Raw genomic sequence first — 55,083 nt, 5'->3', positions numbered from 1 at the left:
GCTGAACTGCGACTGGAACAGCGAGTTCAGCACCGGGAGGGTCTGCAGCGCGGGGTCGGCGATGATCAGCGACGGCATCATGAAGTCGTTCCAGGCGTAGAGGAAGGCGAAGATGCCGATCGTCGCACTCATCGGCGCGAGCAGCGGGAAGATCATGTGCCAGAAGGTCTGCCACGTCGTCGCACCGTCGATGCGCGCACTCTCCTCCAGCTCATACGGGATCGAGCGCAGGAATGCGGTGAACAGCAGCACGCTGAAGCTCAGCTGGAACATGGTCGCCAGGATGATCACGCCGAACGGGTTGGCGAGGCCCAGCAGTCCGGTCATCTGCACCTGGGGCAGGGCGACGACCGGGAACGGGATGAACATGGCCGCGAGCAGGTAGAAGAAGGAGAAGCGGAAGAGCTTCCTGTCCCAGTTTCGGACGATCGCGTAGGACGCGAACGCCGCGAGGAAGATCGTCCCGGCCACGGTTCCCGCGGTGACCAGCACCGACATGGCGGCGCCCAAGGGGAAGTTCGTCAGGTTCCAGGCCGCGACGAAGCCCTCGACGCTGAACGGCGCCGGAAGCGAGAACGCATTGCCGTCGACGGCCTGGGCGGTCGTCTTGAACGCCATCGTGACGGTGACGTACAAGGGCAGCAGGACGGTGATGGCGCAGAGGCAGAGGATGATCGTCGCGGTCCAGTTGACGCGCTCCATCCCGAAGCGGCTCCTGGCCGGTCTGGGGGCAACGCCTTCGAGGACTTCGGTGGCCTCGACTGTTTCGACGACGAGAGCTGGCTGAACAGACATCAGAGTGCGTTCCTTCCGCGCGTGATCGAGAGTTGGAGCACGGCGATGAGGACCGTGATGATGAAGAAGACGGTCGCGTTGGCCATCTGATAGGCGTAGTCGCCCGTGGTGAGTCCCGAGACGACCGTCATCGCGATGCTGTACGTCGAGGTTCCCGGACCGCCGCCGGTGAGGCCCTTGATGACGTCGTAGGCGTTCAGGAAGCCCTTGAACCCCAGGATCACGTTGATCACGATGTAGCCGAACATGAGCGGCACCGTGATGCGAGTGAGCTGCTGGAACTTGGATGCTCCGTCGAGGTCGGCCGCTTCGTACACGTCGCCGGGGATCGAGAGGATGCCGGCGATGTAGATGAGCAGAGCCCCGGGGATCGCCTGCCATGCCGTGACGATGACGATCGCCAGCCACGCCCAGTCCGGCTTGGCGAGGATGCTCTCCTGGAGCCACGTGATGCCGGAGATGGTGCCGAACGCCGGCAGCGAGTTCGAGAACAGGAACTTGAAGACGAACGAGATGATGATCGCCGAGATCACCATGGGGATCACGAAGATCGTCCGCAGGGGCGTCTTCAGTCGGATCTGCGCCGTCAGTCCGACCGCCAGGAGCAGGGCGATGATGTTCACCAGGATGACGGTGACGAGTGAGAACCCGAACGTGAAGAGGTAGCTCTGGAGGATCAGCGGGTCGCTCCACAGGGCGATGTAGTTCGTGAGCCCGATGAACTTCCACTCCCCGAGCCCGATCGAGTTCGTGAAGCTGAAGAAGATGCCGATCACCGCAGGGACCGTGATCGCCAGGGTGAACAGGGCGAGGGTGGGAAGCAGGAACCAGTAGTACACGGCGTCGACGCGGCCGCGGGGGCGCGCCTGTCCTGCTCGTCGTCTGCCCTGCGTGACGATGGTCGTCGTGGTGGGCGCGGTCGTGGTGGTTGCCATGGGGGACTCCTTCGTTCCCGTCACTGCTGTCGGTAAGCGAGCCGCGCGTAGTCGGCGTCGATGTTGCTCAGGATCCGCTGCGGGTCGCTGCCCAGCATGATGGCCTGCACGTAGTTCATGATCGGGATGGCTCGGGGCACGAGCTGCGTCGATCCCTGGTACATCTCGCCTGCGTCGATGTACTTCTGAAGCCCGGCGATGCGGGCGTCGGATACCTCTGGCGCGTCCTTCGTCGGCAGGAAGCCCAATTGCGACTTGTTGTACGCGGCGATGACGTCCGGCTGGTACAGGTACTCGAGGAACTCGCGCGCCGCTTCCTGATGCTTCGAGGCCTCCGGGATCCAGGCGGCGAGGTCCATGTTGATCCGGGCCTTGAGATCCTTCGGGTCGTCGGTGACCGGCAGCGGGAACATCCCGAGCTGCAGATCCGGGGCCGCCTTGGCGATCTCACCGAACGCCCATGGGCCCTGCATGTACATCGCGGCCTCGCCCTTGGCCATCGCCGTGTTGCCGTCGCCGTACCCGCGGCTCGGAGCGTCCTGGTTGACGTACTTCGACAGCTCGAGCATCTTGTCGACGGGCTCGGCCTGGTCCTTCTGGAACGACACCGGCGAGTTCGGCCCGACGTTCGTGCCCTCCTTGGCGAGGTCGTCGAAGAAGGCGACCGTGTCGAGCGTGCCGCCGACCGTGTAGTCGTACCAGCCCTGCCCGATCGTCCAGCTGTCGGCGAACGTTCCGTAGAACGGTGTGACGCCAGCCGCCTTGAGAGCGTCGCAGACCTGGATGAGCTCGTCCCACGTCGTGGGCACCTCGAGCCCGTTCTCCTCGAAGATCTGCTTGTTGTAGATCACCGCGGCGCCCATGATCGAGTACGGGATCGCGCTCGTGCGGCCGGGGCACACGCCGAACTGGTCCATGAACGGCTTGAGGTCCTCGCGGACGCTCTTGGCCGCGGCCGTGTCGGACAGGTCCGACATGGCGCACCGCTGGATGAACCGCGCCGTCTCCTGGTTGTAGTTGTTGAGCGCGATGTCGGGCGGATCGCCCCGGACGAATCCCGCCGAGACCGCGTCGATGCCGGACGTGTCGAGCACCACCGTCACCTTGTCCTGCGACGCGTTGTACTTCGCGACGAGGTCCCTCATGTACGGAATCGCCTCCGGCTTCGCGAAGGCGAACCGGACAGTCTCCCGGCCGTCGGCGCCTGAGCAGCCCGCGAGCGCCCCGCCCGCGAGCGCGAGGAGCGCGACGCTCGCCGCGATGATGCGCGTCTTTCGTCCTGAGGTTCGAGACATCGTCGTCCTTCCGTTCCCGCCACCGTGCGCGGATGCCGCAGGGCTTCGGTGTCCGTGGGATTTGTTGATTCGGTGACTATATTTCCGCACACAATCAATTCGTGAGGCCCATAATGCAACCAGACGTCCCGGAGGTCAAGAACTTTGCCGAATCTGCGCCCCGCCCGCCAAGTGATAGCGGACACAACGCCAAATCCCCGCGCAAGCGTCGATGCTGTGTTGCAGTTCGCCTGGGATGCGGAGGTGTTCACGAGCAATGACGCCATGCCCGTGGTCGGCATGACCCGGTCGACGACGATCGATGCGATCGATGAGCTGATCGGTCTCGGACTGGTGCGCGAGCTCCCGAACGCGCGTGCCGTCGGCGAGTACCGCAATGGACGGCCGTCGCGTCGGTTCGAGTTCCGCAGCGACGGCGCCGTCGTGGTCGGCATCGACGCCGGGCGTGCTCACCTCACGACGATCGTCGCGGACCTCCGCGGGCGCCCACTGGCACGGGAGACGAAGGAGACCGGAAGCCCCGAGGACTCGGCCGAAGACCGACGGCGGGCGATCGTGGACGCCGTGGATTCCGCCCTCGCCCTGGCGGGCCACACCCGCCACGACGTGATCGCCGCGTGCGCGGGAGTCCCGGCGCCGGTGGACGCCGAGGGGCGCTCGCCTGCCCACCGCGACGACTTCTGGCGGCGGATGAATCCGGACCTGCTGGGCCTGCTCGGTGAATGGGCGCCGATCGTGAAGGTCGAGAACGACGCGTCGCTCGCCGCTGTCGCCGAAGGCTCAGTGGGGGTCGCGACCGGACACGAGAGCTTCGTCTCGCTGCTCGCCGGCGCGCGGCTCGGGGCGGGCGTGGTGGTCGACGGGCACCTTCTCCGCGGCGCTCACGGCGGCGCGGGCGAGATGGTCGGGTTCGATCATGTCCTGGGAGTGGGCGAGGTGGGCGGCATCGGCTACCGGCTCGTGGAGTGGGCGCGCGAAGCGATCGCCGCCGGCGAGATCGGCCCGACGCATCCGCTGGCCATGCTGCCCGCCGATGAGCTCACCGGTCGCGCGGTCCTCGAGCTGGCGCACGCGGGCGATGCTCCGGCGCGATCGATCGTGGAGCGGGCCGCCGCCGTGCTCGCGCGCGTGGCGGGAATCTTCGGCAGCATGTACGACCCCGAGCTGATCGTCGTGTCCGGAGCGATCGCCGACGGAATCGGCGACGTCCTGGCAGGCGCCCGGGGGATGCTGCCGACCGAACTCGACCTTCCCGCACCGGAGCTGGTCGCCTCCACGCTCGGTGCCGAGGTGGTCGCCATCGGCGCGGTCTCGGCGGCCGTGGAGACAGCCCGAGCGGACCTCCTGCGAATGATCCCGCTCGTTCAGCACCGCTTCACGGGCGAGGGTTAGCGCCCTCGGCCATCGTCGTCCGCGATGAAGCCGTCGACGGATGCCGTGGGCGCGCTCGACGCCTGGTCAGTGACCCGCGTCGTAGGCCGCGAGCACCGACGCCGGAAGGCGACCGCGTTCGCTCACGTCATGACCGTTCACGTGAGCCCATGCGCGCACGGCGACGAGATCCTGGCGCCGTGCGGTCCGCGGCGTCCTGGCCGGGCGGGATTCCTTCGGGCTCGCGTCGGCGACGCGGGCGACACTCACGAACGGCGCGAGCGCGGCCTCGAGCTTCTCGATGTTCTCGCTGCTCAGGTCGATCTCGTAGGTCTTGCGTTGGAAGGCGAAAGTGACGGTGCTGCCTTCCCCGTCCGGAATGGGGGTGCCGTCGAGATCGTCGACGAGCTCGACGGTGACCTTCTGTGCCATGAACGCCTCACTGTGATGCTTTCGCTGCGGTCGGGACCCACAACGGTCGGGAATCACAACGCTAGATGCGAGGCCGGTCGTTCGCCCGCAGTGCTGGATTAGTGTCCGATGAGAACCCGCGGCGCGAGCCTCAGCTCTCGCCGGTCGCGGCGATGTACTCCGCGAGGTACTGCGTCCACAGCTCGAGCCAGCCGGGCCACCGATCCTCGGCGACGGCGAGCTCGTCGGTCCCGAGGAAGGCGACGTCGGCCGGGTGGTTCGCTTCGAGCCACGCGTAGACGGAATCGAGATGCTCCGCGAGCCCGTTGGTGTCGGAGGGCATCTTCCGGTGCGCCGAGAGGACCTTCCCGTCGGCGACGCGAACCGTCAGCGCGTTGCCGAGAAACGGCCCCGCCCCGACCTCTCGTGAGCCCATCAGATGCATCGCGAAGGGGCAGGTGAACTCCGTCGCCCACGAGGTGGGAGTCATCTCGACGCACGGCTCCATCGCGACCTCGACGCTCCAGGCCGAGTCGCGCTCCCAGTGCCTGATCCAGCCGTCCCAGAGTTCGGCATCCGGGGCAAGGTACTGCGCGGCGGCTCCGACGTCGTGGTCGGCGAATGCCGCCGCCATCGCCTGCGCGGCATCCAGATCCGCTGTCCTGGCGGGGTCGGGAGCGGGTGCGGGAGTGGGGTCGGCGACCCTCGCTTCGCTGCTCGAGGCCGGGGCGGAGCATCCCGCAGTCGTGGCCACCATCACCGTGACCGTCATCAGTGCGATGAGCCCAGGGATGCCGCGACTTCGTCCGCCGGTCAGGCGGGGTTCGGGCTCGACAGCGCGCATTGTCGGTCGCTTCATGGCATCCTCCGGATTGTCGGCTTCGCCTCGTTGCGTCTACGGGTGGGAAGACATCCACTGTGATAGATCACTGATACAGTTGTCCGAATTGTCCCCCGGGGAGGATCCTCTGTCAACGTTCCAGCTCGACCCGCGCTCGGGCGTCAGCCTCGCGACGCAGATCTGCACCCGCATCGCGCTGCAGATCGCCGACGGCGACCTCGCGCCGGGCGATCTGCTCCCGTCGGTCCGGTCGCTCGCCGGCCGATTGGGCGTCAACGTCAACACCGTTCGCGCTGCGTACGCGAGGCTCGAGGCCGACGGGCTCGTGCAGACCAGGCACGGTGTCGGGACCGTCGTGCTGGCGACGCCCACCGGGGGTCTGCCGAACAGCGCCGTCCCGTTCGGCGTCAACACGATCGCCGTGCTCGTCGCCGATCTCGGTGCCTTCTATCTTCCGCTCGTCAGGGGCATCCAAGACGTCGCGAGCGACCGGGGGACACTCGTGCTGATCGCGGATGCGCGCGACTCACCGCGGCTCGCCGATGCCATGACCCGTCGCCTGATCGCGCGCGGAGTGGACGGCATCATCGCAGTGTCGGTCGGCCGGATGCCCGATCAGCTCGACTCACGCGTGACCCGGCTGCCGATCGTGCACGTCGATCAGCCCGACAGGCGGGGATACAGCCTGCTCTTCGACGGCGAGGGTGCCGGTTTCAGCGCGACATCGCATCTGATCGACCACGGTCACGACCGGATCGGCCTCATCACCGCTCCGCTGATCTGGGCGAACGTCGCGGAGGTCTCCGACGGATATCGACGCGCCATCGAGGTCGGCGGCGCGGATGCCTCGGCCGAACTCGTGTCCGAAGTGCCGGAGTTCACGATCGAGGCGGGTCGGGCCGCTATGGCGCGCCTGCTCGACCTGCCCCATCCGCCATCGGCGGTCTTCGCGGCCGGTTCGACCCTCGCGCTCGGGGCGCTGACCGAGGCGAAGTCCCGGGGAGTGCGCGTTCCCCGCGATCTCGCGATCGTCGGCTACACGGACACCCCGATGGCCGAGCTCGTCGACCCGCCGCTCACCATGGTCGAGGTTCCCGTGCGCGAGATCGGCGTCCGCGCCATGCGCATGCTGTCCGACCTGATCGACGGCAAGAAGCCGCGCCGCCGGCGCACCGTGCTCGACCCGGAGCTCATCGTTCGTCAGAGCTGTGGCCCGCACGACCGGGAGTGAGGGCGCGCGCGACCGGGGTCATGCCAGCTCGTGCTCCTCTTCCAGATGGTGGACGGGTACGGGGGGCTCGGGGACCAGATAGAGCCCGGTGCTGGAGTTCGCCGTCTGCATCAGGGCGTCGATCCAGGCGCGATTGAGCTGCGGCATCCTGCTCCCGTAGAACTTGTACACGAGCGCACACTGAGGGTGGATCCAGACCGTCGTGCGGCCGTCGCCGATGCTCACGTCGTCTTTCCAGCTGAAATGGAACGGCTCACCGCGGCGAAGCTTCATGCCGATGACCAGCATCAGATGCGCGAGCGCGCGATCCTCGAAGTCGACCTTCACCGTGCCTTCGTAGGTGAATTTCCCCATCGCACGAACCCGTCCGGTGAACGACGACAGGAACGGGAGCCGCTCGGGGGGAATCGCCTCCACCTGACTCTCATCATCCCCCCCGGCCTGCGCGAACGCCATCGCCGCGCGCGCTGCCCGGAACGCGGACGATGGCCAGCGGGTACCGCCGCTGGAATCCTCCTCGACATCGACACGCTCGGGGTCGGGCCGGGCTGACGCGACGGCGTAGTGGCTCAGTCCGTTCCGGCGAAAAGCGTGCGCTGGCGAGCGCGCCACCCGGTGAGGTAGGGCTCGATCCAGCTCTTGTCCTCCTTGAGGCCGCGATCCCCGCTGGAAGCGAGGCCGGGGGTGTGGGGTTGCGCGAAGGCGCGGAAGACGTGATGCATGAAGAGCCGGTGATACTCCGTGAGGTAGATGTCGCTGATGCGCTTCATCGCCTCCGCAGAGGTGATGCCGGTCGGGGTGGTCTGCAGGACGAGGGTGTTCTCCTCGTTGGCCTCGGTCGAGGCGTCGGAGTAGTTCGCGGATCCGGTCAGCACCGCGGGGGCATCGGAGAGCGGGTCGATGAGGATGACCTTGAGGTGGATGTAGGGCACGTGCCCGTTGAAGCCCGTCAGCTGCTCGGCGGCCCACTGCTCCAGCTGTGACGAGAGGTGTCCGCCCCACACCACTCGCACGTTCTTGTCGTCGCGGGGGATGCGGGTCTTGAACGGCGGCTGCTTGTCGAGCAGCACGGTGCGGGGATAGTCGCGGGGAATGCCGAGTCGCGCCCGGAAGACCGCGTTGAGCCCGAACGCGCCGGTCAGGTGCACGCTCGAATCGGCGGCGTCGAAGAGGTCCGCGTAGACAGTGAGCAGGTCGCTGTTCGTACGGCGGGGCGAGAAGACGGGAATCGGGAGCGGGGTCGGCAGAGGATTGTTCGCCTCGCTCCACAGGCGCAGCTGCGCCGTGGTGTTCGGGGCGTGCAGCTGCTGCCAGTACGTGAGGAACGCCGCGGCGACGTCTGCGTCGTGAACGAGGTGCCCGACGTTGGAGTGCCCGTACACGGCTCCCTGGGTGAGGTTCGTCGAGCCGGTCCACACGGCGACCGGGACGCCGTTGTGGGAGAGCACGAGGAACTTGTTGTGCTGCAGCGCCCCCTTGTTCGGTGCCACCCGCCACGTGATGAGGGGATCCAGGCCCGCCTGAGTGGCCGCGACGTGGTTTCGCGCGGCGGTCTCGTCGTTGTCGGCGTCGGCGCCGTCGGGGTCCTTGTCGCGGCCGTGGACCACGAGCTGCACGTCGACGCCGCGCGCGGCGGCGGCCGCGAAGGCGTCGAGCGCCTCCGTCCAGGTGAACTCGTAGAACGCGCCGTGGATCGCCCAGGATGCGTCGGCGGCCGACCCCACGGTGGCCAGGAACGCCTCGCCCAGCCCGCGCGACAGCCATGCCCACGCGCTCGAGGTCGGCTTCTTCAGCTCCTCGGAAGGCGGCCCGAACTTCGCGTTCCACGCCTGCGATCCGGCGACGCCACGGTTGAACCACACGCCGTGGACCCCGTCGTCCTCGAGTTCTGTCGTCACGGTCACGTCCACGAACGCGCCGATCGTCGGCGCGGCGACCGGGGCGTGCAGAAGCGCGACCCGGTAGGTGTAGGTGCGCCCCGGCTTGGCCGTGTAGTCGCCCCACTGGAAGCCCTGCACGGGCTGGCGGCGCAGCGAGTAGTTCTGACCGGGAGCGGGGTCGGGCACGACCGACGGGAAGACCTTCATGCCCCGCAGGTAATACTGCTCGTCGTCGGCATGGTCCTTCCGCCGGATCGCGAACCCGAGTGCGTCGAGCTGATCGAGCCCCGCCACGTCGAAGCCCAGCAGCACGGCATGCGTACCCGCGATCGCCTGGACGGTGATGCCGTCGTGTGTCTCCTGTCGCCGCATGGCGGCATCCTCTCTCGCCACCCGAAGATGAGGAACCTGACGGCCGTCAAGCTAGCAGCGCCGACTCCGGCCGTCCAGACCCCGCTCCTCACATGCGGAGGATGAGCCGCACCTCGTCTCGGAAGAGGTCGTCGGCCGTCCGGCCCGTCTCGAAGTAGTCGATGATCGCGCGAGTGAGATTCGGCAGGCGTCGCATCAACTCTTCAGGGGCCGGTCGATCCGCGTCATCAGGCTGTGGAGACTGCTCGTCGAGGACGTAGCCGATCGTGAAGCGCTCGACGGCGAGCACCACGAGCCGTGCTTCGCCGACGCTCACGCCCGCTTCGACGAGCACGGTGACGGCGCGCTCGGCGAAGTCCGCGCGGCGCAGTGAAGCGCGGGCTCCGGCAACGATCCGCGCGCCGTCCGCGTGACGGAGCAGCGTCGCGCGCATCCCGACGGCGGCCCCGAGCAGCCAGTCGCGCCAGTCGGATCCCGGCTGGGGGACGGCGAGATCGTCGAGGACGTCGTCCATGATCCGATCGGCGAGCGCGTCGAGAAGCTCGGCCTTGTTGCGGACGTGCCAGTACAGGGTCGGCGCCTGCACGCCGAGCCGTGTGGCCAGCGAGCGCAGGGACAACGCGTCGAGTCCGTCGGCATCGGCGAGCGCGAGCGCGCCGACGATGACGTCGTGCCGGGTGAGTGCCACGCGTTCTCCTTGACATGGATCACTAACGGTGTAAGAGTACCTCTCGAACAGTGTTAGAGAGACAAGGAATCCGGTCATGATCCTCGACCGCCTGCACACCCTGACCCACCGGGTTCCCGGCGTGCCCGCGCACGGCACGCCGACCGCCCGCACCCACCGGAACCGGCGCACGGTCGCCGGGCATCACCAGCACGCACACGCCGCCCACCGCCACGAGGCGCGGGAGCCCCGAGTGCTCGTCGGCTGGCAGCGCTGGATCGCCTCCCTCGCCGAGCGCGGCGCGAAGTAGGGGAAGGCGGGCGCCTTCTCGGCGACCGTCAGGCGTCGATGCCCGTGTGATGCCGCATCTCGTCCGGGATGGACGAGTGCGCGGGCTCGGGCAGGAGATAGAGGCCTGAGGGGGAGTTCGCGGCGAGGGTCAGCCCTGATGTTCTCGCGGCTCGACCTGTGCCACCATCAGCGCATGGCACGCACCGTGCTCATCGTCGACGACCATGCGGAGTTCCGCTCGGCCGCGCGTGCCATGCTCGAGCTCGGCGGATTCACGGTCGTCGGCGAGGCGGCCGACGGCGACGACGCGGTGACGGAATGCGCCCGCGTGCATCCCGATGTCGTACTCCTCGACGTCATGCTGCCCGGGGAGGACGGGTTCGCCGTCGCGCGTCGGCTCGTCGGCGCCGACGACAGCCCGATGGTCGTGCTGACCTCGACCCGCGACGCCGCCGGCTTCGGCAGGCGCCTCGCCGCGACACCCGCCAGAGGGTTCGTCGCGAAGCACGAGCTGTCCGCGGCGGCCGTGACGCGCATCCTGGACGGCGGTGCGGCGGCGCCATGACCCGCGCAGCCCTCGCCCATGTCCTCGCCGCGATCACGGCAATCGTCGCGACCGGGTGGCTCGCGACGTCCGGAGCGGCGGGAAGCGCGATCGCGGATGCCGCACCCGGTGTCTCGCTTGCGATCCTCGCCGTCGCAGCGGTCGCCATCCCGCGGTACCGAGGCGTGAGCGTGCCGGCGGGCGTCGCCGCGGTGCTCTGGTTCGCGGGTGCGATCGGCGTCCTGCAATGGGCTCATCAGGGTGCGCTTGCGTGGCTCGTCTTGGCCTATCCGGCGGCCCGACTGCGATCGGGCCGGGCGATCGCGGCCGTGGCTCTGGCGTCCGCGGCAGGGCTGATCGGGGCGTTCGGCCCGCAGCCGGCGCTGATCGTGATGGCCTCCGCGGCGGTGCTCGGCGTGGCAGCTCTCCGGGTGGGCGGCAGTCCCAGCACGGCGCGCCCGTCGGCGGTCGCCGCCCTGATCGCGGCGGCGGTGCTGTGCCTCGCGTGGACGTCACCGTTCGCGCTGAGGCTGCTCGGTGCATCGGGCGACCTCGCGCTCGCCGTCTACCTCGTGGGCACGGCCTACGTCGGGCTCCTCCTCCTCATCGACATGACGCTGGGTCGATCGCGGGACTCCGCCCTCGTCGATGTCGCCATCGACCTCCGGGGCGTGACCGACGCCGGCTCATTGCGCGACCGGCTCGCCCGCCTGATCGGCGACCCTGATCTCTGGCTCGGCTACCGGCTCGCCGACGGTCGGTACGCGGACGAGGCGGGCATCGCGGTCCCCTGGCAGGAGCCGGCGCGGAACCGTGTCATCACCCCCGTCGACGACGACGGCCGAAGGGTCGCGGTGCTCATGCACGATCGCGCGATCCAGGTGGATGCCGCGTTGCTGCCTCAGATCGCGGCCGCCGCCTCGCTCGCCCTGCGGAACGTGCAGCTGCATGCCGACGTGCGCGCGCGGGTCGTCCAGATCGAGGACTCTCGCGACCGGCTGCGGGATGCCGAGGATGCGGCGAGGCGCGGGTTCGCCCAGGCGCTGCGGGCAGGACCCCTTCGTCGGCTCGACCGCGTCGCCGATCTGCTCGGGCGGGTCGATGGGCTCGACGACGGTCCGGTGATCGCCGCAGCCCGCGCGGAGGAGGAACTGCGGCGGTTCGCACGCGGCCTGCACTCCGCGGCGCTCGCCGACGACGACCTCTCCTCGTCGCTCGACAGTCTTGCGAGCGGCCTTCCGCTCGGTGTGGAAGTGCGCGTCGACATCGCCCACCTGGAGCCTGAGGTCCGTCGGGCGATCTGGTACATCTGCGCGGAGGCGCTCACGAACGCCGCGAAGCACGCCGGATCTGCACAGGTGACCGTGTCGGTCGAACGCGACTCCGATGAGACCGTTCTCGTCACGATCCGGGACGATGGCCGGGGTGGAGCGTCGATGGATGCCGGTACCGGCCTGCGCGGGATCCGTGAGCGCGCCGAGTCCGTCGGCGGACAGCTCGACGTGGAGAGCCCCCTGGGGGCGGGCACCGTCGTGCATGCTCGGCTGCCGTCATCACGGTCCCGGTCGCTGGTCGGGGACTCGCCATGAGCACTGGGGCGCGGACGGCCCGTGCGCCGAGCCCGCGCTTCCTCGGGCGGTTCGCCGCGGGGGGAGCCGTCGTCGCTGCCGTCGTCGTGTGCGTCGTCGCGCTGGGTATCGTCCGCGCGGGGAGCGAGTTCGCCCTCGCCCACGATGCCGTCGGCGTGGTATTCGAGCTGATCGCCGAAGTCGCCCTGCTCGCGGCAGGGCTCGCCGCACTCATCCGCCGACGGCCGTTCGCCCCTCTCGTCATCGCGATCGGAGCTTCGTGGGCGTTGGCCGAGTGGGCGAACCCGGCTGCGCCTGGACCGGTGATCTTCACCGTCGGCCTGCTCATGCACACGGTGTGGATCCCGTTCGTCGGCTGGCTCGCGCTCGCCTTTCCCTCCGCGCACCCCGAGAGACGGACGTACCGGCAGGTGATCGTCGTCGGCCTCGCCGCCGCGATGCTACCTGCGCTCGCCGCCGCCGCCGTCTACGACTCCGCTCGCACCGGCTGCGGTTCGTGCCCCGAGAACCTGCTCCTGATCGTGGGTGACGTCGGTGCCGCCGATGCGGCCGCCTGGACCGCGAGCCTCGTCTCGATGGTGACGTGCGTCGTGTTCACCGCCGTCATCGTGGTACGGATTCTCGTCGTGAGTCCCGCCGAGCGGCTGCTGATCGGTCCGGTGTGTGCCGCTTCGGCAGCGGCCCTCGCCCTGTGGGCGGTTGCCGCCGCCTCGACGACATTCGCCGGGCCCACCGCGCGCGGCACCTCCGATGCGGCGCTCGAGTTCGTCTCGGTGGCACTCATCGCACTCGCCGTCGCGGTGTCGTGGGAGATGGTGCGCATCGCGGCCGCGCGCAGACGCTCGGCACGCCTCGTGGCCGAGCTGTCGACCGCCGCGAAGCCCGGCGCCCTGCGCGGGGAGCTGGCATCCATCACCCGAGACGACTCCCTCGATCTCCTCTTCCCCGTGGCAGACCGGACCGTGGATGCCGGCGGCCGGACGGTGGCCGACCCGCGCGAGTCGAGGGATGACCGCGCTCGACGGGTCACGCCCGCGATCGGCCGAGACGGCGCAGAGCTCGCGCTACTCACCCACCGGCCGGGGCTGCTCGACGACGGGGAGTTCCGCGATGCGGTGACCCGCGCCGCCGGCCTCGCGCTCGAGCACGAGCGGCTCCAGGCCGAGCTCGCCCTCCGCGTGAGCGACCTCAGGCAGTCACGCTCACGACTCGTCGCGTCGTTCGACGATGAGCGTCGCCGTCTCGAACGAGATCTGCACGACGGCGCTCAACAGCAGGTCGTCGCGCTGCTGATCGTTCTGCGGCTCGCGGAGGCGGAGCATCCCGATGTCCGCAAGAGCGAAGCCATCGCGGAGGTCGTCGCTGCCCTGGAGGAGCTGCGGACGCTGGCGCACGGCATCTACCCCGCCGCACTCGCGGAGGAGGGGATCGCCGCCGCCCTCGAACAGCTGCGGGAGTCGGCCTCGATCCCCGTCAGCCTCGGCGGGCTGCCGAGCGGGAGATGGCCCGACGCCGTCGAGACCACGGCCTACCTCGTGGTCGCCGAGACCCTCGCGGGGCTGCGCGCGGCAGACGTCGACATCGTCTGCGAGCACGAGACTCTCCTCGTCACCGTGACCGGCACGCGCGCTCGTCCCGACGTATCGGATGGCTTCGCGGGTGGCGTCGCCGGCCTCGTCGATCGCGTCGGCGCTGTGGGCGGGGAGCTTCGGGTGGACGAGAGCCTCGGGATGCTGACTGTGCGGGCGGAGCTGCCATGCGGATCGTGATCGCCGAAGACGAGGTGCTGCTGCGGGAGGGGATGGCGCGCCTGCTCGCCGATGCCGGGTTCGACGTCGTGGGGACAGCCGGCGACGGCCGATCGCTCGAGCGCCTCGCCGAGGCGCATGCGCCGGACGTCGCGATCGTGGATATCCGCATGCCGCCGACCTTCACCGACGAGGGGCTGGTCGCCGCCCGGCGGCTGCGCGCCAGGCATCCCGAGCTGGGGGTGCTCGTGCTCTCGCACTACGTCGACTCGCGCTACGCCGTCGAACTGCTCGGCACCTTTCCGGGCGGCTCCGGATACCTGTTGAAGGACCGCGTCTCGGATGTCGCGGTGCTCGCGGATGCCATGAATCGCCTCGCGGCAGGCGAGTGCGTCGTCGATCCGACCATCGTGGCCCGCCTCATGAACCGTCCATCGCGTGACGAGCTGCCGCTGAGCGCTCGCGAGCGGGAGGTGCTCGCCCTCATCGCCGAAGGACGCTCGAACGCGGCGATCAGCGCGAAGCTCTACCTCAGCCCGAAGACCGTCGAGGCGCATGTGGGGCACGTGTTCGCCAAGCTCGGCCTCGAGGACTCGCCCCAAGACCACCGGCGGGTGCTCGCCGCGCTCATCCACCTGAGGTCGGACCGATGAGGGTTCACCCTCGGCGGCGGTCCGAACAGTCGAGGGTGCGACCCGATGCCCGCATCACCGCCCGATCCATAGCCTGGCCACCGATTCGGATTCGCATTCCGCGACCGGCATCCGTTCGGAGGTTCCCGATGTCCACGTTCACGCATGGCACGCGGTTCGCTGCAGCAGCAGTGTCGGCGGGCCTCATCATCCTGGCCTGCGCGGCCTGCACGGCCGACGCGACGGCCCTGGACCGCTCCGGCGGGCAGAAGACGCCGGCGCCCACCACGCTGACCATCGGGATGGCCGGGTGGGAGATCCACGAATACGCCAACACCGTGGCCGCGATGTCGCACGGTCGCGTGGAGCTTGACGCCTTGAGCTGGGAGGAGACGAGCAACAAGGTCGGGTGGCGCACGCCGGCGCTGCTCGACGCCGTGCGCAAGGGCACGATTCCGCTCGCCGCCGTGCCCGCCGCGAGCCTCGGAGAATTCGGGGTCTCCTCGCTCGACCCGCTGATCGCGCCCTTCGTCGTCGACTCGCTGGCGATGGAGGAGAAGCTGCTGCAGGACGACGAACTGACTGCCGCGATGCTTCAGGACGTGTCCCAGCTGGGCGTCGAGCCGGTCGGGATCATTCCGGGGTCGCTCGCCCACCCGTTCGGCACGAGCGGCACGCTGCTGACGGCTGCGGACTTCGAGGGCGCCACGATCTCGACCAGCCGGGGACAGGTGACCGAGCGTGCGTTCGCACTGCTCGGCACGAAGTTCATCGAATGGGAGTCCAACGGTGCCCGGTTCGACAACATCAAGGGCTCACTGCTCCCCGTGATGGCGATCCCCGACAACAACTTCCACAAGGCGGGCCGGTCCGTCACGGGCGACGTGACGTTCTGGCCGCGCCCGGTCGTCGTCATCGGCAATCCGGCCGCGCTCGCGGCGCTCGACGAGCAGGAGCGGGCGGCACTTCACGACGCAGTGAAGGCCGTCATTCCGACCATCGTGGAAGGGCACGCCCTCGACGACAGCGTGGGCACCACTTGGTCGTGCGGAGTCGGGATGACCTTCCCGCGCGCAGGGGCCGCGGCCATCGCCGGGCTGCGTGCGAAGGTTCGTCCGCTCATCGACGAGATCGCCGCGACGGAGGTCGGCGCGCAGGTCTTCCAGCGCGTCGCGGAGCTCCGCGCGACGACGCCGCCGGAGAAGCCCCTCGAGTGCATGGATCCACCCGCGGACTGGCCGACCGAGGTGTCGGATCGGCTCGACGGCACCTACACCGCGGACGTGACCCGGGATGACCGCCTTGCTCAGGGCTACCCCGACTGGAACATCGCCGACGAGGACTGGGGTCACTACATGCTCGTCGTGAAGGACGGTCGCTTCGCGATGACGCAGCAGAACGCATCGTCGTGCACCTGGAAATACGGCGAGTGGCGCATGAACGACGACCTCGTCCGCGAGACGATCGGCGACGGCGGCGGCAATTCCCCCAATTGGGTCGCGGACCGGCCGGGAATGGAGTGGATCTTCAACTGGACCGACTTCCAGGGCAAGCTGCTTCTCGCCGGCGCGACCGAAGTGGCCCCGTTCGCCACGACCTTCACGCGGGTCAGCCGCGTGCCCGACCTCGACGCCTTCCCGGGCGAGTGCGTCCCGCCCGTCGAGGCGTTCGGCCGCTGACAGTCAGTCGCTGACACGGCGGGAGCCGGCCTGCGGGCCGGCTCCCGCTGCGCGGGACGACGTTTCACGCCGTAATCCCTCCGTCACGCTTGTCAGGCGGTGAGCACCCCGTTGCGGCGGTGCGGCAGCCGCCCGAGCTCGGCGTCGCGGAGCACGTCGGGAAGGAGCGCCTCGGGGGCGTCCTGGAACACGACGGGCCGGAGGAATCGGCGGATCGCGGTCGCGCCGACCGACGTGTGCAGCGAGGTGGTGGCCGGCCAGGGCCCGCCGTGGTGTTGCGACCACGTCACGGCGACGCCCGTCGGCCAGCCCGCGAACAGCACGCGGCCGGCCTTGCGCTGCAGCAGCGCGAGCACGTCGGCGACATCGTCGCCCGGCTCGGAGTGGAGCGTGGCGGTCAGGCTTCCCGGCACGGCCTCGAGGGCGCGGCGCAGGTCGTGGGCGTCGCCGTAGCACACGAGGAGCGTGACGGGTCCGAAGCACTCCTCGAGCAGCACGTCGGGGCGCGCGGCGACGGCGGCGGCATCCGTCGTCAGCACGACGGGGTGCGCCGCGCCGGACTCGTCGCGCAGCCCGCCCGCGACGACCGAGACCGAGGGATCGGCGACGAGCCGGTCGATGCCCTCGGGGAAGGCCGCCGTGATGCGGTCGGTGAGCAGCGGTCCGCCCGTGGCCGCGGCGGCGTGGCCGGTGACGGCCTCCTCGAAGCCCGCGCCGCGCGGCACGAACACGACCCCAGGCTTCGTGCAGAACTGGCCGACACCGAGCGTGAAGGAGCCGACGAGGCCCTTCGCGAGCTCGTCGCGGCGGGCGGCGACGGCGGCGTCGGTGATCACGACGGGGTTGACGCTGCCCAGCTCGCCGTAGAACGGGATGGGGTCGGGGCGGCCGCTCGCGAGGTCGAACAGCGCGCGTCCGCCGGAGAGCGAGCCGGTGAACCCGGCGGCCTGCACGACGGGATGCTGCACGAGGGCGTTGCCCGCCTCGCGTCCTTCGACGAGGGCGAGCGAGCCGGCGGGTGCGCCGGCCTCCTCGAGCGCCGCCGCGACGATACGGGCCGTGCGGCGGGAGAGCTCGGGATGCCCCGAGTGCGCCTTCACGATGACCGGGCAGCCCCCGGCGAGGGCCGACGCGGTGTCGCCGCCGGCGACCGAGAACGCGAACGGGAAGTTCGACGCCGAGAACACGGCGACCGGTCCGACGGGGGTGAGCATGCGGCGCAGCTCGGGGCGCGGCGGAGTCGCGGCCGGGTCGGCGTCGTCGACGGTCAGCTCGAGGTACGAGCCTTCCTCGACGACGGTCGCGAAGAGGCGCAGCTGCCCCGTCGTGCGACCGATCTCCCCGCGCAGCCGCACCGTGCCGAGCCGCGTCTCGCCGTCGGCGATCTCGACGAGTTCGTCGGCGGCGGCGTCGAGCGCGTCGGCCGCGGCGCGCAGCCAGCCGGCGCGCTGCGCGGCGCTCGACGCGCGCCACATGGGCGCGGCCGAGGCGGCCGCCTGCGCGATCGCGTCGAGCTCGTCCTCAGTGGTGGCCGTGGTGGCGGTCAGGCTCATGTCGTCTGGGTCCTTTGCTCTGGTCCGCGAGACTTCACGTCTGTACGTCTCCGGCGTCGGATCGGTGACATTCGTGAAGTCTCGCGCGGGTCGTGGGATTTCAGCGGAAGCGGAGGCCGAGGCCGACATGCGGCACATCGGTGAGCCGGCCGCCGGCGATCGCGACGGGGCTCGAGTCGACGAGCGCCCCGAGGGCACCGAACCCGGCGTCTTCGACGTCTTCGGCGAGCGGCTCGGCGACCCCCGGCACGGCGGGCAGCGCGAGGGCGAGCTGCCCCGAGAGCTCCGGGAGGAGATGGGGATGCAGCGGCACGCCGTGCTCGGCGGCGAGATCCGCGATGCGCAGGAACGGCGTGATGCCGCCGACCCGCACGATGTTGGGCTGCACGATCTGCGCCGCGCCCTCGCGCAGGAAGTCGGCGAACCGGTGGATCGTGTGCAGGTTCTCGCCGACCGCGATGGGCACGTCGATGCGCTCCGCGAGCTCGGCGTGCCCGGCGAGGTCGTCGGCGCGCAGCGGCTCCTCGATCCACGCGAGGTCGAACGCCGCCAGCTCCTCGATCGCCGTGGTCGCCCGCTCGAGCGACCATCGCTGGTTGGCGTCGATCATGAGCCCGCGGTCGGGGCCGAGCAGGTCGCGCACGGCGCGCACGCGTTCGACGTCCTCCGCCAGGTCGGGCCCTCCGACCTTGATCTTGACGGCGCCGAACCCGGCGTCGATCCACCGCCGCACCTGGGCCAGCAACTCGTCGAGTGGGTAGTGCAGGTTGACGCCGCTGCCGTACGCGGCGACGGAGCCCCGCTGACGGCCGAGGTGATCGGTGATCGAGAGTCCGGCGGCGCGGGCCGCGGCATCCCACAGCGCGAGATCGAGGCCCGCGAGGCCGATCGTCGTGACGCCTCCGCCGCCGGCTTCGTGGATGTGGGCCCAGGTCGCGTCCCACAGCTCTGCGGGGTCGGCCGGTTCGCCCACCGCGAAGGGCGCGATGTCGTGGTTCAGGTGCGCGAGCACGGCCTCGGCGCCGATCTGCGGCGTCCAGGAGAAGCCCCAGCCCTCGGCGCCGTCGGAGCGCACGACGTGCGTCGCGATGACACCGACCGTCGCGACGTCGCTCGCCCACGGCCGCGTCAGCGCGACCCGCACGAGCCGCGCGTCGAAGGAGGCGATCGTCGTCACACCGGGACCCGCTCGACCAGCGCGCGTCCCGCCGCGAGGATGCCGGCGAGCCGCTCCTCCTGCTCGGGCGTGGGGTCGACGAGGGGCGGCCGCACACTGCCGACGGGCAGGCCGCCGAGCCGGAGCCCCGCCTTGATGAGCGAGACGCCGAACCCGGGCGTCTCGTCGCGCAGCCGCACGAGCGGCGCGTAGAAGCCGTCGAGCAGCGCGAGGCGGCGGGCCTCGTCGCCGTCGACGTATGCGCGGTAGTACGCGTTGGCGATGTCGGGCGCCATGGCGAACGCGGCCGACGAGTACAGCGGGATGCCGATGCCGCGGTACGCCGCCTGCGTCAGCTCCGCCGTGAGCAGGCCGTTGAAGAACGCGACGTCGTCGCGCCCCTCGTCGGCGACGGCGCGGACGATGAGCTGCGCCGTGCCGATGTCGCCGACGCCGTCCTTGAAGCCGACGACCTTGGGATTCGCGACGAGCCGGCGCACGGTGTCGACCGAGTACGCCGCGTTGCCACGGTGGTAGATCACGACGGGGAGAGGGGATACCGCGGCGATCGCCTCCACGTACGCGGCGAGCCCCGCCTGCGGCCCGCCCACGAGATACGGCGGCAGCACGAGGAGGGCGTCGGCGCCGGCGTCGGCCGCGGCGCGGGCGACCTCGAGGGCGTGGCCGAGCGGCCCGCCCGTGCCTGCGACGACGGGCACGCGGCCCGCGACGGCGTCGACGGTCGCGCGCACGACCGTCGTTGACTCCGACGCCGAGAGGGCGTGGAACTCGCCCGTGCCGCACGCGGGGAACACCCCGCCGGGGCCGTGCGCGAGTGCCGTCGCGAGGTGCTGGCCGAGGACCGCGGTGTCGACGCGTCGCTGCGCGTCGAACGGGGTCACCGGGAAGAAGAGAATGCCGTCGAACTCCATGCCGGCGACTCCTTTCGTGCATCGATGCGCTCGAGCTCCGAGCGCCAGTCGTGCTGGGGGCGCCAGCCGAGCAGCCGGCGGGCCTTCGCGTTCGAGAACGCGGCAGAGGTTCCCGTGAGGATGGATGCCTGCGCCTCGGTCCCCGGGTAGAAGAGGGGCAGGAGCTCCGCCAGCGGGCGGCGCGCGAGGGCGTCGTCGGCGCCGACGAAGAACACTTCGCCGTTGGGGATGTCGGGCAGGGCGCCGAGCAGCGTGTCCGCGAAGGTCGCGACATCCCGTGCGTCGACGTAGTTGAAGACGGCGGGCGCCGAGAGCGCGGGGTCGTCGAGGCGCTCGCGCACCGTGTGGCCCTGCTGCGTCGGGGCGCCCTCCCACTCCTCGGGTGCGATGACGTAGCAGGGGCGGAAAGCGGCGAACCGCACCGCGTCCCCGGTCTGGCGCTGCAGCATCCCGATCGTCTGCTCGATGAGCAGCTTCGAGAGGGCGTATGCGTTCCACGGCCGCGGGGGCGTGTCCTCGTCGAGCGGGAGGCGGTCGGGCACCCAGCCCGTCGGGGCGCCGTAGCCGAGCACCGTGGGGCTCGAGGCTGCGACGATCCTCGGGATCCCGGCGCGCACGGCGCCGCCGAGCACCGACACCGCGAGCCCCGCGTTCGTGCGCATGATGACGTCCTCGGGCGCGCTGAAGGGCACGGCGATCGCGGCGAGATGGATGAGCGCGTCGGCGCGAGCCTCGGCGAGGGCGGCGGCCGCGGCATCCGCCTGCGACAGGTCCACCGCGATCTGCGCGACGTCCGCGAGCTCGGGCGCGTCGCAGACGCTGCGGTCGAGCGAGACGAGGTCGTGGCCTGCGGCGACGAGTCCCGCGACGAGACTGCGGCCGAGGCGCCCGGCCCCGCCGGTGACGGCGATGCGGGTCACACGCGGGCCCTCTCGAGCAGTGGGATGCCGAGGTCGGCGACCTCGACGGGCAGGCCCGTCGCAAGCGACCGGTTGCCGGCGATGCCGACCGCGATGGACTGCACGCCGTCGCGCCAGTCGGCCGGGCGCGCGAGCGGGTCGTCGCCGGGGCCTGCGAACACGTCGGACAGCAGGCGGGTGTCGCCGCCACCGTGCGCGTCGCCGGCGCTCTCGATCGGCACCTCGACCGCCGCCTCCCAGTGGCGCTGCACGAGCAGGCGCTCGCCCTCGGGGCGCAGCGATCCCGACGAGCCGGCGTCGACGGCGCTCGGGTCGAGCACGGGGTGGAGGCCCTCATCGGCGAGCACGGCGCCGCGCTCGACGACCTCGAGCTCGGCGCGCCCGAGCGTGCCATTGACCGCCACACGGTAGCCCTCCCAGGGGGAGTGCGCGTTGAGCGAGTAGCTCAGGGTCGCGCCCGACGCGTAGTCGACGATGAGGGCCAGGTTGTCCTCGATCGTGATGCCCTCGCCGAAGACGTCGCGGTCGCGGCGGTAGCCGTCGTGCTTCTCGGCCTCCAGGTAGAGCGCTGTGAGGCGCGCGTCGTCGCGCAGGTCGAGCTCGAAGGGATCGTGCGCGCCGTCGTGGGTGCCGCGCTCGGGGCGGGCGCCGCGACCGCGCGCCGCGGCGTTGTCGGCGCCGTAGAAGCGGAGGCCGCCCGACGCGTAGACGCGCCGTGGTGTGGAGCGGATCCACCAGTTGACGAGGTCGAAGTGATGGCTCGCCTTGTGGATGAGCAGGCCGCCCGAGTTCTTCTTCTCGCGGTGCCAGCGGCGGAAGTAGTCGGCGCCGTGCTTCGTGTCGAGCACCCACGAGAAGTCGACGGACAGCACGTCGCCGATCAGCCCGTCCTGGATGACCTGGCGCAGCGCGCTGTTGCGCGGCGAGTAGCGGTAGTTGAAGGTCAGGACGACCTCGCGGCCCGTGCGCTCGACGGCCTCCTCGATCGCGGCGGCGCTGGCCGCATCGATCGTGAGCGGCTTCTCGACGACGACGTCGGCGCCCGCCTCGAGCGCCCGCACGATGAGCGGTGCGTGCAGGTCGTCGCGTGCGCAGATGACGACCCGGTCGATGCGCTCGGTGCGGATCATGTCTTCGAGGGCATCGGGATGCCACACCGTCGGCGCGTCGAGCCCGCGCTCCGTGACGACGTCGACGTAGTAGTCCGCGCGCGTGGGGTTCGGCTCGCAGATCGCGACGAGCACGGCCCGGTCGGCGTAGGTCTGGGTGATGGCGTCGACGTACATGCTCGCGCGGTGGCCCGCTCCGACGACGGCGTACCGGCGGTGGCTCATAGTGCTCCTCGTGAAGGCTGGGAAGCGTTTCCAGGAAACGTTTTCTCGACAATAGCACTGGGGTCCCGGACGTGCCACCGAGTTGCGGGCTTCAGCTCGTCGGGGGACCCGTGCTGCCGCGGACGACGACCTCAGGCTCGAGCCGCACCGAGGCCGCGGCTTCCTCGCCGGTCAGTGTCGCGTGCAGCGCCTGCCACGCGAGCGCGCCGAGGTCGGCGGCCGGGACGGAGGCCGTCGTGAGCGGGGGAGACGTGTAGCGGGCGAACGGGATGTCGTCGAACCCGGTGATGGAGAGGTCGTCGGGCACGCGGATGCCGCGATCCGACACCGCGGACAGCAGACCCATCGCGACGAGGTCGTTGAAGGCGAGCACGGCTGTCGCGCGGCTGCCGAGCACGGCATCGGCCGCCGCCGCTCCGCTGTCGAAGTCGACGCCCGACGCGAGTTCGATGAGTTCGACCTCGGGATGCGCAGCGCGGAAGCCGCTCAGCGCCGCGAGCCGCGCGGTGTTCGACGCGCTGCGGGCGACGCCGGCGAGGTAGGCGATGCGCCGGTGGCCGAGGCTGTAGAGGTGATCGATGAGGCCGCGCAGAGCAGTGGCGTAGTCGGCCGCGATGGACGGGACCGCGGCATCCATCCCACGGTTCACGAGCACGACGGGTCGCACCTCGGGCAGGAGCATCGCGAGCTCGTCGTCGGGCATGCGGGGCGCGCAGAGGATGAGCCCGTCGGTGCGTCGCCGCGTCTCGACCGCGAGGAGGCGCTCCTCGGCGACCTGCTCGGCGGAGTCGGCGATGAGCACGTGGTAGCCGTCGGTCGCCGCTGCGCGGCTGAGTCCGCGCAGCACGGCTTGGAACGTCGGGTTGCCGAGATCGGGCACCACGACGGCGACGGTCTGCGTGCGACCGAGCACGAGGCTGCGGGCGAGCGGGCTCGCCGTGTAGCCGAGCTCGGTGGCGACGCCGCGCACGCGCTCGGCGAGCGCGGGGTCGACGCTCGGATTGCCGTTCATCACGCGCGAGACCGTCGAGAGCGAGACGCCGGCATGCTTCGCGACGTCGGTGATCGTCGCCTTGGCCGTTGCGCGCGCCACGCGTCCTCCTGGTCCGGCCCCGGTTTCCGGCGCCGGGCCTCGGTCGCCATACTACCGAGAAAGCGTTTTATCGAAGGGATCCCGGATGCCTGGATCGGCGGCCGACCGCGCCGAGAAGCAACGGCGGGTAGCGGCGCTGCGCACCGGCCCGCTCCTGCTCACGTCGCACGAGGCGGTGTCGTGGTACCTCGAGGGGATCCGCTCGCACGTCTCGCTCGCCGGCCCGCCGGTCGCGGCCGTCCGCGTCGACGACGACGGCGACACGATCTTCGTCGCCGCCAATGAGGCCGACCGGCTCGTGGCCGAAGAGTTCCTCCCGAGCGACGCCGACCGCGTCGTGCGCGTCCCGTGGCTCACACCGCCCGCCGAGGGGGCCGTCGCCGCAGGGGCGGCGTCGGCCGAGGCATCCGTCGCTCCGGCTCTGCGCGCGGCCCGCGCGAGCCTGCTCCCCGCCGAGCGCGACCGCTACCGCGCTCTGGGGCGCGCGGCGGCGGAGGCGATGACGGATGCCGCATCCGTGCTGCGCCCGGACCGCACGGAGCAGCACGCGGCGGCAGCGCTCGCCGCGGCGCTCGTCGAGCGGGCGATCGACCCTCTCGTGATCCTCGTCGCGGGGTCGGCGCGCCTCGCGCACCGGCATCCACTCCCCACCGGCGCGCCTCTCGGCCTCCGCGCGATGCTCGTCGTGTGCGGGCGGCGCCACGGCCTGATCGCCAACGCGACGCGGTGGATCGGTTCGGCCGATCCGGCGGACGAGGCGATCCTGCGGGTCGAGGCCGCGTTCCTGGACGCGACGCGACCCGGCGCCCGGCTCGACGAGGTCTTCGCCGCCGGTACGGCGGCGTACGGGGCGGAAGGATTCGGCGCCGAGGAGTGGCGACGGCATCACCAGGGCGGGCCGACCGGGTACGCGGGCCGCGATCCGCGCGCGACGCCGGGGACGACCGACCTCGTGCAGGAGCACCATGCGTTCGCCTGGAACCCGACGGCGCCCGGCGTCAAGGTCGAAGACACCGTGCTGGTCTCATCGTCCGGGGTCGAGGTGCTCACGGCCGATCCGCGTTGGCCGACGACCACCTTCGACGGCCTCGCGCGGCCCGTCGCGCGCCCGTTCTGAGACGCGCCACCTGATTCGGCCCGGCTGTCTGTCCAGAGCCCGTGCTGTCACCGAGCGCCCGTGTTGCGCGCAGGTCGGAACGTGGGCGCTCGGCGAGAGCACGGGATATGGAGGCGTGTGCGTGGATCGAGCGCCGACGCGGGGAGCGGCATCCGTCATCTCCGGAATCTCCCCGTGACCGCGCGCGATCCAGCCCGTAGCATCGACGTCATGACTGAGAAAGCGCTTACCCGATCCGCACGACTCATCGACGGCGCGCACCCCACCCGCTCGGTCCTGCGACTGCTGCTGCGGCGTCCCGGCCGGATGAGCCTCGCGATCCTCGCGTTCGCGCTCAAGGAGATCCCGCTGTGGTTCCTGCCCGTCATCACGGCGGCGATCATCGACATCGTCGCCGGTGGGGGAGATGTGGGGCAGGTGCTCGGCTGGTTCGCGCTCGCCGTGGTGCTGCTCGTGCAGAACTACCCCAACCATCTGCTCTATACGCGCAGCTTCATGACGGTCGTCCGCGACACCGGCGCCGAGCTTCGCAACGCGCTCGCCGAGCGGCTGCAGACGTTGTCGATCGGCTACCACACGCGGATGAGCTCGTCGATCGTGCAGAGCAAGGTCGTGCGCGACGTCGAGAACGTCGAGCTCATGCTGCAGCAGGTCACCCATCCCCTGCTCTCGTCGCTCATGGTGCTGATCGGCGCGATCGCGATGACGGCGATCGCCGTGCCCGCGTTCCTTCCGGTCTACGCGCTCGCGGTGCCGATCGCGATCGGGCTGCGCGCGGGCCTGCGCCGTCGCACCGAGGCGCGGAACGCGCAGTTCCGCCGTGAGATGGAGGGGCTCGCCGCGCGCGTCGGCGAGATGGCCTCGCTCATCCCGGTGACCCGCGCGCACGGCCTCGAGGAGACCGCCGTGACGCGGGTCGCGAGCGGCGCCGACGGCGTGCGCCGCGCGGGCCTGCACCTCGACATGCTCAACGGGCACGTGGCATCCATCTCGTGGGTCACGATGCAGCTGCTGGGGGTGGGATGCCTCGTCCTGGCCGCGATCTTCTCCCTGACCGGGTTCCTCCCGATCACGCCCGGTGAGGTCGTGCTGCTGTCGACGTACTTCGCGCTCCTGACGTCGGGCCTCACGCAGCTGCTCATGCTCATCCCCGTCGGGGCGCGCGGCATCGAGTCGGTGCGGTCCATCGCCGAGGTGATCGAGGACCCCGACCTCGAGCAGAACGAGGGCAAGCGCCGCGTCGACGAGGTCACCGGCCGGCTGACGCTCGAGCGCGTGACCGAGCGGTACGCGGGCGCCGAGACCGATGCGCTGCACGAAGTCGACCTCGACCTCGCGGCCGGCGAGACCGTCGCCTTCGTCGGATCGTCGGGCTCGGGCAAGTCGACCCTCCTCAACCTCGTGCTCGGGTTCGTGCGCCCGACCGGTGGACGCATCCTCCTCGACGGCACCGACATGCAGCTGCTCGACCTGCGTACCGTGCGCCGATTCGTCTCGGTCGTGCCGCAGGAGTCGGTGCTGTTCGAGGGGACGATCCGCGAGAACATCGCCTACGGCCTCCCGCACGTCTCCGACCACGATCTGCACGCGGCGCTCGAGGCGGCGAACGCGCTCGAGTTCGTCGACGCGCAGCCGCAGGGCTGGGACACCGTCGTCGGCGAACGCGGTGCACGCCTGTCAGGCGGACAGCGGCAGCGGCTCGCGATCGCCCGGGCGCTTGTGCGCGATCCGCGCATCCTGCTGCTCGACGAGGCCACGAGCGCCCTCGACCCGGAGTCCGAGGAGCTCGTCAAGGAGGCGCTCGGACGCCTCATGCGCGGGCGCACGACCCTCGTCGTGGCGCACCGGCTCTCGACGATTCGACAGGCCGACCGCATCGTCGTGCTCGAGCACGGCGAGATCGTCGAGCAGGGCAGCCACGACGAGCTGCTCGCCCGCGGCGGCCGCTACGCGCACCTCCACCTCACGCAGGTCGGCGCCCCCTGACCCCGGTGCCCTGGCCCGTGAGCCTCCACTGGACTGCCGAGAACGTGGGTGCCACCCGCGCTCTCGGCAGGCAGGTGGAGGCTCACGGTCAGAAACGGTGGGATAGCGCTTTCCCGAACATCGTCGTAGCATGAGACGCATGCACTTCGACCACGGCGCAGAAGGCCGCCTCCTGCTCCGCGAGGGCGACGTCGTGCTTGCGGAGTACGTCTACGAGCCCGACGAGCCGCAGGTGGAGTCGCCCCGGCCGTACGCGCTGCTCCGCACGCTGAACGGCCGCGACGTGACCGCATACCGCCCCGACGACCACGTCTGGCACAAGGGGCTGTCGCTCGCGCTGCCCAACGTCGGCCCGCACAACTTCTGGGGCGGGCCGACCTACGTCGCGGGCGAGGGCTACGTGCAGCTGCCCAACAACGGCAGGCAGGCGCATCGCTCGTTCGTCGCCTCCGACACGCCCATCGCCGATGCTGCGGCCGGCCTCGCCCGCATCGACGAAGACCTCGACTGGATCACCGAGCCGGGCGAGACGCTCCTCACCGAGCGCCGCACCCTCACCGCACGCCGGGTCGGCGGCGACGCGTGGGCGCTCACCTGGCGCAGCGCCCTCACGAACGTGTCGAGGGATGCCGCGGCCTTCGGGTCGCCGACGACGAAGGGTCGCGACGACGCGGGCTACGCCGGCATCTTCTGGCGTGGACCGTCCGGCTTCGCCGGGGGAGCGATCCTCCGCGCCGACGGCGCAGCCGGCGATGCCGCCCGGGGCGAGCCCGCCCCGTGGCTCGCCTTCGTCGCACCCGACGAGTCGGCGGGTGTGGTCATGCTCGATGCGGGGCCCGGCGCGGGGGAGCATCCCTGGTTCGCGCGCAGCGCCGGGTACGCGGGGCTCTGTCCCGCGCCGTTCTTCTTCGACGAGGCCGTGCTCGAGCCTGATGCGACGCTCGTCCTCGCCGCCGCGGTCATCGTCGATGGCCCCGACGTCGCCGCCCTCGCGCCGTCCGTCGGCGCGAACCTCGTCGCCGAGCTGGGCGCCGTCCCGGAAGACCGAATCAGCGCCGAGCCGGGCGCCGTCCCGGAGGACCGACTGAGCGCCGAGCTGAGCGCCGTCCCGGAAGCCCGACTGAGCGCCGAGCGGGGCGCCGTCCCGGAAGGAAGCCCCGAATGACAGCACGTCTGCGCGCAGCGATCGTCGGCACGGGCGCCGTCTCGCACGCACACGCCCGAGCCGTGGCGGCGCACCCTCGCACCGACCTCGTCGCCGTGACCGATCTCACGCGCGAGCGGGCCGACGAGTTCGCCGCGCGTTGGGGGGTCCCTGCCGTCTACGACACCCTCGGCGAGCTGCTCGCGGCGGAGCATCCCGATGTCGTGCTCATCTGCACCCCGCCGGGCGTGCACCGCGCGCAGACCCTCGCCGCCTTCGCGGCCGGTGCCCACGTCGTCGTCGAGAAGCCGCCGGCACCCTCGCTCGACGAGCTCGACGACATGATCGCCGCGGCCGACGCCGCCGATCGCCGGCTCGCTGTCGTGTTCCAGCAGCGCACGGGCACGGCCGCCGCGCACGTGCGCCGCCTGCTCCACGAGGGCGCGCTCGGGCGTCCGCTGATCGCGCTGTGCGAGACGCTCTGGTATCGCGACGAGGCCTATTACGCCGTGGAGTGGCGAGGGAAGTGGAGCACCGAGGGCGGCGGCACGACGCTGGGGCACGGCATCCATCAGCTCGACCTGCTGGCCTTCCTGCTCGGCGACTGGGCGAGCGTGCAGGGCAGGCTCTGGCGCCTGGATCGCGAGACGCAGACCGAGGACGCCTCGACCGCGACGATCACGTTCGAAAGCGGGGTCGTCGCGCAGGTCACGACGAGCGCCGTCTCGCCGCGCGAGGTCAGCTACATCCGGATCGACACGCAGAAGGCGACGGTCACCGTCGAGCACCTCTACGGCCACGGCCACGAGAACTGGTCGATCACCCCGGCGCCAGGCATTGTCGACGACGAGGCCGCGACGTGGGCCCTGCCCGAGCGCGAGGAGCGCAGCGACCATGCGCCGCTGTTGCGCGACGTCTTCGACGCGCTCCTCGACGGCGGGCCGCTGCCCCCGACCGCGACCGACCCCGCGCGCTCCTTCGGACTCGTCGCGGCGATCTATGCCTCGGCGGCGGCCGACGGCGCCGTCGTGACGCCGGCTGATCTCGCCTCGCATCCCACTCACCGGGCCGGCTTCGAGAGCCCCGTCGCCGACATGCGGGCCGTCGCGCGCTCCTGAGCCCACCGGCCGCACAACAATTCCGTCGCGGGCCTTGTGAAACGTTTTTTGCCGTGCTAGCTTTCTGGGCAAGCGCTTTCCCGGCACCCAAGGGAAGAGGCATCACACGGACGATGAGCGTCCGGTGGACATGAACACGGACGTTCAAGAGAGGACAAGGATGTTCAGCAAGAAGCGGGCATTCGCCGCAGTCGCAGTCGCGGCCGGCGCCGCCCTGGCCCTGGCCGGCTGCTCGGGTGGAGGAGCCGGTTCCGACGGCGGCTCGACCCCCACGTTCAACCCCGATGAGAAGGTCACGCTCAACATGTCCTTCTGGGGCAACGACGTGCGGGCCGACCTCTACAACAAGGTGATCGCCGAGTTCGAGAAGAAGTATCCGAACATCACGGTCAACTCCTCGTTCCTCGCCTTCCCGGAGTACTGGGAGAAGCGCCAGACCGAGGCGGCCGGCGGCGGACTTCCCGACGTCATGCAGTTCGACTACTCGTACCTGCGCCAGTACTCGCAGAACGGGCTCCTGCTCGACCTAGGCCCGTACCTCGGCAACATCATCGACACCAAGCCCCTCGCCGACAACATCCTGAGCATCGGCGTCGTCGACGACACGACCACCGCCATCCCGACCTCGACCAACGCGTGGGGCATGTACACCAACCCCAAGCTGCTCGAGCAGGCCGGCGTCGACGAGTTCGCGGGCGGGTCGTGGAGCGACTACAGCGACTGGATGAAGGAAGTGACGGATGCCTCGGGCGGCGCCTTCTACGGCGGCACCGACTACACCGGCCGCATCCAGAACTTCGAGCTGCAGCTGCGCTCGGAGGGCAAGGACCTCTTCAGCGAAGACGGCAAGCCCGGCTTCGACAAGGCCCGCCTCAAGAAGTTCTGGGAGTCGAGTGCGTCGAACCGCGAGGACGGCGTCGTCATCCCGCAGCAGAAGCTCGAGGAGATCTCGCCCAAGAGCGGCTTCGACACCGCCCAGACCGCGAGCGAGCTGACCTGGGACAACTTCGGCTCGGGCTACCTCGGCAACCTCGGCGCCGACTACACCGAGCTCGGCCTGATCGCACCTCCCGTCACGAAGGAAGGCGCGAAGGACCTCTACCTCAAGCCGTCCATGCTCGAGGCGATCTCGGCCAAGACGAAGCACCCCGAGGCCGCGGCGACGCTCGTGGACTTCCTCATCAACTCGCCCGAGTCGGGTGAGATCTTCGGCACCAACCGCGGCCTGCCGGCCTCCGAGACGGCCCTGGCGGCGGCCAAGCTCGACCCGCTGAGCCAGCAGATCGCCGACTACGAGGCATCCATCAAGGACCGCCTCGGCGACGCCCCGCCCGTGCCGATCGTCGGCTACGGCACCCTCGAGAACAAGTTCCTGGAGCTCGGACAAGAGCTCAACTTCGGGACCGTCACGGTCGACGACGCTGTGGACCAGTTCTTCAGCGAGATGGACGTCGTCCTCAACCAGTAACAGGCCTCCAGGGGCCCGGGCGCGGTCGCCCGGGCCCCCGGACACCAACTCCCACCGATCAGGAGAATCGACGTGAGCACGACAGCGACGAGAGTCATCGTGACGGATAGGAAGCCGGCGGGCCGGAGCCTGTTCCGCAAGGGCAGCCCGGAGTTGGGCACCCGGCCAGGGATCCGCGCGCGTCAGCGCCGCGAGTCGTTGGCGGGCTATGGGTTCCTGACGCCGTGGCTGATCGGGTTCTTCGGGTTGACGATCATCCCGATGGGCTGGTCGCTGTATCTCTCGTTCACGAAGTACAACATCTTCACCCCGCCGAAGTGGATCGGGCTGGACAACTACATCCGCCTGTTCACGAACGACCCGTCGTTCATGCAGGCCGCGCAGATCACCCTGGTCTACGTCCTGGTCGGCACGCCGATCACCCTGGCCGCGGCGCTGGGCGTGGCGATGCTGCTGAATTACCGGGATCGCGGCTCGGGGTTCTTCCGGTCCTCGTTCTACGCCCCGTCGCTGATCGGCGGATCCGTGTCGGTGGCGATCGTGTGGCGGGCGATGTTCGCCAACGACGGCCCCGTGGACCAGTCGCTGTCGTTCTTCGGAATCGACCTGGGCGGGTGGATCGGCAACCCCGCGCTGGTGCTGCCGGCGATGATCCTCCTGCACGTGTGGCAGTTCGGCGCGACGATGGTGATCTTCCTCGCCGGTCTGAAGCAGATCCCGAAAGAGCTGTACGAGGCGGCCGAGATGGACGGGGCCGGACCGTGGCACCGGTTCCGGGCGGTCACGATCCCGATGCTCAGCCCGGTGATCTTCTTCAACCTGCTGCTGGGGCTGATCGGCGCGTTCCAGGTGTTCGCGTCGGCGTACATCATCAGCAACGGCACCGGCGGCCCCGCGGGGATGACGAACTTCATCACCCTGTACCTCTACAAGCGCGGCTTCGCCGACGGGCAGATGGGCTACGCGGCCGCGATCGCGTGGGTGCTGCTCGTGGTCGTCGCGATCATCGCCTTCATCCTCTTCCGCACCCAGCGCTCGTGGGTGCACTACTCCGGAGACAACCGATGAGCACGACATTCGGCCAGCCGGCCATCGAGACCCTCGCGCACAACCTCGACACCACGCCCACCCCGCGGCGCCGCCGGCGGGTCACCCGCCGCACCTGGCAGACCGTGATCTGGGCGATCGTGCTGGTCGCCCTGACCGCGCTGGTGCTGTATCCGCTGGTGTGGCTGCTGTTCGCCACCTTCAAACCGAACGCGGAGTTCGGGCAGTCGATCGCGATCCTGCCCCGCAACCCCACCTTGGACAACTACAAGACCGTGTCCGAGGGCATCGCCGGGGTGCCGATGTGGAAGTTCTTCCTCAACTCCCTGATCATCGCCGGCGGCAGTGTGATCGGCACCGTGTTCTCCGCGTCACTGGCCGCGTACGCGTTCGCCCGGATCCAGTTCAAAGGGCTCGGGATCCTGTTCGCCGCGATGATCGGCACGCTGCTGCTGCCGTTCCACGTCGTGATCATCCCGCAGTACATCATCTTCAACAAGCTCGGCCTGATCGACACGTTCGTCCCGATCCTGCTGCCGAAGTTCCTCGCGACCGAAGCGTTCTTCGTGTTCCTGCTGGTCCAGTTCATCCGGCAGATGCCCCGTGACATGGACGAAGCAGCCCGCATCGACGGCGCCGGCCACTGGCGGATCTTCTGGTCGATCATCCTGCCCCTGATCAAACCCGCCCTGATCACCTGCGCGATCTTCGCGTTCATCTGGAGCTGGAACGACTTCCTCGGACCCCTGCTGTACCTCACCAGCCCCGACAACTACCCCCTCCCCATCGCCCTCCGCCTCTACAACGACGCCTCTTCCGGTGGCGCCGACTACGGCGCCACGGTCACCGCCAGCTTCATCGCCCTACTCCCCGTCCTGCTCTTCTTCCTCGTCTTCCAACGCTTCCTCGTCGACGGCGTCGCCACGCAGGGTCTGAAGGGCTGACGCATGGACCGCAAGCAGCTCAAGGCGGCACGCCGGGACGACGTGTCGGGGGCGGGCCCCACGCTCGAAGAGCGCCCGCCGGCCCGCTTCCCCGGGATGGCCGGAGCCTTCGCCTTCTTCGGCGAGGTGCTCGCGACGGGACTGCTCATCCTGGCGGCCGGCATCCTCGTCGTGACGCTGCCGGCGGCGCTGGCGGCCGGCATCCGGCACTTGCGCCGCTACCTCGCGGCGGAGGGCTCGCCCGTCCGGCTGTTCTGGAGCGACCTCAAGGCGGCGATCGTCGGCGGGCTCCTCGTCGGCTTCGCGGTCGTCGTCCTCTCGCTCGTGCTCGCGCTCGACATCGTCCTCGCGAACTCCGGCGCCCTGCCCGGCGGTCCTGTCATCGGCGCCGTCGGCTGGGCCGGCCTCGTCGCGACGGCGACCGCGCTGCTGTTCGCGGCCGCCGCGTGGACACCCGAGCACGGCTGGCGCGGCGCGGTGCGCAGCATCCCGTCCGCCGCCACCGCCGACGCGATCGGCACCCTGTACCTCGCCGCCGCGGCCTTCTTCGTCGGCCTGTCGGCGTGGATGCTCCCGCCCCTCGTCATCCCCGCGCTCGGCTGCGCGGCTCTCGCCGTCATCGCGATCCCCGCACGCCGCCGCCGGACGAGCTGACCACCACCCCTCCGACCTCGAGGAGCCGCCGCGTGCTGTATGGCGCCGACTACAACCCCGACCAGTGGCCGGAGGAGGTGTGGGATGAAGACGTCCGCCTCATGCAGGAGGCCGGCGTCAACATCGTGAGCCTCGGGATCTTCGCGTGGTCGCGCATCCAGCCCGCCGAAGGCGTATGGGACTTCGGATGGCTCGACCGCGTCATCGACAAGCTGCACGCGGGCGGGATCCGGGTGAACCTGGCAACGGCGACGGCATCGCCGCCGCCGTGGGTCAGCGCGACGTATCCCGAGACCCTGCCCGCCGACGAGAGCGGCGCCTCCTACTGGCCGGGCAGCCGGCAGCACTTCGCGCCGTCGTCGCCGACGTACCGGCGGCTCGCGGGGGAGCTCGTGCGGAGGATCGCGGACCGCTATGCGCAGCATCCCGCCGTCGTCATATGGCACGTGGGCAACGAGTTCGGCTGTCACCTCTGGTACGACTACTCCGACGCGGCGCGCGACGCGTACCGGGTGTGGCTCCAAGCCCGGTACGGCACGATCCCGGAGCTCAACGACGCGTGGGGCACGAGCTTCTGGTCGCAGCGCTACGCCGACTTCGACGAGATCTTCCCGCCGCGGCTCGCGCCGTATAGTCACAACCCGTCGTCGATGCTCGACTTCCGGCGCTTCACGTCGGACATGCTGCTGGAGTGCTACCTCGCCGAGCGCGAGATCCTCCTCGCCGCCGGCGCGACGCAGCCCATCACGACGAACTTCATGGGCCCGTTCAAGCCCGCCGACTACGCGAAGTGGGCGCCCTTCATGGACGTCGTCGCGGACGACTGCTACCCCGATCCGTCCAACCCGAACCGGGTGCGGGATGCCGCGTTCCAGCGCGACCTCGTGCGCTCGCTCAAGCCGGGGGTGCCCTGGCTGCTGTGGGAGCAGGCGACGGATGCCGTCAACTGGCGCCCCGCGAACCCCGGGAAGAAGCCGGGGGCGCTCGTGGCCGAGACGGCGCAGTCGATCGGCCGAGGCGCCGACGGCATCATGTTCTTCCAGTGGCGGCAGTCCCGCACGGGCAGCGAGAAGTTCCACTCCGCGATGCTTCCGCACGCGGGCACCGACACGAGCACGTGGCGGGCCGTGACCGAACTCGGACGCCGGCTCGCGGCCCTTCCCGAGCTTCCCCCGCCCGGCCGCGACGCCCGGGTCGCGCTCGTGTTCGACTGGGAGAACTGGTGGGCTGTCGAAGAGCGCGACCACCCCACACGGGTCGACTACCTCGCGCTGATCCTCGAGTGGTACGGCGCCCTCCACAGTCGGGGGCTCATGGTCGACATCGTGCCGCCCGAGAAGGTCGACGCCGACTACGACCTCGTCGTCGCGCCCCTCCTGTACCTCCTCCGCGACGAGGGGGCCGCGGCCCTGACCCGGTTCGTCGACGACGGCGGCACGCTCCTCGCAGGTCCTTTCACCGACGTCGTCGACGGCCACGACCAGTTCCGAAGCGGCGGGTTCCTCACGCAGCTCGCGCCGACCCTCGGCATCCGGTTCGAGGACTTCGGCGCCCTCGCCGGCGCGTCGAAGGGCGGCACCGGTGTCGGCGCGCAGAGCGCGCCCGGCGACGCCGCCGCAGCGGTCGGCGTCACCGTGCGCGCGGGCGACCGCACCTTCACGGGCCGGCTCATCGCCGAGACGATCCACGCCGCGGGCGCGACGGTCGTCGCGTCCTTCGCCGACGGCCTCGCGGCCGGATCGCCCGCCCTCACCCGCCACGAGTCGGGGCTCGGCGAGGCCTGGTACGTCGCGACGATGCCCGACCCCGCGGGCCTGGACCTCGTGGTCGGCGCTGTGACCTCGGCATCGGGGGTGCGTCCCGTCGTCGAAGGGCTGCCGCCGCACGTCGAAGCCGCCCGCCGCGGCGACCTCGTCACGGTCATCAACCACGGCGACGAGCCCGCCGACGTGCAGCTCGAGGGGAGGGATGCCGAGACCGGCGACCCGCTCGGGCGTCGCACCCTCGCGCCCCAGGAGGTGCTCTTCGCCCTCGTGTCGGCAGGCCCTGCGGCCGGCGGAGTGCGTGCAGTCCCGGTGAGTGGGCGGGAAAGCGCTTGACGGCCTCGATCCCGCGTGCAACACTAATCGGAAAGCGCTTACCCATCGTCGGAGCAGACGATGACCGCCACAGACAGAAGCCAGACAGAAAGCAGGATCCCGTGACCGACACGACCATCGCCCCCGCGCAGACGGCGGCACGCCCGCAGGTGCGCGAGATCGGCATCATCATGAACGGCGTCTCGGGCCGCATGGGGTACCGCCAGCACCTCGTCCGCTCGATCCTCGCGATCCGCGAGCAGGGCGGCATCGAGCTTCCCGACGGCACGCGCGTCACGGTGCGCCCGATCCTGGTGGGCCGCAGCGAGCTCAAGCTCGCGGAGCTGGCCGCCAAGCACGACATCGAGGACTACACGACCGACCTCGACGCGGCTCTCGCCGACCCGCGCTGGGAGATCTACGCCGACTTCCTCGTGACGAAGGCCCGCGCGTCGGCCCTTCGCAAGGCGATCGCGGCGGGCAAGACGATCTACACGGAGAAGCCCACCGCCGAGACGGTCGACGAGGCGCTCGAGCTCGCGAAGCTCGCGCAGGCGGCGGGTGTCAAGACCGGCGTCGTGCACGACAAGCTCTACCTGCCCGGCCTGCAGAAGCTCAAGCGCCTCATCGACTCGGGCTTCTTCGGCCGCATCCTGTCCGTCCGCGGCGAATTCGGCTACTGGGTCTTCGAGGGCGACTGGCAGCCGGCGCAGCGTCCCAGCTGGAACTACCGCGCCGAGGACGGCGGCGGGATCATCGTCGACATGTTCCCGCACTGGAACTACGTGCTGGAGAACCTGTTCGGCGAGGTCAAGACGGTCTACGCGCAGGCAGCGACGCACATCCCGACCCGCTGGGACGAGAAGGGCGAGCCCTACGTCGCCACCGCCGAGGACGCCGCCTACGGCATCTTCGAGCTCGAGGGCGACATCGTCGCGCAGATCAACTCCTCGTGGACCGTCCGGGTGAACCGCGACGAGCTCGTCGAGTTCCACGTGGACGGCACGCACGGCTCGGCCGTCGTGGGCCTGTTCGGCGCGAAGATCCAGCACCGCAACGCGACCCCGAAGCCGGTGTGGAACCCCGACCTCGCCGACGACCACGACTACGACGCCGACTGGGCCGACGTGCCGACGAACGACGTCTTCCAGAACGGCTTCCGCCAGCAGTGGGAGGAGTTCCTCACCTCCTACGTCCTCGGCACCGAGTACGAGTTCGACCTCCTCTCCGGCGCGCGCGGCGTGCTGCTGGCCGAGGCCGGCCTGCAGTCCAGCCGCGAGGGCCGCAAGGTCGAGCTGCCGACCCTGACGCTGGAGTGACCGGGATGCCGACGACCACCGCCACCGCCACCTTCGCGCTCCTCGCCGGGGACGGCACCGTCACGGCCGCCGAGCTCAACGAGGCGCCCGCCTTCGCGAAGCCCGCCGCGCCGCTGCGCAGCCGCGTCGCGTACGCCGCCGCGCACGTCGTGCCCAAGACGTGGGCCGACAACACCCCCGGCCGGCCTGCCGAGATCGACTGGGACGCGACGCTCGACTTCCGCCGCCACGTCTACTCGTGGGGTCTGGGTGTCGCGGACGCGATGGACACGGCCCAGCGCAACATGGGCCTCGACGCCGCCGCGACGCGCGAGCTCATCGCCCGCTCGGCGCAGGTCGCGCGCGAAGAGGGCGGCCAGGTGGTCGTCGGCGTCAACACCGACCACGTCGACGGCGAGTCGATCTCGATCGCCGAGATCATCGACGCTTACAAGGAGCAGCTGCACTTCACCGAGGAGCAGGGCGCAGGCCCCGTGCTCATGGCATCGCGCCACCTCGCCCGCGCCGCCTCGTCGCGCACCGACTACCTGCGCGTCTACGGCGCCGTGCTGCAGGCGGCGAGCTCGCCCGTCGTACTGCACTGGCTCGGCACGGCGTTCGACCCCGCCCTCGAGGGATACTTCGGCTCGTCCGAATGGAGCGAAGCATCTGACGTTCTCCTGCGCATCATCGCGGAGAACCCCGGCAAGGTCGCAGGCGTCAAGATGAGCCTGCTGGATGCCGCCGCCGAGGTCTCGGTGCGCGAGCGCCTCCCCGAGGGTGTGCGCATGTTCACGGGCGACGACTTCAACTACGTCGGACTCATCGGCGGCGCCGACGTAACTGTCCTCGAGCTTGCCGAGGGGTCGGACCTCGACGCTTCGACAAGCTCAGCGACCGGCAACTCCTACTCCGACGCGCTGCTCGGCGCCTTCGCGGCGATCACGCCCGTCGCCTCCGCCGCGATCCAGGCGCTCGACGCCGACGACCCCGCCGCCTACCTGTCGATCCTCGGACCCACCGAGGAGCTCAGTCGCCAGGTCTTCGCCGCGCCGACGTTCTACTACAAGACCGGCGTCGCATTCCTGTCGTGGCTCAACGGCCACCAGCCGGCGTTCCAGATGGTCGGCGGCCTGCACTCCGCGCGCAGCCTCCCGCACCTGTCCCGCATCGTCGAGCTCGCCAACGCCTCGCACGCCCTGGAGCGCCCCGAGCTCGCGGCCGAGCGCTGGCACAGCCTCCTGCGCGTGAACGGAGTGGACGCATGACCGCCACGGTCGATCCCCGCCTGTCGATCAACCAGGCCACCCTGAAGTACGCGAGCCTCGCCGAGGCGCTGCGTGCCACCGCCCAGAACGGCGTGCAGGCGATCGGCCTGTGGCGCGAGCCGGTAGGCGAGGTCGGTCTCAAGACGGCCGCGTCGATGCTCGCCGACTCGGGCCTGCGCTTCACGACGCACTGCCGCGGCGGGTTCTTCACGATCCCCGAGGGCCCCGCGCGCCGCGCCGCGATCGACGACAACCGCCGGGCGATCGAAGAGACCGCGACGCTCGCCGCCGCCGGCGCCGAGGGGTCGACGGCTGTGCTCGTGCTCGTCGTGGGCGGGCTGCCCGAGGGCTCCCGCGACCTCGTCGGCGCACGCTCGCGCGTGCACGACGCGCTGGCCGAGCTGGCTCCGGATGCCGCGGCCGCCGGGGTGACGCTCGCGATCGAGCCGCTGCATCCCATGTACGCCTCCGACCGGGCCGTCGTCTCGACGCTCGGACAGGCGCTCGACCTCGCCGCCGACTTCGACCCGTCGGTCGTCGGCGTGACGGTGGACACCTTCCACGTGTGGTGGGACCCGCAGGTGCTCGAGCAGATCGCCCGCGCCGGCCGCGAGGGCCGGATCGCGACGTACCAGGTGTGCGACTGGAAGACGCCGCTCGCGGCCGACGTGCTGCTCTCGCGGCACTACCCGGGCGACGGCGTGATCGACTTCGCGTCGCTCACCAGCGCCGTGCTCGACGCCGGCTACACGGGCGACATCGAGGTGGAGATCTTCAACGAAGAGGTCTGGGCGACCGCCCCCGACGAGGTCGTGCGGCGCACGGCTGCAGGCTTCGGCGCGGCCGTCTCGCCTTCGCTCGTGGCGGCTCTAGACTCGGCCCGATGACAGACTTGTCCGCCGACGCGCCGCCCGTGCGGGTGCGCACGTCGGCGCCGACGCTCAACGACGTCGCTGAGGCCGCAGGCGTCTCCCTCGCGACGGCGTCGCGCGTGCTCAACGGCTCGACGCGCAAGGTCGCCGAGTCGTACCGCGACCGCGTCGTGGCCGCCGCCGACGAGCTGGGCTACACGGCCAACCTGTCGGCGCAGGCGACCGCCAAGGGCACTTCGGCGGTCATCGCGCTGCTCGTCGCCGACATCGCCGACCCGTACTTCGGGCAGCTGGCCTCCGGTGTCGCCCGCGGTGCCGACGAGGCCGGCCTCATCGTCACGATCTCCGTCACCGAGCGCGACCCCGCCCGCGAGATCCGCCTCGTGCGGGCTCTGCGCGGCCAGCGCCCCCGCGGGCTCATCCTGGCGGCTTCGCGCAGCACCGAGTCGTCGGCGCCCGAGCTGCAGCACGAGCTCGACGCGCTGACCGCGACCGGCGGACGCGTCGTCGCACTCGGACCCGGCGGCGGCGATGTCCGTGCCGTGCTGATCGACAACGAGAGCGGGGCCCGTGCGCTCGGCGCGGCACTGGCGGAGCGCGGCTTCGGCTCGGCGATCGTGCTCGGCGCCCAGGAGGGCGTGCGCACGTCCGACGACCGCATCGCGGGCTTCACAGCCGGATTCGCCTCGGGCGGCGGCGCCGTCGTGCGCGTCTACCGCGGCGCCTTCACGCGCGAGGCGGGAGAGCGGGTCATGCGCGAGGCGCTCGCCGACGGCATCGAGCCCGGCACGCTCGTCTTCGCGATCAGCGACCTCGTCGCGATCGGGGCGCTCACGGCACTCCGCGAAGCGGGGCGCTCGGTCGGCTCCGACATCGCGCTCGCGGGCTTCGACGACATCCCCGCCGCGCGCGACGTCAGCCCTGCGCTCACGAGCGTGCGGGTGCCCCTCGAGTCCGTGGGCTACCAGGCGCTGCGCGCCGCCGTCGACGAGACCTGGCAGCAGGACCCCGCGGGCATCCCGCTCGAGGTCGTGCTGCGCGACAGCACGCCGCGACGACAGCACGCATGAGCGCCGCCCGCCGAGTCGTCTTCGCACCTGACAGCTTCAAGGGATCGATCGATGCGGCTGGCGCCGCGGCCGCCCTCGCCGACGGCTGGCGCTCCGCCCGCCCGCACGACGACATCGTGCTGCGTCCCGTCGCCGACGGGGGAGAGGGCACGCTCGCCGCGTTCGCGGCCGCCGTGCCAGGCGCGCGTCCGATGCCCGTCGAGGTCACGGGGCCCGACGGCATGCGCGTTCGCGCGGCGTGGCTGCTTCTGCCTCCGACGCCCGACGCACCGAACGGCGCCGGCGTCGTCGAGCTCGCCTCGACGTCGGGCATCGAACTGCTCGGCGCGCGACGCCTCCCCTGGGACGCCGACACGACGGGGTTCGGGCAGGCCATCGTCGCCGCGCTCGATCACGGCGTGTCACGGCTCGTGCTCGGGATCGGCTCGAGCGCATCGACGGACGGAGGCGCCGGGCTGCTGCGGGCGCTCGGCGTCGAGCTGACGGATGCCACGGCCCGGCCCATCGCTCCCGGTGCGCGCGGACTCGCGTCGGTCGCCCACGCCGAGCTCGGGGGGATGCGGGCGCTGCCGCCCACCGGCGTTGTCGTGCTGACCGATGTCACCAATCCGCTCCTCGGTCCACGCGGAGCGGCCGCGGTGTTCGGCCCGCAGAAGGGCTTCGCCGCCGGCGAGATCATCCCGGCCGACAACGGACTCACCCGGCTCGCCGGCCTCCTCCCCGGCGATCCGACCACTCCTGGTGCGGGTGCCGCCGGCGGCACGGGCTTCGCGCTCCTCGTCTGGGGGGCCGCGCTCGTACCGGGTGCCGCTCAGGTCGCTGAGCTCGTCGGACTGCGCGCGGCGTTGGGCGAGGCATCCCTCGTCGTCACGGGAGAGGGCTCGTTCGACGGGCAGTCGGCGGCGGGCAAGGCGCCCGCCCACGTCGCGGCCATCGGCGCCGCCGCGGAGGTGCCCGTCGCACTCGTCGCGGGCCGCATCGCACCGGATGCCGACGTCTCGGGCTTCACCGCCGCGGCCTCGCTGACCGATCTGGCCGGCTCGTCGACGCTCGCCCTCGCGGAGCCGGCCCGTTGGCTCCGCGCGGCCGGAGCGAGGCTCGCGCTCACGACGAGCTCGCTCCCGGGCTGAGCGCACGACGTTGCGACCATGGTGCACGAACGTGCACCATGGCGTCGTGGACAAGCACGACCAGATGCTCACGAGCGCATCGATGTACTACCTGCAGGACCTCAAGATGGACGCGATCGCGTCGCATCTGCATCTCTCCCGCTCGACCGTGTCGCGGCTGCTGAAACAGGCCCGGCAGGAGGGCCTCGTCGAGATCCGGCTGCGCCCGCTGCCGACCAGCGCACCGGAGCTCGGCCGCTCGATCAATGAATCGTTCGGCGTGACGACGCACATCGTCCCGGTGCGGGAGTCGGCGACGGCGCGCGAACGGCTCGACCAGGTCGCCATGACGACGGCCCGGCTCGTCACCAACTGGTTCGACTCGGGGATGATCCTCGGCGTCGCGTGGGGGACGACGATGGCGGCGATCACGCGGCACCTGACCAGCAAGCCGACGCGCGCGAGCTCGGTCGTGCAGCTGAACGGATCGGCGAACACGCGCACGTCGGGGGTCGAGTTCGCGGGCGAGATGATGGTCGGCTTCGGCGAGGCCTTCGACGCCCAGCTGCACATGTTCCCCGTGCCGGCGTTCTTCGACTACGCGGCGACGCGGGAGGCGATGTGGGCCGAGCGCTCAGTGGCGCGGGTGCTCGACCTCCAGCGGCGGGCCGACATCGCGCTCTTCGGGGTGGGTGCGCTCAGCGGCGAGGTCCCCAGCCACGTCTACTCGGCGGGTTACCTCGATGCCGCCGACGTCCGCGCCCTCTACCGTGAGGGCGTCGTCGGCGACGTCTGCACCGTGTTCCTGCGCGCCGACGGCACCTACGACGACCTGAGTCTCAACCAGCGCGCGACGGGGCCGACCCCGCGCGAGCTGCAGCAGATCCCGCGGCGCGTCTGCGCCGTCGCCGGCGACCACAAGGCCGTGCCCCTGCTCGCCGCCCTGTACGCCGGGGCGATCACCGACCTCGTCATCGACGAGTCGACGGCCCGCGTGCTCGTCGATCTCATGCAGGACGCGCAGGCGCAGGGCCGGTAGCTCCGGTCAGGCCGGCCGGAGGCGCAGCCCCGACATGCCGCCGTCGACGGCGAGGGCCGTGCCCGTCGTCGAGCCCGCACCCGGCCCCGCGAGGTAGGCGACGGCGTCGGCGATCTCGCGCGGGTCGACGAGCCGCCCGTGCGGCTGTCGCGCCTCGAGCGCGGCGCGCTCGGCGACCGGATCCTCGGCGGCGTCGAGCAGCCGAGCGACCCAGGGCGTGTCGGCCGTGCCGGGGTTGACGGCGTTGACGCGGATGCCTTCGCGGAGGTGGTCGGCTGCCATCTGCAGCGTCAAGGTCAGGAGCGCGCCCTTGGATGCCCCGTAGAGGGCCCGTGCCGGAAGGCCCGCCGTCGCCGCGATCGAGCACATGTTGACGATCGCCGCCGACGGCGACTTCCGCAGCCACGGCAGGCACGCGCGGGAGAGGCGCACGGCTCCGAGCAGGTTGACGTCGAGCACACGGTGCCACTCGTCGTCGGAGTTGTCCGCGACGGTGCCCTGCGCGCCGATGCCCGCGTTGTTGACGAGGATGTCGATGCGGCCCCAGCGCTCGGTGACGGCGGCGACGCCCGCGCGCACGGACGTGTCGTCGGAGACGTCGACCGTGAAGCCGTCGTCGGGTGGACGCAGGTCGAACGCCGCGACCGTCGCCCCGTCGGCGCGAAGTCGCTCGACGATCGCGGCGCCGATGCCGGAGCCGCCGCCCGTCACGATCGCGACGAGCCCGTCCATCGGTCCGGTCATACGATCACCTGCCGCTGCCCGCCGAGCCCGTCGATCGACACCTCTACGACGTCGCCCTGAGCGAGGTACGGGAAGCGTCCGGAGAGGGCGACGCCCTCCGGTGTGCCGGTCATGATGAGGTCGCCCGGCTCGAGGGCCATGTACTGACTGAGGTGCCAGACGATGACGTCGACGGGGAAGATGAGATCGGCCGTCGTGGAGTCCTGCCGCGCGTCGCCGTTGACGAAGCTGCGCAACCGGAGGTCGGTCGACGCGATCTCGTCGGGTGTCACGAGCTCGGGCCCCGTGGGGGAGAAGCGCGGTGCGCACTTGCCTTTGCTCCACTGCCCGCCCGAGACCTCGAGCTGCCACGTGCGCTCGGACAGGTCGTTGACCACCGTGTAGCCCGCGATGTGCGCCGCCGCGTCCGCGGGGCTGTCGAGGTAGCTCGCCCGCGTGCCGATGACGACGCCGAGTTCGACCTCCCAGTCGGTCTTCTCGCTGCCACGCGGGAGCGGGACGTCGTCGTACGGGCCCGAGATCGTGTTCGGCGTCTTGAGGAACACGACCGGATCCCGCGGCGGCCGCGCTCCCGACTCCGCGGCATGCGCCGCGTAGTTCATGCCGATGCAGATGATCGCCGAGGGGCGTGCGATCGGCGCTCCGACGCGGAGCGCGTCGGCGTCGTCCAGGCGCGTCAGCCGTCCCGCGCGCAGCGCCTCCTCGACCGCGCCCACGGGGCCTGACTCGAGGAAGGCGCCGTCGATGTCGTCCGTCACGGGGGACAGATCCCACACCCCGTCCTCGCGCACCACGACGGGGATCTCGGAGCCCTCGGGCCCCCTACGACCGAATCTCATGTCACTCCAGACGTCGGAACACCGATGCCCACCCTGCCATGGACGCGGGGCGGAAGGACGGCATCCCGCATCCCGACACGGTGCCGCGGGATTTGGCCCGCCGAACGTGCGTGGGCCATACTCGCCTTGTCCGGCGGGGACGATCCCGCCGGTGCTCGAAAAAAGGGCACGCAGCGCGCACGCGCGAGACACACACGGTCTTCCGCCCGTTCTCGTCTCGAAAGGCTTCGCCATGCCCACCGTCTCAGCGCACGTCGCCATCACCCTCGCCCGCCACGTCGACCACGTCTTCGGGGTGATGGGCAACGGCAACGCATGGTTCCTCGACGCGCTCGAGCGTCAGACCCCCGCGACGTACACCGCCGTCCGGCACGAGGCCGGCGGAGTCGTGGCCGCAGACGCGCACCACCGCGCCGGCGGAGGCCTCGCCGCGGCGACCGCGACCTACGGCGCCGGCTTCACGAACACACTGACGGCGCTCGCCGAGGCGCGTCAGGCGCACGTGCCGCTCGTGCTCGTCGTCGGCGACGAGCCGACGTCGGGTCCGCGTCCGTGGGGCGTCGATCAGATCGCGCTCGCCTCGGCGGTCGGCGCCCGCACCTACACGGTGGGGCGGACGGATGCCGCGGCCACGACGATCATCGCGATCGAGCACGCGTTGACCTACCGCGTGCCGACGGTGCTCGCGATCCCCTACGACGTCGCGACGCGCGAGGCCGGCCCTGTGCCCGACGCGCCCGCCCAGGTCCTTCCGGCACCGCTCGCCCCGACCGGCGCGTTCCCGGCGGCGGCGATCCGCGACCTCGCGGCGGCGCTCGCGGCTGCGGAGCGGCCGTTCCTCCTCGCGGGCCGCGGCGCGTGGGTCGCGGGTGCCGGCGAGACGCTCGGCGCGCTCGCCGATGCGACGGGCGCCGTGACGGCGTCCACCGCCCTCGGCCGGGGTGTCTTCCCGCGCGCCGAGTTCGACCTCGGCGTGACCGGCGGGTTCGGCGCCGACGACGCCATGGCGCTCGTGCGCGACGCCGATGTCGCCGTCGTGTTCGGAGCATCCCTCAACCAGTTCACGATGCGCTTCGGCGAGCTCTTCGCCCCCGGCACGCGCGTCGTGCAGGTCGACGTCGCGCCCGCCGCGACGCACCCGCATGTCGGCGGGTACCTCCGCGGCGACGCCCGGATCGTGGCGGAGCAGCTGGTCGAAGAGCTCGCACGCCTGGGCGCGACGCCGTCGGGCTGGCGCGAATCGATCGACATCCCGCCGCTGCGCGCCTATGAGCCCGGCGACGCCCTGGCACCTGATGGGCGTCTCGACCCGCGCTCGGTCGCCCGCCGCATCGGTGAGCTCCTCCCCGCAGACCGCGTCGTCGTGTCCGACGGGGGCCACTTCATCGGCTGGGCCAACATGTACTGGCCCGTCGCGTCACCCGACCGCATGATCATGGTCGGCACGGCGTACCAGTCGATCGGACTCGGCTTCCCGTCCGTGCCCGGCGCTGCGCTCGCCAAGCCCTCCTCGACGGTCGTGCTCACGACGGGCGACGGCGGCGGTCTCATGGCCCTCGCCGACCTCGAGTCCGCCGTCCGCGTCGCGGGCGGCCGGGGCCTGGCCGTCGTCTGGAACGACGGCGCCTACGGCGCCGAGGTCAATCTCTACGGCCTGAAGGGCGTCGCCGAGGGACCGATGCTCATTCCCGAGGTCGACTTCGCAGGACTTGCGCGCTCCGTCGGCGCCGAGGGGGTCGTCGTGCGCACGCTCGCCGACCTCGACCACCTCGCCGAGTGGGCGGGCCGGGACGCGGCATCCCGTCCCTTCCTGCTCCTGGACTGCCGCATCTCCACCTCGGTCATCGCGCCCTACCAGCAGGAGATCATCCGCGTGAACTCCTGAGGGGCTTCCGCCCGCTGTCCACCGAACGGCCTACAGACGCCCGCAGCGGCACAGGGCTAGCGTCCGAGGTGTCTCACACGAGCCGAGGGGGTCTCACATGAGTGGACTGCAGGGTCTCATCCCGCCTGGCTGGGTCGGGGGTTTCGCCCAGTCCGATCCGGCATTCGCCTATCCGGATCCGAATCTGTCGTCGCTGCCGATGCTGAAGAACATGGCGAACATCGGCAAGCTCGATCGGCAGCAGGCGGTGCTGTGGCCGGAGTTCTCGTGGGAGTCCGATCCGGGGCATCCCGAATCGCGCTGCTACCAGATGTTCGCGCCGGACATCTCGCGCATCGGCTATGACGACACGGGACGCGTCTGGTCGATCATCTGTCCGCAGCAGGGGGTGTGCTCGGCGGCACTGGGATGCCTCAACGTCGAGGTCTCGGTCACCGGTCAACGTGGCTGGGTCGACGAGACGGCCAAGACGCTCGCGGCCGACCTGACCGTCACAGGGCAGATCTGGTTCAGCCCCAGCGCGAAGCAGAACAGCCTCGTCAAGTGGCTGTGGAACGAGTTCGTCGCGGCGGACCACCCGTTCCCGCACGACAAGGCCCACGCCATCCAGGTGTCGACCTTCGACCCGGGCAACCCGGAGCAGCCGATCTTCCCGCTCCGCCAGGGCGAGAGCACCGACTTCCCCATTCCCGAGTTCGCGCGGCACTGGGATGTCGCGTGGAACGTCGGCAACATCGGCGTCGAGATCGGTCCGATCGCGAAGACCGGCGACGACGTCGCCGACGAGTTCAACGCGCTCGTCATGGACCTCTTCAACGTCTACTCCGGCAACCTGTTGACGCCGGGGAACACCCTCAGCTGGAACGTCTGGTTCACCGAGCCCTCCATCGTCAACAGGCAGGAGTGGGCGACCCACGCCGAGCGCTGGCGGAAGTCGATCGATGCCGATCACGGCAGCCCCGACGGACCCGGGACTTCGGCGCGCTACTTCGACGGATCGCCCTACGAGCCGGTCGAGGCCGCCGTCGAGCGCGAGCTGGAGGCGATCCTGGAGTTCATCAAGTCGCATCTCTGAGCGTGGGGTTCACGCCGATAACGTGAAACCATGTCGACTCATGCCCAGGGGGTCATGCTCCCGCGCGACGTTCCCGCCCCGCTCATCGTCGAGTTCGCCCGCAGGGCCGAGCGTCTCGGCTTCGACGAGCTGTGGGTCGTGGAAGACCTTCAGTTCCGCGGCGGCATCGCGCAGGCCGGGGTCGTGCTGACCGCGACCGAGCGCATCCGCGTAGGCATCGGCATCCTGCCCGCGGCCGTGCGCAACGTGGCGTTCACCGCGATGGAGATCGCGACGCTCGCACAGCTGTTCCCGGGGCGAGTGGATGCCGGCATCGGCCACGGCATGCCGGGCTTCCTGCAGCAGGTGGGGGCGTGGCCGGAGCGTCCGCTCGCCTTCCTGCGGTCCTACGTCACCGCCCTTCGCGGGCTGCTGCGCGGCGAGACGGTCGACAGCGACGCGCCCGTCGTGCTCAACGGCCTCGCCCTCGACCCGAGCGCGGTGCCCGACGTCGCGCCCGACCTCCTCCTCGGCGTGCGCGGTCCGCGCTCGCTCGCGGCATCCGGTCGCGTGGCCGACGGCACGGTCCTCGCCGAGCCCACCACTCCGGAGTACGCGCGGGCCGCGCTCGAGCGCATCGCCGCGACGAGGCCGCACCGCCTCGTGGCCTACAACGTCGCGTACGTCGCCGACGACGACGCGACGGCGCTCGCCGCCGTGCGTCCGGGCCTCGAATGGATCGGCGAGCCGGACTGGGCGCCGCACATCGAGCCGCTCGACTTCGCCGCGGAGTTCGCCGCGCTGCGTGCCGACTGCGCCGACCGCCGCGAGTTCGTCGAGCGGATGCCGGACGCCTGGGTCGCGCGTCTCGCGCTCGCGGGCTCGCCTGAGACGGTCGGCGCCCGCGTGCAGGAGCTCTTCGACGCAGGCGTGACATCGTCGGTCATGATCCCGACGGGGACCGACGCCCTCTCTGCGCTCGAATCGCTCGCGCGGGCGCTTCCGGTCGGTCAGTCGGCGCGCTGAACCCGCCCGGCTCTATCCGGCGCGCTGAACGCGCATCAACCCGCTCTATCCGGCGCGCTGAACCCGCGCCGCGACCGGCCGGCGGAGCGCCAGCGCCGTCGTGATGCCGAGCACGACGATGCCGATCGACTCGATGACGACGGTCTGCGGCACGAGCGTGAAGTCCCACGTCTCATGGATGCCGAACAGCCCGACCGTCAGCGCGAGCAGAAGAGCGCTCAGTGTCGCGATGAGGAAGAGCAGGCTCAGCACCGTCGCCAACTGCAGCAGCCGGCCGCGCAGCACCACCATGGCGATAGCCAGGACGATGCCGGCGATGCCGTTGAGGACGAACATCACCCCCAAGATGCCGCCGACGCCGTTGAACACCAGATAGAGGTGGATTCCGCCCGTCGTGAGGAGGAAGAGGGCGCTGAGGATGCGCATGATCCACAGAGCGCGATCGCTGGTCTCGGCCATGGAGGTCACCGGCTTCCGATCGATGGCCCGACACGCGCAGGCCCTGTCATGAACACGACCTGGCGAGCCGCCGGGTTCAATCGTGTCGCTCGGCGATCTCCGCGTCAGCGCTTCAGGCTGCCGATGGCACGGCCTCCCGCTCGGGGAGTGGCTCGACGATGGGCTCTTCGAGCCACTCGTCGAGATTGACGGTCAGCCCCGCGCTGGAGTTGGCCATGTGCGTGAATTCCTGCAGAACGGAAGGCTTGAGCTCGTCGGGGGTCGAACGCGTGAAGGAGAAGCGGAGCGGGATGGATTCCTGGAGCCACAGCGATGAACGGCCGTGCGAACCGCTCAAGTCATGCCGCCAAGTGAGGGTGAAGCTCTCGCGCCGGCGGAGCTTGGTCGTGATGACGACCTTGAGGTGGGACAGCAGCAGATCGGGCACCTCGATGCCTTCGATGCTGTCGCCGTAATAGAGGTAGCCCACGAGGGCTCCCTTCCGTTGGGGAGGGACGAGGTGACGCCGGGTGCGCCGACCTCCCGCGTTCAGAGCATAGCGCAAAAGTTCACCGATTTAAATAAGTGATCTAACTAGATGGATTAAATATCAAGTGAGCTACGCAAAGGAGTAGACTGCTCGCGTACGAGCTCCGGAAGAGGGCTGCGATGACTGAGGAATCGGGGGCTCGGGGCCTCCGCAAAGCTCTGGCCGAGTACACCCGCGCCCGGTCTGCGGCGCTCGCGATCGCTCGGCGCGATCTGCACATCGGCGAAGGGGATGCGATTGCGCTCCTGCACATCGCTGATCATCCGGGCATCCGGCCGACGCAGCTGCGTGAGCATCTCGGGATCACGGCGGCAGGTGTCACGGCGCTGATCGACCGCCTCGTCGACCGAGGTGCGGTGCGCCGCGACGTCGACCTGAACGACCGCCGCGTCAACCGCATCACCCTGACGATCGACATCGCCGAGGAGCCGTGGGCGCAGCTCACGCGCTTCGACGACGACTTCGATCTCGCCGTCGGCGCCCTGGAGGGCGGCCAGGCGGGGGAGTTCGCGACGCTCCTCGACGCGCTGACGGCCGACACGCTCACCCGCGGCGCGCGCTGACGCCCGACCGACTACGGAGTGTCGGTGCCGATGAACTCGGCCGACTTCTGCTCGAGGAACCGGCACAGGTCGGCCACCATCGCGAGCTCGTTCCCGAGTTGCAGCACGCCTTCGGCATCGAGGACGAGCGCATCTTCGCGAGGCTCCATCGTCACGACCCAGCTGACGGCGAAGGGGGCGACGGGCTGGATATAGGTCACCGTCGACGCGTTCGCGAGTTCGACCGCAACCAGCCCCGTGTTGGCGCCGGCTTCGCCGTCCTGCACGATGACCTTCAGTGCGCCGGGGACGGCGTGTCCCTCGGCGCGGAACTCCTCCAGCCAGGCTTCGAGGGTCCGCTGGCTCCGAAACGGCATTCCCATCACTTCCCTGCGCGCGCTCCCGAGCGGTCCTGCGACCGCGATGCAGCAAATCTACGCGATAAGACTTCCGCCCTCACGCATCCACACTCTGCGAGCATCTATCCATGCACCACCGCCTCGTTCACACCTCATGACGGCCCCCGAACCCGATATCGAATCGCTCGAGGAGCTCGACGCGCGCCGCTGGATCGTGCTCACGATCGGCGTCGCCGCGACCGTGGCGTTCGTCGCGCTGCGGCTCGTCGTCGCGCTCGGCGGGCACGATCCGCTTCCCGCCGACGTGTGGTGGCACGCGCTCATGCTCGTGACCGAGACGGACGCGGGCGTCCTGGCCGCCTGGGTGCCGTCGATCGTCGGCGGCACCATCGGGATGATCGTGATCGGCATCCTGCTCGTCGGAGCCTTCGCATGGCGGCGAAGGTTCTGGGATGCCGCGAACCTCGCCGCCGCGATCGTGATCGTCGTTGCGATCGGCGCCCCCATGGCCGCCATCATCGCGCGCACGCGACCCGGAGATTCACTCGCCGAGCGCGTCGCGACGTCGTTCCCGTCGGGCCATACGGCGGTCGCGACGACGTTCGCCGTGACGCTGGCGCTCCTGCTGCGCCGTTGGTGGATCTGGGTGGGCGGAATCGTGTGGGTCGTCTACATGATGTGGGCCCGCACGTACCTCCACGCGCATTGGCTCAGCGACGTGCTCGCGGGCCTGCTCGAGGGGATCGCCGTCGCGTGCCTCGTGTGGTGCGCCGTCGAGGCGCTCCGTGCGAGACGCGCGCTGCGCGCGGAGAAGCCGCCGCCCGACGAGTGACGCATCCGCGCGCGTTGTCAACCCGTCCCTCGGTGGCGCGACGTGTGGCTAATCTGCGCCTATGAGTACACCGAAAGTCGCTGCCCGAGCGGCCGAGGACTCGACGGCGTTCCGCGTCGCGGCGCGGATCGGCTACGTCGTCCTCGGCATCGTCCACCTCGTCATCGCGGGCATCGCCATCTCCATCGCGACCGGACGCGGAGGCAAGGCCGACCAGGGCGGCGCGATGGGTCAGATCCAGAAGGCACCCGCGGGCATCGTGCTGCTGTGGGTCGTCGCGCTCGGCCTCGTCGCGCTCGCCGCGTGGCAGATCACCGAAGCCGTTCTCGAGCGCGACCCCGACGCCAAGAAGAAGTGGGGCCACCGTGCGAAGTACGTCGGCACGGCTGTCGTCTACCTCGCGATCGCCGGCACCGCCCTCGTCTATGCGCTCGGCGGCAGCTCCGATTCGTCGCAGTCGACGCAGACATTCAGCGCGCAGCTCATGGCGACGCCCGGGGGAGTGATCCTCGTGGCCGTCATCGGCCTCGGCGTCGCTGCGATCGGCGTCGCGTTCGTCTTCCGCGGCATCACACGAGCCTTCGAGAAGAACCTCGTGCTGCCGGCGAACATCGCGCGCCCCGGCATCGTCACGTTCGGCGTCGTGGGCTACATCGCCAAAGGCATCGCCGTCGGAGTCGCCGGCATCCTCTTCGTCGTCGCCGCGATCATGCACGATCCGCAGACGGCGGGTGGACTGGACGCCGCGCTTCACACGCTCGCCGGGCTCCCGTTCGGGTCCGTGATCCTGTGGGTCGTCGGGGCCGGGCTGGGTGTCTACGGCGTGTTCTGCTTCGCTCGCGCGCGGTACGCGCGGATGTGACGCGGCGGATTTTACCGCTCGCGAGTCGGGCTGTACACCCGTCAGGGGGCTGAATCCCGCCTTTTGCTAGCGTGAGGCCACCCGAGCCCGGTGCGATCGCGCCGTCGCCGGATTCCACAGAGGAAGGAAGATCATGCTCTGGACCATCATCGGACTCATCGTCGTCGGCCTCATCGCGGGCCTCATCGCACGGGCGGTCATCCCCGGGAGGCAGAGCATCGGCATCCTCCTGACGATCGTCCTGGGGATCGTCGGCTCGTTCGTCGGCGGGTTCCTCGGCTTCGTGATCTTCGGGCACGACCCCAACGGCGGGTTCCTGCAGCCGTCCGGCATCATCGGCTCGATCATCGGAGCGATCATCGTGCTCGGCATCTACGTCGCGGTCACTCGGCGTCGCATCACGCGGTGAGGGTCCGTTTACCTCATCGTTTTCCTCGGCGCCAGCCCCCTGCCGGATCGTCGAGGTGTGCTTAGCGTGGAAGTGATCGAGTGATCAAGCGATCGGACCAGAGGAGGCGCCATGGGACTCGATGACAAGATCAAGAACACCGCTCAGGACATCGGCGGCAAGGCCAAGGAGGCCGTCGGCGACGCCACGGACAACGAGCGTCTCGAGGCCGAGGGGCAAGCCGACCAGACGAAGGCGAACCTCAAGCAGGCCGGCGAGAACGTCAAGGACGCCTTCAAGTAAGAGGGGTTCCGGAACGCCCTGCGCCGCTCGGCGCAGGGCGTTCTCGTTTAGGCTGGGCGCATGCCCGACCCCGAGAAGCGCCCCGGCGTCAGCCCGACGCGCATCGGCATCTGGATCGTGGTGAGCGCCGTCGGCCTGTACATGATCGTGTCGGGCCTCATGGGCGTGATCAACGGCGGCGGCTGACGGGCCTCACGCGTGCGGCGCGCGCGGAGGCGTGTCGGACAGCGCGAGCAGGAACCTCGTGATCCCCTCGGCGGTTCCGCGCAGCTCGGGACCGCTGCCGAACTGCCAGTCGGCGTCGATGGCCTTCACGGTGTGCCCCGCGATCACCGCCCGCCGCTCGAACGGGGCCATGCCGGACGCGTAGAGGGCGACCGAGCCGAGCGTGAGCGAGGGCAGGTCCGCCGACGAGCCGAGGGCGTCGGCCAGCGAGAGCAGCGCGCGCACGGCGCGTGCGAGCTCAGACACCTTGCGCTTGCGTCCGGTGCGCACCTGGTCCGCCAGCGCGAGGAGGTCGACAGGGGCGGGGGATGCCTCACCCGCCGCTGCGAGCCGTGCGTCGGCGACGAAGCGCCGCGCGAGCGGGTCGGACTCCGGCCGGGATGCCAGAAGGTCTCGCGCGCGATCGACGACCGCCGCGATCTCGACCCGGCGGTCGCTCGTCACCGTCGACTCGTCATCGTGCCGGCGCTGGCTGAGAGGGAGATACTTCGAGATATCCACTGGTCCGATCCTAAGATGTGACGGCGATGTGACAGCAGGGGAGCGGTCGGGGCCGATTCGGACCGCTGGATGTGACTGTCACACGCCACTCGTCGGGAGATTCCCCACGATCCGCCGCGATATGGCAGTCTCAGTGTGACCGTACACATGCCACATCGGAAATGACATGAGCGAAGACGCCACTGCCCGACGGCCCAGCATCCGCGATGTCGCGCGCCTTGCCGACGTCTCGTACCAGACGGTGTCGCGCGTGCTGAACGATCATCCGAGCGTGCGCCCCGAGACCCGCGAGCGTGTGCTGAAGGTCATGTCCGACCTCAACTACCGCCCGAACCTCGCCGCCCGGGCGCTCGTCACGAGCCGCTCGCACACGATCGGCATCCTCGCCGCGTCGAGCACGATGTACGGGCCGGCATCCAGCATCGCGGCCATCGAGGATGCGGCGCGCGCCCGCGGCTATTGGGTCAGCACGGCGAACATCGATGCGAGCGATCCGCGGTCGATCCCCGAGGGTCTCGCGCACCTCCTCGCCCAGTCGATCGAAGGGCTCGTCGTGATCGCGCCGCAGCTGCGGGTCTTCCGCGCGCTCGCGTCGCAGCCGCTCGAAGTGCCGTACGTGACGCTCCAGTCGACCGACCTCGATGTCGATCACATGCTCTCCGTCGACCAGGTCGCGGGCGCCCGACTCGCCACGAAACACCTGATCAGCCTCGGACACCGGGGCATCTACCACATCGCCGGGCCGCAGGACTGGATCGAGGCGGAGGCTCGCATGAAGGGCTTCCTCGCCGAGATGAGCGCGAGTGACATCCCGACGACGGCGCCCATCCTGGGCGACTGGACCGCCGAGTTCGGGTACTACGCCGGACGCGAGCTGCTGAGCGTGCGCGACTTCACGGCGGTGTTCTCCTCCAATGATCAGATGGCTCTGGGCTTCATGCACGCTGTGCGCGACGAGGGGCTCGACGTGCCGGGCGACATCAGCATCGTCGGGTTCGACGACATCCCCGAGGCCGCGCACTTCTGGCCTCCGCTGACCACCGTGCGCCAGGATTTCGCGGAGCTCGGGCGCCGGTGCGTCGAGCTGCTGCTGGGCCCGGCCGACGAGGGCGGGGTGCCCGGGGCGCCCACGATCGTGCCCGAGCTGCTCGTGCGCGCGTCGACGGCGCCCGTGCGCTGAGCCGCGGCGCCCGTTACCAAGACGAGACCATCGGCGGTTGACACCTCGCGCTCACCCCTGGCTATAGTGTCTCGATGTGAACGGTCACACGGATCGTCACATCAGGATCCGCATCCAATGAGGGAGCCAGTCGGTGGCGCAGGGCAGAGAGGCCGAGCTTCGCGAGAAGTACGTGAGCGGCGTCAAGACGGAGGTCGCGATCGCTCGCGCCCGTGCCGACGTCGCCGCCGTGCACGCCGAGCTCCTGCGCGAAGGCCTTGCGCTCCCCATGGGCGGATCCGTCTCGGGCAAGGTGCCCAAGGCCGACCTCTTCGTGATCACGCCGGCGGGCATGCCGTTCGCTGAGGTCGCCCCCGAGAACCTCGTGCTGTGCGGCCTCGACGGCGAAGCCGTGCCGGGCACGCCGGGCAGCGAGCTGGCGCCGAGTGTCGCCGCGGCCGGCCACGGCTACGTCTACCGCCACATGCCCGCCGTCGGCGGAGTCGTGCACACGCTGTCGCCGTACGCGTCGGCGTGGGCGGCGCGCGGCGAGGAGATCCCGTGCGCGCTCGCGGTCGTGGCCGAGGAGTTCGGCGGTCCGGTCCCCGTGGGGGAGTCCGCCCTCGGCGACCACGACGCACTCGGGCATGCCGTGGTCGACGTGCTCGCCGGGCGCCGTGCGCGCGCCGTGCTGCTGCGCGGGCAGGGGCCCGTCGCGGTCGGTGCGACGGCACGCGAGGCGGCCTCGGTCGCGGGCCAGCTCGAGGGTGTCGCCCGGATCGTGCAGCTGGCGCAGGACGGCGGCCTGCTCACCTCCCTGCCGCAGAGCGCCGTCGACCGGCTCTACGAAGAGCGCCACGCGCACGAGCCTCCGCAGGCCGACCGGCCCGCGGCATCCAAGCAACCACTCAGACAACTGAACACAGCAACCAAGACGAAGACGTCACGATGAAAGGAAACACAGTGAAGGCAAAGAAGTTCGTGTTCGCCGCTATCGCGGCGGGCGCGCTCATGCTGTCCGCATGCTCGGGCGCGGCGGGCGGCTCGGGCGACGGCGGCGACGGAGGCCTCGTCGGCGTGGCGATGCCGACCAAGAGCTCGGAGCGCTGGATCGCCGACGGCAACTCGGTCAAGGAGGCGCTCGAGAAGGAGGGCTACACCGTCGACCTGCAGTACGCAGAGGACGACATCCCCACGCAGGTCTCGCAGATCGAGAACATGATCACGAAGGGCGCCAAGGCGCTGATCATCGCGTCGATCGACGGCACCACGCTGAGCGAGGTGCTGCAGGATGCGGCGGACGCCGACATCCCCGTGATCGCCTACGACCGCCTCATCCGCGACACCGAGAACGTCGACTACTACGCGTCGTTCGACAACTACAAGGTCGGCGTGCAGCAGGCCAACTCGGTCCTCAACGGTCTCGGTCTCGTCGAGCTCGACGGCACGAAGAAGGCGGACGCCCCCGCGGGTCCGTTCAACATCGAGCTGTTCGCCGGTTCGCCCGACGACAACAACGCGACGTTCTTCTTCAACGGCGCGATGGACACCCTGCAGCCCTACATCGACGAGGGCGTACTGGACGTCAAGTCGGGCCAGACCGACTTCCAGCAGGTCGCGACGCTCCGCTGGGACGGCGAGACCGCCCAGAGCCGCATGGAGGACATCCTCACCGCGAACTACTCGGACGGTTCGAAGGTGAACGCGGTGCTCTCGCCCTACGACGGCATCTCGCGCGGCATCATCTCGGCCCTGACCGACGCCGGCTATGCGACCGGCGCCGAGTGGCCGATCATCTCGGGTCAGGACTCGGAGCTCGACTCGGTCAAGGCGATCAACCGCGGCGAGCAGTTCGCGTCGATCTTCAAGGACACGCGCCAGCTCGCCGACGTCGC

The 55,083-nt window shown here is 70.5% G+C and carries 55 protein-coding genes (2 of these 55 cut by a window edge); 35 read left to right on the top strand and 20 right to left on the bottom strand.

The window, feature by feature from the left end:
* The 3 genes in view from ACH3VR_RS16695 to ACH3VR_RS16685 are tightly spaced (at most 20 nt apart) and all read right to left on the bottom strand, a layout consistent with a single transcriptional unit that may run on beyond the window.
* Positions 1-795, bottom strand: partial view of a carbohydrate ABC transporter permease gene (locus ACH3VR_RS16695; protein WP_397557451.1) — the 5' portion only. Its footprint begins 120 nt before the window's first position; only the first 795 of its 915 coding nucleotides appear in the window; it begins with the start codon at positions 793-795; its stop codon lies beyond the left edge, outside the window.
* Positions 795-1,730, bottom strand: a complete 936-nt coding sequence (locus ACH3VR_RS16690; RefSeq protein WP_397557450.1) for a carbohydrate ABC transporter permease — start codon at positions 1,728-1,730, stop codon at positions 795-797. The genes ACH3VR_RS16695 and ACH3VR_RS16690 overlap by 1 nt, the downstream gene beginning before the upstream one ends.
* Positions 1,731-1,750: 20 nt before the next feature.
* Positions 1,751-3,025: an ABC transporter substrate-binding protein gene (locus ACH3VR_RS16685; RefSeq protein ID WP_397557449.1), complete on the bottom strand. Its 1,275-nt coding sequence runs from the start codon at positions 3,023-3,025 to the stop codon at positions 1,751-1,753.
* A 216-nt stretch (positions 3,026-3,241) separates the two neighbouring features.
* Here ACH3VR_RS16685 and ACH3VR_RS16680 point away from each other — a divergent pair, with 216 nt between their 5' ends.
* Positions 3,242-4,417, top strand: a complete 1,176-nt coding sequence (locus tag ACH3VR_RS16680; RefSeq protein WP_397557448.1) for an ROK family protein — start codon at positions 3,242-3,244, stop codon at positions 4,415-4,417.
* A 66-nt stretch (positions 4,418-4,483) separates the two neighbouring features.
* Here ACH3VR_RS16680 and ACH3VR_RS16675 read toward each other — a convergent pair whose 3' ends face one another.
* Both ACH3VR_RS16675 and ACH3VR_RS16670 read right to left on the bottom strand, forming a co-directional pair.
* Positions 4,484-4,828, bottom strand: coding sequence for a histone-like nucleoid-structuring protein Lsr2 (locus ACH3VR_RS16675; RefSeq protein WP_397557447.1), 345 nt, complete (start codon positions 4,826-4,828; stop codon positions 4,484-4,486).
* Between the two features lie 130 nt (positions 4,829-4,958).
* The gene (locus tag ACH3VR_RS16670; RefSeq protein ID WP_397557446.1) at positions 4,959-5,666 is read right to left on the bottom strand and encodes a hypothetical protein; all 708 of its coding nucleotides are present in this window, start codon (positions 5,664-5,666) and stop codon (positions 4,959-4,961) included.
* An 88-nt stretch (positions 5,667-5,754) separates the two neighbouring features.
* Here ACH3VR_RS16670 and ACH3VR_RS16665 point away from each other — a divergent pair, with 88 nt between their 5' ends.
* Positions 5,755-6,879: a GntR family transcriptional regulator gene (locus ACH3VR_RS16665; RefSeq protein ID WP_397557445.1), complete on the top strand. Its 1,125-nt coding sequence runs from the start codon at positions 5,755-5,757 to the stop codon at positions 6,877-6,879.
* 18 nt (positions 6,880-6,897) lie between these two features.
* Here ACH3VR_RS16665 and ACH3VR_RS16660 read toward each other — a convergent pair whose 3' ends face one another.
* The 3 genes from ACH3VR_RS16660 to ACH3VR_RS16650 form a co-directional block, all read right to left on the bottom strand.
* Positions 6,898-7,233, bottom strand: a complete 336-nt coding sequence (locus ACH3VR_RS16660; protein ID WP_397557466.1) for a DUF7882 family protein — start codon at positions 7,231-7,233, stop codon at positions 6,898-6,900.
* 215 nt (positions 7,234-7,448) lie between these two features.
* Positions 7,449-9,131, bottom strand: a complete 1,683-nt coding sequence (locus tag ACH3VR_RS16655) for a phospholipase D-like domain-containing protein (protein WP_397557444.1) — start codon at positions 9,129-9,131, stop codon at positions 7,449-7,451.
* An 88-nt stretch (positions 9,132-9,219) separates the two neighbouring features.
* Complete coding sequence (locus tag ACH3VR_RS16650) at positions 9,220-9,819, bottom strand: TetR/AcrR family transcriptional regulator C-terminal domain-containing protein (RefSeq protein ID WP_397557443.1); 600 nt, start codon at positions 9,817-9,819, stop codon at positions 9,220-9,222.
* A 76-nt stretch (positions 9,820-9,895) separates the two neighbouring features.
* Here ACH3VR_RS16650 and ACH3VR_RS16645 point away from each other — a divergent pair, with 76 nt between their 5' ends.
* The 6 genes from ACH3VR_RS16645 to ACH3VR_RS16620 all read left to right on the top strand — a co-directional run bounded on the left by ACH3VR_RS16645 (position 9,896) and on the right by ACH3VR_RS16620 (position 16,281).
* Positions 9,896-10,108, top strand: a complete 213-nt coding sequence (locus ACH3VR_RS16645) for a hypothetical protein (protein WP_397557442.1) — start codon at positions 9,896-9,898, stop codon at positions 10,106-10,108.
* 174 nt (positions 10,109-10,282) lie between these two features.
* Complete coding sequence (locus tag ACH3VR_RS16640) at positions 10,283-10,654, top strand: response regulator (protein WP_397557441.1); 372 nt, start codon at positions 10,283-10,285, stop codon at positions 10,652-10,654.
* A complete protein-coding gene (locus ACH3VR_RS16635) occupies positions 10,651-12,222 on the top strand; it encodes a sensor histidine kinase (protein WP_397557440.1) in 1,572 nt (523 codons plus the stop codon). Before ACH3VR_RS16640 ends, ACH3VR_RS16635 begins: the two co-directional genes overlap by 4 nt.
* On the top strand, positions 12,219-13,991 hold the full coding sequence (locus ACH3VR_RS16630; RefSeq protein WP_397557439.1) for a sensor histidine kinase: 1,773 nt from the start codon (positions 12,219-12,221) through the stop codon (positions 13,989-13,991). The genes ACH3VR_RS16635 and ACH3VR_RS16630 overlap by 4 nt, the downstream gene beginning before the upstream one ends.
* A complete protein-coding gene (locus ACH3VR_RS16625; protein WP_397557438.1) occupies positions 13,979-14,623 on the top strand; it encodes a response regulator in 645 nt (214 codons plus the stop codon). Before ACH3VR_RS16630 ends, ACH3VR_RS16625 begins: the two co-directional genes overlap by 13 nt.
* A gap of 128 nt (positions 14,624-14,751) precedes the next feature.
* Complete coding sequence (locus ACH3VR_RS16620; protein WP_397557437.1) at positions 14,752-16,281, top strand: hypothetical protein; 1,530 nt, start codon at positions 14,752-14,754, stop codon at positions 16,279-16,281.
* Between the two features lie 92 nt (positions 16,282-16,373).
* Here ACH3VR_RS16620 and ACH3VR_RS16615 read toward each other — a convergent pair whose 3' ends face one another.
* The 6 genes from ACH3VR_RS16615 to ACH3VR_RS16590 form a co-directional block, all read right to left on the bottom strand.
* The gene (locus ACH3VR_RS16615) at positions 16,374-17,834 is read right to left on the bottom strand and encodes an aldehyde dehydrogenase (NADP(+)) (RefSeq protein WP_397557436.1); all 1,461 of its coding nucleotides are present in this window, start codon (positions 17,832-17,834) and stop codon (positions 16,374-16,376) included.
* A 100-nt stretch (positions 17,835-17,934) separates the two neighbouring features.
* Entirely contained in the window at positions 17,935-19,011 is a 1,077-nt protein-coding gene (locus ACH3VR_RS16610; RefSeq protein ID WP_397557435.1) for a mandelate racemase/muconate lactonizing enzyme family protein, read from the bottom strand.
* Positions 19,008-19,922 carry a 5-dehydro-4-deoxyglucarate dehydratase gene (locus tag ACH3VR_RS16605; protein ID WP_397557434.1) on the bottom strand — a complete coding sequence of 305 codons (915 nt, stop codon included), beginning with the start codon at positions 19,920-19,922 and terminating at the stop codon, positions 19,008-19,010. Before ACH3VR_RS16605 ends, ACH3VR_RS16610 begins: the two co-directional genes overlap by 4 nt.
* Positions 19,889-20,842: an NAD-dependent epimerase/dehydratase family protein gene (locus ACH3VR_RS16600; RefSeq protein ID WP_397557433.1), complete on the bottom strand. Its 954-nt coding sequence runs from the start codon at positions 20,840-20,842 to the stop codon at positions 19,889-19,891. The genes ACH3VR_RS16605 and ACH3VR_RS16600 overlap by 34 nt, the downstream gene beginning before the upstream one ends.
* Positions 20,839-22,176, bottom strand: a complete 1,338-nt coding sequence (locus ACH3VR_RS16595; protein WP_397557432.1) for a Gfo/Idh/MocA family protein — start codon at positions 22,174-22,176, stop codon at positions 20,839-20,841. Before ACH3VR_RS16595 ends, ACH3VR_RS16600 begins: the two co-directional genes overlap by 4 nt.
* A 91-nt stretch (positions 22,177-22,267) precedes the next feature.
* Positions 22,268-23,269 (bottom strand): LacI family DNA-binding transcriptional regulator, encoded by a 1,002-nt coding sequence (locus ACH3VR_RS16590; protein ID WP_397557431.1) that lies wholly within the window; start codon positions 23,267-23,269, stop codon positions 22,268-22,270.
* A gap of 154 nt (positions 23,270-23,423) precedes the next feature.
* Between ACH3VR_RS16590 and ACH3VR_RS16585 the strand changes: the two genes are divergently transcribed.
* From ACH3VR_RS16585 to ACH3VR_RS16515, 15 genes are all read left to right on the top strand, one after another.
* Positions 23,424-24,386 carry a M24 family metallopeptidase gene (locus tag ACH3VR_RS16585; RefSeq protein WP_449566854.1) on the top strand — a complete coding sequence of 321 codons (963 nt, stop codon included), beginning with the start codon at positions 23,424-23,426 and terminating at the stop codon, positions 24,384-24,386.
* Positions 24,387-24,596: 210 nt separating this feature from the next.
* Positions 24,597-26,372, top strand: coding sequence for an ABC transporter ATP-binding protein (locus ACH3VR_RS16580; protein ID WP_397557429.1), 1,776 nt, complete (start codon positions 24,597-24,599; stop codon positions 26,370-26,372).
* A gap of 139 nt (positions 26,373-26,511) precedes the next feature.
* A complete protein-coding gene (locus tag ACH3VR_RS16575) occupies positions 26,512-27,537 on the top strand; it encodes a DUF6807 domain-containing protein (protein ID WP_397557428.1) in 1,026 nt (341 codons plus the stop codon).
* The gene (locus ACH3VR_RS16570; RefSeq protein ID WP_397557427.1) at positions 27,534-28,634 is read left to right on the top strand and encodes a Gfo/Idh/MocA family protein; all 1,101 of its coding nucleotides are present in this window, start codon (positions 27,534-27,536) and stop codon (positions 28,632-28,634) included. The genes ACH3VR_RS16575 and ACH3VR_RS16570 overlap by 4 nt, the downstream gene beginning before the upstream one ends.
* A 160-nt stretch (positions 28,635-28,794) precedes the next feature.
* Positions 28,795-30,102 (top strand): ABC transporter substrate-binding protein, encoded by a 1,308-nt coding sequence (locus ACH3VR_RS16565; protein ID WP_397557426.1) that lies wholly within the window; start codon positions 28,795-28,797, stop codon positions 30,100-30,102.
* Between the two features lie 72 nt (positions 30,103-30,174).
* Positions 30,175-31,170: a carbohydrate ABC transporter permease gene (locus ACH3VR_RS16560; RefSeq protein WP_397557425.1), complete on the top strand. Its 996-nt coding sequence runs from the start codon at positions 30,175-30,177 to the stop codon at positions 31,168-31,170.
* Positions 31,167-32,093 carry a carbohydrate ABC transporter permease gene (locus ACH3VR_RS16555; protein WP_397557424.1) on the top strand — a complete coding sequence of 309 codons (927 nt, stop codon included), beginning with the start codon at positions 31,167-31,169 and terminating at the stop codon, positions 32,091-32,093. Before ACH3VR_RS16560 ends, ACH3VR_RS16555 begins: the two co-directional genes overlap by 4 nt.
* A 3-nt stretch (positions 32,094-32,096) precedes the next feature.
* Complete coding sequence (locus ACH3VR_RS16550; protein WP_397557423.1) at positions 32,097-32,747, top strand: hypothetical protein; 651 nt, start codon at positions 32,097-32,099, stop codon at positions 32,745-32,747.
* Between the two features lie 32 nt (positions 32,748-32,779).
* Positions 32,780-34,846: a beta-galactosidase gene (locus ACH3VR_RS16545; protein ID WP_397557422.1), complete on the top strand. Its 2,067-nt coding sequence runs from the start codon at positions 32,780-32,782 to the stop codon at positions 34,844-34,846.
* 101 nt (positions 34,847-34,947) lie between these two features.
* Positions 34,948-36,144: a Gfo/Idh/MocA family protein gene (locus ACH3VR_RS16540; protein ID WP_397557421.1), complete on the top strand. Its 1,197-nt coding sequence runs from the start codon at positions 34,948-34,950 to the stop codon at positions 36,142-36,144.
* Positions 36,145-36,149: 5 nt separating this feature from the next.
* Complete coding sequence (locus ACH3VR_RS16535) at positions 36,150-37,391, top strand: dihydrodipicolinate synthase family protein (protein WP_397557420.1); 1,242 nt, start codon at positions 36,150-36,152, stop codon at positions 37,389-37,391.
* Positions 37,388-38,278 carry a sugar phosphate isomerase/epimerase family protein gene (locus tag ACH3VR_RS16530; protein ID WP_397557419.1) on the top strand — a complete coding sequence of 297 codons (891 nt, stop codon included), beginning with the start codon at positions 37,388-37,390 and terminating at the stop codon, positions 38,276-38,278. The genes ACH3VR_RS16535 and ACH3VR_RS16530 overlap by 4 nt, the downstream gene beginning before the upstream one ends.
* Positions 38,275-39,333, top strand: coding sequence for a LacI family DNA-binding transcriptional regulator (locus ACH3VR_RS16525; RefSeq protein WP_397557418.1), 1,059 nt, complete (start codon positions 38,275-38,277; stop codon positions 39,331-39,333). Before ACH3VR_RS16530 ends, ACH3VR_RS16525 begins: the two co-directional genes overlap by 4 nt.
* Positions 39,330-40,463, top strand: coding sequence for a glycerate kinase (locus ACH3VR_RS16520; RefSeq protein ID WP_397557417.1), 1,134 nt, complete (start codon positions 39,330-39,332; stop codon positions 40,461-40,463). The genes ACH3VR_RS16525 and ACH3VR_RS16520 overlap by 4 nt, the downstream gene beginning before the upstream one ends.
* A gap of 64 nt (positions 40,464-40,527) precedes the next feature.
* Complete coding sequence (locus ACH3VR_RS16515) at positions 40,528-41,481, top strand: sugar-binding transcriptional regulator (RefSeq protein ID WP_397557465.1); 954 nt, start codon at positions 40,528-40,530, stop codon at positions 41,479-41,481.
* A gap of 6 nt (positions 41,482-41,487) precedes the next feature.
* Here the strand turns inward: ACH3VR_RS16515 and ACH3VR_RS16510 are convergent, their stop codons facing one another.
* Both ACH3VR_RS16510 and ACH3VR_RS16505 read right to left on the bottom strand, forming a co-directional pair.
* Positions 41,488-42,225, bottom strand: a complete 738-nt coding sequence (locus ACH3VR_RS16510; protein ID WP_397557416.1) for an SDR family NAD(P)-dependent oxidoreductase — start codon at positions 42,223-42,225, stop codon at positions 41,488-41,490.
* Positions 42,222-43,064, bottom strand: a complete 843-nt coding sequence (locus ACH3VR_RS16505) for a fumarylacetoacetate hydrolase family protein (RefSeq protein WP_397557415.1) — start codon at positions 43,062-43,064, stop codon at positions 42,222-42,224. Before ACH3VR_RS16505 ends, ACH3VR_RS16510 begins: the two co-directional genes overlap by 4 nt.
* Before the next feature lie 232 nt (positions 43,065-43,296).
* On the opposite strand from ACH3VR_RS16505, the gene ACH3VR_RS16500 reads away from it, so the two are divergent.
* From ACH3VR_RS16500 to ACH3VR_RS16490, 3 genes are all read left to right on the top strand, one after another.
* Positions 43,297-44,949, top strand: coding sequence for a thiamine pyrophosphate-binding protein (locus tag ACH3VR_RS16500; RefSeq protein ID WP_397557414.1), 1,653 nt, complete (start codon positions 43,297-43,299; stop codon positions 44,947-44,949).
* A gap of 97 nt (positions 44,950-45,046) precedes the next feature.
* Positions 45,047-46,024 carry a hypothetical protein gene (locus ACH3VR_RS16495; RefSeq protein ID WP_397557413.1) on the top strand — a complete coding sequence of 326 codons (978 nt, stop codon included), beginning with the start codon at positions 45,047-45,049 and terminating at the stop codon, positions 46,022-46,024.
* A gap of 30 nt (positions 46,025-46,054) precedes the next feature.
* The gene (locus ACH3VR_RS16490) at positions 46,055-47,029 is read left to right on the top strand and encodes an LLM class flavin-dependent oxidoreductase (RefSeq protein ID WP_397557412.1); all 975 of its coding nucleotides are present in this window, start codon (positions 46,055-46,057) and stop codon (positions 47,027-47,029) included.
* A gap of 45 nt (positions 47,030-47,074) precedes the next feature.
* On the opposite strand, the gene ACH3VR_RS16485 is transcribed toward ACH3VR_RS16490, so the two are convergent.
* Both ACH3VR_RS16485 and ACH3VR_RS16480 read right to left on the bottom strand, forming a co-directional pair.
* The gene (locus ACH3VR_RS16485) at positions 47,075-47,488 is read right to left on the bottom strand and encodes a hypothetical protein (RefSeq protein WP_397557411.1); all 414 of its coding nucleotides are present in this window, start codon (positions 47,486-47,488) and stop codon (positions 47,075-47,077) included.
* 112 nt (positions 47,489-47,600) lie between these two features.
* Positions 47,601-47,957 carry a DUF7882 family protein gene (locus tag ACH3VR_RS16480; RefSeq protein WP_397557410.1) on the bottom strand — a complete coding sequence of 119 codons (357 nt, stop codon included), beginning with the start codon at positions 47,955-47,957 and terminating at the stop codon, positions 47,601-47,603.
* Between the two features lie 179 nt (positions 47,958-48,136).
* Here ACH3VR_RS16480 and ACH3VR_RS16475 point away from each other — a divergent pair, with 179 nt between their 5' ends.
* The gene (locus ACH3VR_RS16475; protein WP_397557409.1) at positions 48,137-48,580 is read left to right on the top strand and encodes a MarR family winged helix-turn-helix transcriptional regulator; all 444 of its coding nucleotides are present in this window, start codon (positions 48,137-48,139) and stop codon (positions 48,578-48,580) included.
* A gap of 11 nt (positions 48,581-48,591) precedes the next feature.
* On the opposite strand, the gene ACH3VR_RS16470 is transcribed toward ACH3VR_RS16475, so the two are convergent.
* Entirely contained in the window at positions 48,592-48,936 is a 345-nt protein-coding gene (locus ACH3VR_RS16470; protein ID WP_397557408.1) for a hypothetical protein, read from the bottom strand.
* A 136-nt stretch (positions 48,937-49,072) separates the two neighbouring features.
* On the opposite strand from ACH3VR_RS16470, the gene ACH3VR_RS16465 reads away from it, so the two are divergent.
* The 5 genes from ACH3VR_RS16465 to ACH3VR_RS16445 all read left to right on the top strand — a co-directional run bounded on the left by ACH3VR_RS16465 (position 49,073) and on the right by ACH3VR_RS16445 (position 51,489).
* Positions 49,073-49,750 carry a phosphatase PAP2 family protein gene (locus tag ACH3VR_RS16465; RefSeq protein ID WP_397557407.1) on the top strand — a complete coding sequence of 226 codons (678 nt, stop codon included), beginning with the start codon at positions 49,073-49,075 and terminating at the stop codon, positions 49,748-49,750.
* Between the two features lie 61 nt (positions 49,751-49,811).
* Complete coding sequence (locus ACH3VR_RS16460) at positions 49,812-50,612, top strand: DUF1206 domain-containing protein (RefSeq protein WP_397557406.1); 801 nt, start codon at positions 49,812-49,814, stop codon at positions 50,610-50,612.
* 133 nt (positions 50,613-50,745) lie between these two features.
* Positions 50,746-51,021, top strand: a complete 276-nt coding sequence (locus ACH3VR_RS16455; RefSeq protein WP_397557405.1) for a GlsB/YeaQ/YmgE family stress response membrane protein — start codon at positions 50,746-50,748, stop codon at positions 51,019-51,021.
* Positions 51,022-51,132: 111 nt separating this feature from the next.
* Positions 51,133-51,303 (top strand): CsbD family protein, encoded by a 171-nt coding sequence (locus tag ACH3VR_RS16450; protein ID WP_397557404.1) that lies wholly within the window; start codon positions 51,133-51,135, stop codon positions 51,301-51,303.
* A 60-nt stretch (positions 51,304-51,363) separates the two neighbouring features.
* Complete coding sequence (locus ACH3VR_RS16445; RefSeq protein WP_397557403.1) at positions 51,364-51,489, top strand: hypothetical protein; 126 nt, start codon at positions 51,364-51,366, stop codon at positions 51,487-51,489.
* Positions 51,490-51,495: 6 nt separating this feature from the next.
* Here ACH3VR_RS16445 and ACH3VR_RS16440 read toward each other — a convergent pair whose 3' ends face one another.
* Positions 51,496-52,029, bottom strand: a complete 534-nt coding sequence (locus ACH3VR_RS16440; RefSeq protein ID WP_397557402.1) for a hypothetical protein — start codon at positions 52,027-52,029, stop codon at positions 51,496-51,498.
* Positions 52,030-52,195: 166 nt separating this feature from the next.
* Between ACH3VR_RS16440 and ACH3VR_RS16435 the strand changes: the two genes are divergently transcribed.
* The 3 genes from ACH3VR_RS16435 to chvE form a co-directional block, all read left to right on the top strand.
* A complete protein-coding gene (locus ACH3VR_RS16435) occupies positions 52,196-53,209 on the top strand; it encodes a LacI family DNA-binding transcriptional regulator (protein ID WP_397557401.1) in 1,014 nt (337 codons plus the stop codon).
* A gap of 133 nt (positions 53,210-53,342) precedes the next feature.
* Complete coding sequence (locus tag ACH3VR_RS16430) at positions 53,343-54,140, top strand: class II aldolase/adducin family protein (protein ID WP_397557400.1); 798 nt, start codon at positions 53,343-53,345, stop codon at positions 54,138-54,140.
* Positions 54,137-55,083: the 5' portion of a multiple monosaccharide ABC transporter substrate-binding protein gene (gene chvE / locus ACH3VR_RS16425; RefSeq protein ID WP_397557399.1), read on the top strand. Its footprint extends 184 nt past the window's final position; the window shows 947 of its 1,131 coding nt (coding positions 1-947); the start codon lies at positions 54,137-54,139; its stop codon lies off the right edge, out of view. Before ACH3VR_RS16430 ends, chvE begins: the two co-directional genes overlap by 4 nt.

The sequence above is a fragment of the Microbacterium alkaliflavum genome (assembly GCF_044325405.1).
In the GTDB taxonomy this organism is placed as follows: domain Bacteria; phylum Actinomycetota; class Actinomycetes; order Actinomycetales; family Microbacteriaceae; genus Microbacterium; species Microbacterium alkaliflavum.
Note: the sequence above shows the minus strand (reverse complement) of the source record. Positions and strands in the feature narration are given on the sequence as shown.

What these genes read in the sequence shown, in the direction of transcription:
- ACH3VR_RS16655 (WP_397557444.1), bottom strand. Translation starts at nt 9,131, where the DNA reads ATGCGGCGACAGGAGACACACGACGGCATCACCGTCCAGGCGATCGCG.
- ACH3VR_RS16645 (WP_397557442.1), top strand. Translation starts at nt 9,896, where the DNA reads ATGATCCTCGACCGCCTGCACACCCTGACCCACCGGGTTCCCGGCGTG.
- ACH3VR_RS16575 (WP_397557428.1), top strand. Translation starts at nt 26,512, where the DNA reads ATGCACTTCGACCACGGCGCAGAAGGCCGCCTCCTGCTCCGCGAGGGC.
- ACH3VR_RS16470 (WP_397557408.1), bottom strand. Translation starts at nt 48,936, where the DNA reads ATGCCGTTTCGGAGCCAGCGGACCCTCGAAGCCTGGCTGGAGGAGTTC.
- ACH3VR_RS16445 (WP_397557403.1), top strand. Translation starts at nt 51,364, where the DNA reads ATGCCCGACCCCGAGAAGCGCCCCGGCGTCAGCCCGACGCGCATCGGC.
- ACH3VR_RS16520 (WP_397557417.1), top strand. Translation starts at nt 39,330, where the DNA reads ATGAGCGCCGCCCGCCGAGTCGTCTTCGCACCTGACAGCTTCAAGGGA.
- ACH3VR_RS16490 (WP_397557412.1), top strand. Translation starts at nt 46,055, where the DNA reads ATGTCGACTCATGCCCAGGGGGTCATGCTCCCGCGCGACGTTCCCGCC.
- ACH3VR_RS16500 (WP_397557414.1), top strand. Translation starts at nt 43,297, where the DNA reads ATGCCCACCGTCTCAGCGCACGTCGCCATCACCCTCGCCCGCCACGTC.
- ACH3VR_RS16510 (WP_397557416.1), bottom strand. Translation starts at nt 42,225, where the DNA reads ATGACCGGACCGATGGACGGGCTCGTCGCGATCGTGACGGGCGGCGGC.
- ACH3VR_RS16660 (WP_397557466.1), bottom strand. Translation starts at nt 7,233, where the DNA reads ATGGGGAAATTCACCTACGAAGGCACGGTGAAGGTCGACTTCGAGGAT.
- ACH3VR_RS16530 (WP_397557419.1), top strand. Translation starts at nt 37,388, where the DNA reads ATGACCGCCACGGTCGATCCCCGCCTGTCGATCAACCAGGCCACCCTG.
- ACH3VR_RS16630 (WP_397557439.1), top strand. Translation starts at nt 12,219, where the DNA reads ATGAGCACTGGGGCGCGGACGGCCCGTGCGCCGAGCCCGCGCTTCCTC.
- ACH3VR_RS16620 (WP_397557437.1), top strand. Translation starts at nt 14,752, where the DNA reads ATGTCCACGTTCACGCATGGCACGCGGTTCGCTGCAGCAGCAGTGTCG.
- ACH3VR_RS16625 (WP_397557438.1), top strand. Translation starts at nt 13,979, where the DNA reads ATGCGGATCGTGATCGCCGAAGACGAGGTGCTGCTGCGGGAGGGGATG.
- ACH3VR_RS16670 (WP_397557446.1), bottom strand. Translation starts at nt 5,666, where the DNA reads ATGAAGCGACCGACAATGCGCGCTGTCGAGCCCGAACCCCGCCTGACC.
- ACH3VR_RS16675 (WP_397557447.1), bottom strand. Translation starts at nt 4,828, where the DNA reads ATGGCACAGAAGGTCACCGTCGAGCTCGTCGACGATCTCGACGGCACC.
- ACH3VR_RS16690 (WP_397557450.1), bottom strand. Translation starts at nt 1,730, where the DNA reads ATGGCAACCACCACGACCGCGCCCACCACGACGACCATCGTCACGCAG.
- ACH3VR_RS16485 (WP_397557411.1), bottom strand. Translation starts at nt 47,488, where the DNA reads ATGGCCGAGACCAGCGATCGCGCTCTGTGGATCATGCGCATCCTCAGC.
- ACH3VR_RS16465 (WP_397557407.1), top strand. Translation starts at nt 49,073, where the DNA reads ATGACGGCCCCCGAACCCGATATCGAATCGCTCGAGGAGCTCGACGCG.
- ACH3VR_RS16635 (WP_397557440.1), top strand. Translation starts at nt 10,651, where the DNA reads ATGACCCGCGCAGCCCTCGCCCATGTCCTCGCCGCGATCACGGCAATC.
- ACH3VR_RS16435 (WP_397557401.1), top strand. Translation starts at nt 52,196, where the DNA reads ATGAGCGAAGACGCCACTGCCCGACGGCCCAGCATCCGCGATGTCGCG.
- ACH3VR_RS16580 (WP_397557429.1), top strand. Translation starts at nt 24,597, where the DNA reads ATGACTGAGAAAGCGCTTACCCGATCCGCACGACTCATCGACGGCGCG.
- ACH3VR_RS16525 (WP_397557418.1), top strand. Translation starts at nt 38,275, where the DNA reads ATGACAGACTTGTCCGCCGACGCGCCGCCCGTGCGGGTGCGCACGTCG.
- ACH3VR_RS16615 (WP_397557436.1), bottom strand. Translation starts at nt 17,834, where the DNA reads ATGAGCCTGACCGCCACCACGGCCACCACTGAGGACGAGCTCGACGCG.
- ACH3VR_RS16685 (WP_397557449.1), bottom strand. Translation starts at nt 3,025, where the DNA reads ATGTCTCGAACCTCAGGACGAAAGACGCGCATCATCGCGGCGAGCGTC.
- ACH3VR_RS16640 (WP_397557441.1), top strand. Translation starts at nt 10,283, where the DNA reads ATGGCACGCACCGTGCTCATCGTCGACGACCATGCGGAGTTCCGCTCG.
- ACH3VR_RS16450 (WP_397557404.1), top strand. Translation starts at nt 51,133, where the DNA reads ATGGGACTCGATGACAAGATCAAGAACACCGCTCAGGACATCGGCGGC.
- ACH3VR_RS16455 (WP_397557405.1), top strand. Translation starts at nt 50,746, where the DNA reads ATGCTCTGGACCATCATCGGACTCATCGTCGTCGGCCTCATCGCGGGC.
- ACH3VR_RS16460 (WP_397557406.1), top strand. Translation starts at nt 49,812, where the DNA reads ATGAGTACACCGAAAGTCGCTGCCCGAGCGGCCGAGGACTCGACGGCG.
- ACH3VR_RS16505 (WP_397557415.1), bottom strand. Translation starts at nt 43,064, where the DNA reads ATGAGATTCGGTCGTAGGGGGCCCGAGGGCTCCGAGATCCCCGTCGTG.
- ACH3VR_RS16555 (WP_397557424.1), top strand. Translation starts at nt 31,167, where the DNA reads ATGAGCACGACATTCGGCCAGCCGGCCATCGAGACCCTCGCGCACAAC.
- ACH3VR_RS16475 (WP_397557409.1), top strand. Translation starts at nt 48,137, where the DNA reads ATGACTGAGGAATCGGGGGCTCGGGGCCTCCGCAAAGCTCTGGCCGAG.
- ACH3VR_RS16605 (WP_397557434.1), bottom strand. Translation starts at nt 19,922, where the DNA reads ATGGAGTTCGACGGCATTCTCTTCTTCCCGGTGACCCCGTTCGACGCG.
- ACH3VR_RS16495 (WP_397557413.1), top strand. Translation starts at nt 45,047, where the DNA reads ATGAGTGGACTGCAGGGTCTCATCCCGCCTGGCTGGGTCGGGGGTTTC.
- ACH3VR_RS16570 (WP_397557427.1), top strand. Translation starts at nt 27,534, where the DNA reads ATGACAGCACGTCTGCGCGCAGCGATCGTCGGCACGGGCGCCGTCTCG.
- ACH3VR_RS16550 (WP_397557423.1), top strand. Translation starts at nt 32,097, where the DNA reads ATGGACCGCAAGCAGCTCAAGGCGGCACGCCGGGACGACGTGTCGGGG.
- ACH3VR_RS16595 (WP_397557432.1), bottom strand. Translation starts at nt 22,176, where the DNA reads ATGAGCCACCGCCGGTACGCCGTCGTCGGAGCGGGCCACCGCGCGAGC.
- ACH3VR_RS16515 (WP_397557465.1), top strand. Translation starts at nt 40,528, where the DNA reads ATGCTCACGAGCGCATCGATGTACTACCTGCAGGACCTCAAGATGGAC.
- ACH3VR_RS16565 (WP_397557426.1), top strand. Translation starts at nt 28,795, where the DNA reads ATGTTCAGCAAGAAGCGGGCATTCGCCGCAGTCGCAGTCGCGGCCGGC.
- ACH3VR_RS16535 (WP_397557420.1), top strand. Translation starts at nt 36,150, where the DNA reads ATGCCGACGACCACCGCCACCGCCACCTTCGCGCTCCTCGCCGGGGAC.